The organism is Pseudomonas sp. 67(2021) (genome assembly GCF_017491835.1).
Lineage (GTDB): Bacteria > Pseudomonadota > Gammaproteobacteria > Pseudomonadales > Pseudomonadaceae > Aquipseudomonas > Aquipseudomonas atacamensis.
In genome coordinates this window covers 115,344-172,343 of sequence record NZ_JAFGYL010000003.1, presented here as the reverse complement: position 1 = coordinate 172,343, position 57,000 = coordinate 115,344, and the positions used below count along the sequence as shown (strand labels likewise).

Here is a 57,000-nt window from a genome sequence, read left to right as displayed (position 1 = left end):
TTTCATCATCACCGTGGTGGTGCTGGGGCGGCTGTTCGAATGGCTCAGTCTGGACATTTATCCGGCGGCGCTGGTGCTGATCATGGCCGGTATCGTTCTCAGCAGCCTGTGGGTGCCGAATGCGCAGCCGGCGCAAGGCAATCGGCCGACGGGCGAGGGCTTCCTCAAGCAATTGCGTCATCCCGGCGTGCTGGCGTTTTATGCCTGCGTCGCGCTGATGCAGGTGAGCCACGGGCCGTATTACACCTTTCTGACTCTGCACCTTGAACGCCTCGGTTACAGCCGTGGCGTCATCGGCATGCTCTGGGCCGTGGGTGTGGTGGCGGAAGTGCTGATGTTCATGGCCATGAGCCGCATTCTGGCGCGCTTTTCCCTGCGCCGGGTGCTACTGGCGAGTTTCCTGCTGGCGGCGTTGCGTTGGGTGCTGCTCGGTTCGTTTGCGGAGTTTCTCTGGGTGCTGTTGTTCGCCCAAGTGTTGCACGCAGCGACTTTCGGCAGCTTTCATGCGGCTGCCATCGCTTTCGTGCAACGTAGTTTCGGCGCCCGCCAGCAGGGTCAGGGCCAGGCGCTGTATGCGGCACTGGCCGGCACCGGCGGGGCGCTCGGTGCGCTGTATTCCGGTTACAGCTGGAATGCCCTCGGCGCGACATTGACCTTTAGTATTGCCAGTCTCGCAGCGCTTGCCGCTGCCGTTATCATTGCCACATGTATGCAAGAGGACAGGCCATGAGCCTTAGTCGTGAACAGCTCGCCCAGCAGATCGTTGACGCCGGGCGTTTTCTATATGGCCGTGGCTGGTCGCCAGCCACCAGCAGCAACTATTCGACGCGCCTGTCGCCGAGCGAAGCGCTGTTGACCGTATCGGGCAAGCACAAGGGCCAGTTGGGTGTGGATGACGTACTCGCTACCGATCTGTCCGGCAATAGCCTGGAACCAGGCAAGAAACCCTCCGCCGAAACCTTGCTGCACACCCAGCTCTATAGCTGGCGCGCGGAAATCGGCGCGGTGTTGCACACCCACTCGGTGAACGCCACGGTGTTGTCGCGGCTGACCCCGGAAGATTTCATCGAGTTCGAAGACTACGAATTGCAGAAAGCCTTCAGCGGCATTTCCACCCATGAATCACGGGTGCGTGTGCCGATTTTTGACAATGATCAGGACATTGCGCGCCTCGCCGCCAAGGTGCAGCCTTGGCTCGACGCCCATCCCGATTGCGTCGGTTATCTGATTCGCGGCCATGGCCTCTACACCTGGGGCGCGCAGATGAGCGACGCGCTGCGGCAGATCGAGGCTTTTGAATTCCTGTTTGAATGCGAGTTGAAAACCCGCAGCGTCATGAACCGCCAAGGCTGAGTTCACCAGAAACAGCCCGTTTGCCTGATGCCACGTGGCGCCCGACCGGTCTGCAAGAGCCGGACGGCGCCGCCGCTACCGAGGAATTGCCCATGAGCAGCCTGTCCGTTTATCACGTTTCCAGCCCTGAGATTCCCAACAAGGTGCTGACCCATTTCGAAGACATCGCCTCGACGCTGGCCGAGAAGGGCGTGCGTTTCGATCGCTGGCAAGCTGCCGCGAAAATTCAGCCCGGCGCCAGTCAGGAAGAGGTCATCAGCGCTTATAAAGAGCAGATCGACAAACTGATGACCGAGCGCGGCTACATCACCGTCGATGTGATCAGCCTCAACAGCGATCACCCGCAAAAAGCCGAGCTGCGCGCCAAGTTCCTCGAAGAGCACCGCCATGGCGAAGACGAAGTGCGATTTTTCGTTGCCGGTCGTGGCTTGTTTACCCTGCACATCGACGATTACGTCTATGCCGTTCTCTGTGAGAAGAACGACCTGATCTCGGTTCCGGCCGGCACCAAGCACTGGTTCGACATGGGCGAACATCCGCACTTTGTGGCGATCCGTCTGTTCAACAACCCGGAAGGCTGGGTTGCCAATTTCACCGGCGAAGACATCGCCGGTCGCTTCCCGCGTCTGGAGGACTGAAACCGTGTCGATCAAAGCCATCCTCACCGACATCGAAGGCACCACCAGCGCGGTGAGTTTCGTCTTCGACGTGCTGTTTCCCTACGCCGCCGAACATTTGCCCGAATTTGTGCGCCAGAACGCTTCGCGTGCTGATGTCGCCGAACAGCTCGACGCCGTGCGTCGCGACAGCAACGAGCCGCAGGCCGATGTTGAACGGGTTGTTGAAATCCTCTTGAGCTGGATCGCCGAAGACCGCAAAGCCACGCCGCTCAAGGCATTGCAGGGTATGGTCTGGGCGCAGGGCTATCAGGCAGGGCAGCTGAAAGGGCATGTTTATCCGGATGCCGTTGAAGCGCTGCAACGTTGGCATGCGGCCGGTTATCAACTGTTTGTTTACTCGTCCGGCTCGATCCAGGCGCAGAAGCTGATCTTCGGTTGCTCGGAGGCGGGGGATCTGACGCCGCTGTTCAGCGGCTATTTTGATACCACATCGGGGCCGAAGCGTGAGGCGCAGTCCTACCGCAACATTCAGCAGGCGGTGGGTGTTGAAGCCGATGAAATCCTGTTCCTCTCGGACATCGTCGAAGAACTAGACGCTGCCCAGTCGGCCGGCATGAAAACCTGCGGTCTGGCGCGTGAAGGCGGGGAGTTGGCAGGGCACGTGACGGTGGACAGCTTTACCGGAATCGAACCGGAAGCGTTCTGACCCCACAGTAAATATGTGGCAGACATAAACAAACAGGCCGTGAAGCGCATGCTCCACGACCTGTTTTTGTTTAAAGCAAATTACAGCGAGTGATACGTCGGCAGAGCGAAACGCTGCTGGCTCTGCAGCATTGCAATTTGCGGCAGCTCGCTGGCTTGTTCGGCCAGGTCGCGGCGGATCGCGCTGATCGCCCACGACAGTTGGTCACCGGCATGCAGTTGCTGATACGAGAGGGCGCGTTTGAAGACTTTGCCGTCGCTGCTACGCAGAGTGAGCAGGATGCCACCGTCAGGACGTGGGGCAGTGCTGACTTCGTAGTTGGAGAACAGCGATGTAAATTTTTCTTGAATCAGGCTCATGTCATCAGCTCCGTATGTACTTGAATGGCAAGCATGCGGAGGTAGTTGCAGCGTTTGTGCCAGTATTGATGCGAATAAAATCCCTTTAAAATCAATAAGTTGAAGGCATTGCATTTTGCAGGCGTCGTGCAATCTGCATGAATGGCCATCGTGCATCCTGCATTTTGCGTGATTTTTCTCCGTACAACGGAACCAAACGTCCGTACCAGAATCCGCTCTTCCCCGAAGGCGCGACGGGATACAAATCATTGCAAAAACCGCGTGTACAGCCCCGCGAGCACTGACGTACTTTCCTTCTCGACCCACGGCGTAAACGCGTCGGTCGCAGTCATTACCCGATAACAAGAACAGCGGTCTGCACGTCAAGATCGAACGGGGAGCTTTCATGCGTCACGCACCAAGCGACACGATTACCTGGGGCATGATGCTCCGCAAACTGCCGATGATCGCCAAGGCCATCCCCCGGGTGGTCAAAGGCATGAAGGTGGCCAATGTCACGGATCCGACCCAAACGTGCGGCCTGGGCTGGACGTTCGAGCAGGCGACGCTGCGCAATCCCGATGGTGTGGCGTTGTTGCAGGGCGACGTGGCGTTGACCTACACGCAGGTCAATCAGTGGGCCAATCGCATTGCGCATTACCTGAGCGAGCAAGGCATCGGCAAGGGCGATGTGGTCGCGGTGTTCATCGAGAACCGTGCGGAATTGCTGGTGACGATTCTGGCGCTGGCCAAGCTCGGCGCGGTGAGTGCGCTGCTCAATACCTCGTTGATGCGCGACACGCTTGTTCACAGCATCAATCTGGTTGCGCCGGTGGCTATTGTGGTTGGCGAAGAACTGACCGCTGCCTATGCCGGCGTGCGTGATCAGGTTGCGATCGCAGCGCCGCGCACCTGGTTCGTCGCCGATCAGGACACCTACAGCCATCCGGGCATCGCGCCTGAGGGCTACGTCAATCTGATCAGCGCCAGTGCTGACGCCAGCAGCGATAACCCGCCGAGCAGCGCGCAAGTATTCTTCGACGATCCGTGTTTCTACATCTACACCTCCGGTACCACCGGCCTGCCCAAGGCCGGGGTGTTCAAGCATGGACGCTGGATGCGCAGTTCGGCGAGCTTCGGCATGATCGCCCTCGATATGCGCCCGGATGATGTCGTTTACTGCACCTTGCCGCTGTATCACGCCACAGGCCTGTGCGTGTGTTGGGGATCGGCGATCAACGGCGCCTCGGGTTTCGCCATCCGCCGCAAGTTCAGCGCCAGCCAGTTCTGGGGTGACGTGCGCCGCTATCGCGCAACCACCATCGGCTATGTCGGTGAGCTGTGTCGCTACCTGGTCGAGCAACCGGTCAGCGCCGATGACAGCCGGCACGACGTGCGTAAGATGATCGGCAATGGTTTGCGTCCTGGTGCCTGGGCCGAGTTCAAGACGCGTTTTGCCGTCGAGCACATTTGTGAGCTGTACGCGGCGAGCGACGGCAACATCGGTTTCACCAACATCCTCAATTTCGACAACACCGTCGGTTTTTCGCTGATGGCGTGGGAACTGGTCGCTTACGACCATGACAGTGGCGAGCCATTGCGCGGCGATGATGGTTTCATGCGCAAGGTCGGCAAGGGCGAGCAGGGCCTGCTGCTGGCGCGGATCGACGACAAGGCACCGCTGGACGGTTACACCGACCCGCAGAAAACCGCCCGCGTCGTCCTCCACGATGTGTTCAACAAGGGCGATCGCTTTTTCAACACCGGCGACCTGCTGCGCAATATCGGTTTCGGCCATGCGCAATTTGTTGATCGCCTCGGCGATACCTATCGCTGGAAGGGTGAAAACGTGTCGACCACCGAAGTCGAAAACCTGTTGTTGCAGCATCCATTGATCGCTGAAGCCGTGGCCTACAGTGTGGAAATCCCCAACACCAACGGGCGTGCGGGGATGGCCGCAATCACTCCCGCCGAATCCTTGGCCACGCTGGATTTTGCCGAACTGCTGAGTTTCGTCCGGCAACGTATGCCGGCTTATGCCGTGCCGTTGTTCTTGCGGGTGAAAGTGAAAATGGAAACCACCGGGACCTTCAAATACCAGAAGACCCGCCTGAAAACGGAAGGCTTTGACCCCGGGCTCACCGGCGATGACCCGATCTTCGCCTGGCTGCCGGGCAGCGAAACCTATGTGCATGTCAGTGAGCAAATCCTCGCTGAAATTCAACAGGGCAAACATCGATATTGAGTGTGGCTATCGGGACGCTTGGAAAAAACCGAGTGACAGCCACCGTCGCGCTCGGGAAACTGTCGGCTTTCCGATAGACCGAAATGGAGTGCCCCATGTCCGACCAAAGCCGCCAGATGACCCCTGAAGAAGCTGCCGAATTCACCGAGCAGGTTTTCAACAAGGCGCGCGACGGTGATGCCGAGATGCTTGATCGCCTGGTCAGCGCCGGGCTGCCGGTGAACCTGAAAAACAGCAAGGGCGACACCTTGTTGATGCTCGCCAGCTACTACGGCCATGTCGATGCGGTGAAGGTCCTGCTTAAACACAAGGCCGATCCGGAAATGCGCAATGGCAACGGCCAGAGCCCGATTGCCGGCGCTGCGTTCAAGGGCGATCTGGCGGTGGTCAAGGCGCTGGTCGAGGCGGGCGCCGAAATCGAAGGTTCTTCCTTCGACGGCCGTACCGCGTTGATGATGGCGGCAATGTTCAACCGCGTTGAAATCGTCGACTACCTGATCGGCCAGGGCGCAGACCCGAAAGCCAAGGACGCCAATGGCGTGACCGCGCTGGATGCGGCGCGGACCATGGGCGCGGTCGATACCACCGCGCAGCTGGAAAAGTTGCTGGCGTAAAGTCCACGGACTGTGGCGAAGGGCAGAATGCGCTATCCTTCGCGCCCTGAAAATTCACCTCCGCCACAGGATCCGCCCTCATGAAAGCCGCACTCGTCGAACTCATCAGCAAAATCAGCTCCGGCTGCATGGGCGAGGATGAGATCCTGAAAGTGGCCGACGAAGCCGCCGAGGCCTACGCCGACGCCGAGGCTTTTCTGGCCGCCAATCCGGACATCAACTACGACGATACTTTCCCGATCCCGCTGGGTGAGTGGGTAGTGGTCGGCAGCCTGCCGGAAACCGTGCTGTTTCAGGCCGATACCTACGTCGATCTGTTCGCACAAATCGTTGCCTCGTTTGGTCCGGGCGTGGATTTCAATCTCAAGCCCAAGCAACTGGCCAAGACCGAAGCACTGACCGCACTCAACCGTATTCAGGTGCAGATGAGCAGCCTGAACAAGGAAAACGGCGGTTACACGTTGATGAACTTCAGCCAGTTGCTCGACGATGAGCTGCAAATGGTCCTGGTCTACGGCAACGATGTGCCCCGCGTGCTGGAGTTATGCGCCGAGGTTGGCATCGCCGCTGCGCCAGCGCTGGAAGCCTTGAAGGTCGCCGTTCACGTCTGAACGCAATAAAAGGGAACCCTGCGCGCGACCGTCTATCCTAAAAGTGCATGCCACTATTCTGGAGCGACACCATGGGTTCCACGTTCAACGGTCTGATTGGCCTGATCATCCTTGCCCTCGACATCTGGGCCATCATCAACGTGCTGAAAAGCGGCGCCTCCACCGGAATGAAAATCGTCTGGGTGTTGCTGATCATCCTCCTGCCGGTGCTGGGCCTGATCATCTGGGCGATTGCCGGGCCACGGGGCAACGTCCGGATCTGAGCTGATTTTCGATCACACGGTCATCCCTGTGGGAGCGAGCCTGCTCGCGAAGACGTTGGGTCAGTCGCCATCACCGGCAACTGATGCTGCGCTTTCGCAAGCAGGCTCGCTCCCACAGTAATTTGCGCTGGTAAAAAACAACCTGAGGTTCGACCTGTCATCTTCGGCAACGTAGAATGCGCGCCTTTCCCGGGCAATCGTCCCCACGATGGCGCCCGCGCATTTATCGGAGCACTTGACCATGACCGTCACCAAGACCAGCGAGTACCTGGAAACCCTCTACGAAGGCTACGGCCAGCGTTTTCGCATGGAAAAACTGCTGCACGAAGTGCGCACCGAACACCAGCACCTGGTGATCTTCCAGAACCCGCGCATGGGCCGGGTGATGGCGCTGGACGGCGTGATCCAGACCACCGAAGCCGACGAATTCATCTACCACGAGATGCTCACCCACGTGCCGATCCTCGCCCATGGCACTGCCAAGCGCGTGCTGATCATCGGCGGCGGTGACGGCGGTATGTTGCGCGAAGTGACCAAGCACGCCGGCGTCGAGCACATCACCATGGTCGAGATCGACGGCACCGTGGTCGACATGTGCAAGGAATTCCTGCCGAACCATTCCGCCGGAGCCTACGACGATCCGCGCCTGAACCTGGTGATCGATGACGGCATGCGTTTCGTCGCCACCACCACTGAAAAATTCGACGTGATCATCTCCGACTCCACCGACCCTATCGGCCCGGGCGAAGTGCTGTTCTCGGAGAACTTCTACCAGGCATGCCACCGCTGCCTGAACGAAGGCGGCATTCTCGTCACTCAGAACGGCACGCCGTTCATGCAGATCGACGAAGTCAAAACCACCGCCGGTCGCCTGCGCAGCCTGTTCCCGGACTGGCATTTCTATCAGGCGGCCGTACCGACCTACATCGGCGGTTCGATGACCTTCGCCTGGGGCTCGACCAACCCGGCCTACCGCAAGCTCAGCCGTGAAACCCTGCAACAGCGCTTCATCGGCAGCGGCATCGTCACCCGCTACTACAACCCGGAAATCCACATCGGCGCGTTCGCTTTGCCGCAATACGTGCTGCAGGCGGTCAACAAGCCGAGCAACGACTGATCACGCTGAAGTCGCTCTGCAAGGGAGCTTTTGTGGTGAGGGGATAAATCCCCTCGCCACAGAAGTCCGCCTTACCGATTGGATGGTTATTTTCACCGTTGTCGGCTGTAATCCTTTTGAACCAACTATCGCGGAAAAAAGTCGAGATAGAGGTAAGCCCATTTACGGGTTGATCGAGGAGGCACTGATGCAAAAGTGGAAAGTCACTTTCGTGGATGATCACGGTGAAATTGTCGATGAAGTCTTCGAACGTGAGGAATGCCCGTCCGATGATGAAGCCGCACGGCTCGTCAAAGAGCGGCTTCTTCCGGTCGCCGCCAAGCTGGATCTCAACGATCTGGAAGGGCGCACCGCCGATGCGGGGGTGAAAAACCTCAAGACCCAGAACGGCATCGAAATCCGCAGCATCACCCCTGTCTGAATACTTCCTGTCATCTCGTAAACCAGGCCTTGGCAGCGGCGCTCTCTTGGGGCTACTCTGCAAGCGAGATCAGCGAATGGATCGCTAAGGTCTGGTCTTGTCAGCTACATGCTTGTTTCCCGCGCGCAACCACGTTGCCGTAGTACTTAGGCCAAAAGGCCCGGGGCGGGAATACGGAAAGTCTATCCATCAATCGAGGGGGACGATTCATGAGCACAGCCTATCAAGAAGACATCAGCAGCAACGTTCTGCGCCGCATGAAAGAAGGCGGTTTCGATTTTTCCCGGTTCCATCCCATCGAGTTCTACGCGATTTTCCCGGACGAGGAGCGGGCGCGCAGGGCAGCAGGCAAATTTCGCGGTGAATCCATCAATGCCCAGGTCAGTGCGCGCGACGACGGCGCCTGGTCGCTGGAATTGAGCAAAGTGATGTACGCAACCTATGACGACATCGGCGATTTCGAGCAAGGCTTTTCAGCCGTGGTCGAACCGCTGGGCGGCATTATCGAGGGTTGGGGCGTGAAGCAGGAGGTGCGCAATCGTTACCGGTTGAATTGATATTGCGCATTGTCTGTCGGGCAACGGCTGACCTTCGGGTCGGCCGTTGTCGTTTCTGGCTTCTGCATATCGCAGTGGCAAAACCCTGAAACAAGAATCCTGGGCAAAAAAAAAGCCACCGGAGAGGGTGGCTGAAAGGGAAGACGGGTATGCAATAAAGTCCTGTCGGGACGGGGCTGCCAAGGCAGTTCAGATCAGTTGAGCTGTCTACTTCGCGGCGGCGTGCCGGGGAAGTTTTGCAGCGAATGCGCGGATTATCCGCAGTCGTGGCCGGGCAGTGAAATCAACTCTGACTATGCTGGTGATAGGCGATGCAGTGCGTCGCAATGAAGCGGGGGCAATCGGGCCGGGGCATTTGCCGCACAGGAATGGTGCGCAGCCTTCGGCGTGGATCTACAACCGATTGAAATCAAAGCGTTTATGCCGATGGCACGGGCCTTGCGAAGGCCTGTATGTCCGGAGTGACAAGGAGTACGGCATGATCCGCACCTATTTTGACGAGATGTACGATGCCGGCGGCCTGGTCCGCCCGCATTACCGGGAATTTGCCCGCTGGCTGGCCGAGACGCCCGACGAGCTGCTCGCGCAGCGCCGCCGCGAGGCCGATCTGCTGTTCCACCGTGCCGGGATCACCTTCACGCTCTATGACGACGAGCAGGGCACCGAGCGCCTGATTCCGTTCGACACCATTCCCCGCAGCATTCCGGCCAGTGAATGGCGGATTGTCGAGCGCGGCTGCATTCAGCGGGTCAAAGCGTTGAACATGTTTCTCGCCGACCTCTACCACGAGCAGCGCATCATCAAGGCCGGGATCATTCCCGCCGAACAGGTGCTGGCCAACGAGCAATACCAATTGGCGATGCAAGGTCTGGATCTGCACCGCGATATCTATGCGCACATCTCCGGCGTCGATCTGGTGCGCGATGGCGATGGCACTTACTACGTCCTCGAAGACAACCTGCGCACCCCCAGTGGCGTCAGCTACATGCTCGAGGACCGCAAGATGATGATGCGTCTGTTCCCCGAACTGTTCTCCGCCCAGCGCATCGCCCCGATCGATCACTATCCCAATCTGCTGCTCGACACCCTGAAAAGCTCAAGCCCGATCGACAACCCGAGCGTGGTGGTGTTGACGCCGGGACGCTTCAACAGCGCGTTCTTCGAACACGCGTTTCTTGCCCGGGAAATGGGCGTGGAACTGGTCGAAGGTGCGGATCTGTTCGTGCGTGACGACAAAGTCTTCATGCGCACCACCGATGGCCCGAAAGCGGTCGACGTGATCTATCGCCGCCTCGACGATGCCTTCCTCGATCCGCTGGCATTCAACCCGGACTCGATGCTAGGCGTGCCGGGGCTGCTGTCGTCCTATCGTTCCGGCAATGTGGTGCTGGCCAACGCCATCGGCACCGGAGTGGCGGACGATAAATCGGTGTACCCGTTTGTCACCGACATGATCCGTTTCTACCTCGACGAAGAGCCGATTCTGAAAAACGTGCCGACCTGGCAGTGCCGCAACCCGTCCGAGCTGTCCCATGTGCTGGCCAATCTTCCGGAACTGGTGGTCAAGGAAACCCAAGGCTCCGGCGGTTACGGGATGCTCGTTGGGCCAGCCGCGACGACAGCGGAAATCGATGCCTTTCGCGAGCGCATCAAAGCCAAACCCCATGCCTACATTGCGCAACCGACGCTATCGCTGTCGACCTGTCCGACCTTTGTCGAAAACGGCATCGCGCCGCGCCATATCGACTTGCGTCCGTTCGTGCTGTCCGGCCGCGAAACCCGGGTCGTTCCCGGCGGTTTGACCCGTGTCGCGTTGCGTGAAGGCTCCCTGGTGGTGAATTCCTCCCAGGGCGGCGGCACCAAGGACACCTGGGTAGTCGAGGATTGAAGGAAGCTTGCCATGTTAAGTAGAACTGCCTCGGATCTGTACTGGATGTCGCGTTACCTGGAGCGTGCGGAGAATCTCGCGCGCATGCTCGACATCAGTTATTCGCTGTCGCTGATGCCGCAGGACGGGCGCGGCGACGGTCTGCACGAACTCGCCATGCCGTTGCTGATCACCGGCACCCTGGACGATTACCTTGAACGCCACGGCGACCTGCACGCAGAGCGCCTGCTGCATTTCTTCGCACTGGATGCGGCCAATCCGGCCAGTATCTACAGCTGCCTTGGTGCAGCGCGGGCCAGTGCTCATGCGGTACGCGGGCGAATCACTGCGGACATGTGGGAAAACATCAACGCGACCTGGCTGGAGATTCGCGGCATCGCCGAACAGGGCCTGAGCCGCTATGGCATGAGCCGTTTCTGCGAATGGATCAAGGAACGTTCGCACCTGTTTCGTGGCGCCTCATACGGCACGATCATGCGCAACGACGCGTTTCGCTTCATTCGTCTGGGCACGTTTATCGAGCGCGCGGACAACACGCTGCGCCTGCTTGATGCCCGTTACGAAATGGCCGGCGATCAGGCCGAAGCAGTCAGCGACGGCACGGCGCACGCCTATTACCAATGGAGTGCGCTGCTGCGCGCCTTGTCCTCATTCGAGGCCTACACCGAAATCTACCGAGACGCGCCCGGCGCCCGGCATGTCGCCGAACTGCTGCTGTTGCGCGCCGATGTGCCGCGTTCGCTGCGTGCCTGTACCGAAGAAATCGACCAGATCCTCGCGCAACTGCCAGGCGCCAACGGCCGACCGGCACAACGCCTGGCGGCGGAAATGGATGCGCGCCTGCGCTACACCGGCATCAACGAAATCCTCGAAGAAGGCCTGCACGCCTGGCTGACCGAATTCATCCCGCTGGTGCGCCAGTTGGGCAACGCCATTCACAGTTCCTATCTGGAGGCTGCATGAGACTTTCCATAAGCCACGAGACCACCTATCACTACGAAGATCAGGTGCGCGCGAGCATCCAGTACCTGCGCCTGACGCCCCACGACAGCGAGCGCCAGCATGTCCTCAGTTGGCAACTCGACCTGCCGCGTCCGGTGCGTGCGCAGCTCGATCCGTTCGGCAACATCCTGCATGTGCTGACCATGGACGAGCCGCACGAAGCGATCATCATCGGCGCCCGTGGTCAGGTCGATATTGACGAATTGCGCGAGGCCGAACATGAGAGCCAGTCGGCGCTGCCGTTCCTGCGCTTCACGCGCCTGACCGAAGCCGATGAAGCCATGCGCGAGTTTGCCGCGAAAAACTGCAAGCAACGGCGAGATCGCACCGCGCTGATCGACTTGATGCACGGTCTGAATCAGCACATGACCTACACGCCGGGCTCAACCGAAGTCGACACCAGCGCCGCCGAAGCTTTCGCCGGTCGCGGCGGGGTTTGTCAGGATCATACCCATGCGTTTCTGGCCTGCGCGCGCAGCCTCGGCGTGCCGTCGCGTTACGTGTCGGGTTATCTGTACAGCGAAGATTGCGAGCATCTGGCCAGTCATGCCTGGGCAGAAGCGTGGCTGGATGACGCGTGGTACAGCTTCGACGTGACCAACCAACTGGCGCGCCCGGAGCGACACTTGAAGCTGGCGGTCGGCCTGGATTATCTCGATGCCTGCCCGGTCCGCGGCATGCGCCGGGGCGGCGGTTGCGAGCAGATGCACGCCAAGGTATTCGTCTCGCCGACGCCGGTTATTTCCGTGCAGCAACAATAGCTCGACGCACGCAAAGCCCTGTGGGAGCGAGCCTGCTCGCGAAAGCGGTTCATCAGCCAGCCAACCAGCGACTGACACTCCGCCTTCGCGAGCAGGCTCGCTCCCACAAGGGAGACTGCATCAAGGCTTGGCTTTGCGGCCGGCCATGTGCTTGAGATAGCCCACCAGCATTTCAAGGTCTCCATCCGGCAACACCTGCGCGGAAAACCCCGGCATCTTCGCCTGCGGCCACTGACGCAAACTCTGCGGATCGCGGATGTAGCGCTTCAAGAAATCCGCCCCAAAATACTCGGTCGGGCTATACGGAATATTCAGATCCGGACCGAACTGCGCGTCTCCGGCACCATTCAACCGGTGACAGGCCAGGCAGTTTTTCTGAAACAGGGCAAAACCCTGGTTCACCGGATCATCGGCCTTCAAGGCAGGATCGGGCAGCAGGGCAGGGAAGCGTTGGGCCACTGGCGCCATCAGCTTGATACTGGCGACTTCGAACGGCCACTGTTCGGGGCTGACATTGCCGGCCTGCGGATCGGTCCAGACCAGATAGAACGGCCCGGCGCTGTGCTTGCCGGCAGACAGCGGTGGCCACGGCCGCGCCGGGTCCTCGATTGCCAGCCATGCGCGTGCGCCGTCCTTGTTCAGCAAGGGCGCGGCGGCCAACTCTGCGGCAAAGCCATCCAGTGCCACCGCCTGCAAGTGATCCTCCGGCTTGACCCCCGTCAGCAATGCGGCCAGCGGCACGGCCTGATAGGTCATGTCCTTCTTGTAGGAAACATCATTGTTGATCGTGAGGGTTTGCACATGAGGATGCTTGAGCAGCTCTTCGGTCTGCCAGGTGCGGCTGTTTGCGCCCAACTGCAGATCCAGTTGTGCAGCGGACAAGGGCAAGCTCAGCAGCAAGGTACCGAGCGCAATGAGCGTTTTCAAATGATCGCCGTCCATGTCGTGGGAGTACGCAAAGGTTGGCACAACCACGCTGGCCCGGGTAGCGGGCCAGTCACATTTTCAGTGGCGATATACAGCACGCGACGTTTGAATCAGCCGATGACCTTGGTCAGATTCGGCAAGATCAACAACAGCGTCGTGGCGAAAAGAATGAGTCCTGCTTGACGTACTTTCGGTTGTTTGAACATGGCTTGACCGCCTTTATTGTTATTTCCTGATGCGTGCCTGACCGCATTTCCCTGACGGCACGCGTTGCACTTCCTGTTGAAGCACGCCCGTCTCGGCAAAACCCGACGACGATGGCGTACATCTTCACCTTAGAGCCCACGTCTGCCTTCGCTTAGATCCATTTCATATGGAGTTCTTGGCAAAAGCTCTTAAAACGGCATGAGGCGTATTGCCAGCTTCTTTGCCGCCCGCTGGCTAGACAACTCGGCGACCTGAACCGGTTCACCTGATGACGGTTGACCGTCCGTCTGAGCGTGTGCGTCAAGCGCTTTGAGCAATGTGGTCATTGCTTGCCATTCGGCGCAGGGCGAAAGTGAAGTGACAATAAATCAGGTTCGAGGACGTCATGACTGAAGCTTTGATTTTCGATGCGTTGCGCACCCCGCGTGGCAAAGGCAAGGCCGATGGCGCGCTGCACAGCGTGAAGCCGGTCAACCTGGTGGCCGGTTTGCTGAGCGCCTTGCAGGCGCGCACCGCGCTGGACACCAGTCAGGTCGATGATGTCGTCCTCGGCTGCGTCACGCCGATTGGCGATCAAGGCTCGGACATCGCCAAGACGGCGGTGCAAGTGGCCGACTGGGACGTCAGCGTCGCCGGTGTGCAGATCAATCGTTTCTGCGCTTCGGGTCTGGAAGCGGTGAATCTTGGCGCGATGAAAGTGCGCTCGGGCTTCGAGGATCTGGTGGTGGTTGGCGGCGTCGAGTCGATGTCGCGGGTGCCAATGGGCAGCGATGGCGGCGCCTGGGCGCTGGACCCGCAGACCAACCTGCACAGCCATTTCACCCCGCAAGGGGTCGGCGCCGATCTGATCGCCACCCTTGAAGGCTTCAGCCGGCAGGACGTCGATGCCTACGCGCTGCACTCGCAGCAAAAAGCCGCACGAGCGCGGGCCGACGGCTCGTTCAACAAGTCGCTGGTGCCGGTGCAGGATCAGAACGGCATCATCCTGCTTGATCACGATGAGTTCATCCGCGCCGAATCGACCCTCGAAGGCCTGGGCAAGCTCAAGCCAAGTTTCGAAATGATCGGGCAGATGGGCTTTGACGCCACGGCGTTGCGGGTCTACAGCCATGTCGAGCGGATCAACCATGTGCACACGCCGGGCAACAGTTCCGGAATTGTCGACGGTGCGGCGCTGATGCTCATCGGCTCCGAAGCCAAGGGCCGCGCGCTGGGGCTGCAGCCACGTGCGCGCATCGTCGCCACGGCCGTCACCAGCACAGACCCGACCATCATGCTCACCGGCCCGGCGCCGGCGACTCGCAAAGCGCTGGCCAAGGCCGGACTGCGCGTGCAGGACATCGATCTGTTCGAGGTCAACGAGGCGTTTGCTTCGGTGGTGTTGAAATTCATCAAGGACATGGCCGTCGATCCCGGCAAGGTCAACGTCAACGGCGGCTCGATCGCCATGGGCCACCCGCTGGGCGCCACCGGTTGCGCGATCCTCGGCACCCTGCTTGATGAACTGGAAGCGCGGCATCTGCGCTACGGCCTGGCGACGCTGTGTGTCGGCGGCGGCATGGGCATTGCCACCATCATCGAACGCCTCTGAGCCCCGACTTCAAGGAACCCTGTTATGAGCGAAGCCATTCGTTACGAAAAAGGCCAGGACGGTATCGTCGTGCTGACCATGGACATGCCGGGCCAGAGCGCCAACACCATGAACGCCGTGTACCGCGAGGCCATGGCCGCTTGCGTTGCCCGCTTGCTGGGAGAGAAAGACAGCATTGCCGGAGTAATCATTACCTCCGCGAAGAAGACCTTTTTCGCCGGCGGCGACCTCAATGAATTGATCAAGGTCGGCAAGCCCGAAGCCAAAGCCTTCTACGACATGGTGCTGACCCTCAAGGCGCAATTGCGCAGCCTGGAAACCCTCGGTAAACCGGTGGTCGCGGCGATCAACGGTGCTGCGCTGGGCGGCGGCTGGGAGATCTGTCTGGCCTGTCACCACCGCATTGCTGTTAATGACGCCTCGGTGCAACTCGGTCTACCGGAAGTGACCTTGGGTCTTTTGCCGGGCGGCGGTGGGGTGGTGCGCATGGTGCGCATGCTCGGCATCGAAAAAGCCCTGCCGTACTTGCTTGAAGGCAAGAAGGTGCGCCCGCAACAGGCGCTGCAGGCCGGGCTGATTGATGAATTGGCAGCGGATCCAGATGAATTGCTGGCCAAGGCGCGTGCTTGGATTTTGGCCAATCCGGCGGCAGTGCAGCGCTGGGACGTCAAGGGCTACCAGATTCCCGGCGGCACGCCATCGAACCCGAAAGTAGCGCAGATGCTGGCGATTGCGCCGTCGATCCTGCGCGCGAAAACCCAAGGCACTCTGCCGGCGCCGGAGAAGATTCTGTGCGCGGCGGTGGAGGGCGCTCAGGTCGATTTCGACACCGCGCACCTGATCGAAACCCGCTACTTCACCGAGCTGACGACCGGGCAAATCTCGAAAAACCTGATCGGTACGTTCTGGTTCCAGTTGAACGAGATCAACGCCGGCGGTTCCAGACCGCAAGGTTTTGCACCCTATAAAGCCCGCAAAGTCGGTGTGCTCGGCGCCGGAATGATGGGCGCAGGCATCGCGTTCGTCAGCGCCTCGGCCGGTATCGACGTCGTCCTCAAGGACATCAACCTTGCCGCCGCCGAGAAGGGCAAAGCGCATTCCGCAGCGCTGCTGGACAAGAAAGTTGCCCGTGGCCAAATGACTGCCGAACAACGTGAAGCGGTGCTGGCGCGAATCGTTGCGAGCGAAAGCGATGCCGATCTGGCCGGTTGCGATCTGATCATCGAAGCTGTGTTCGAGGATCGCCAACTCAAAGCCAGAGTGTCCGCCGCCGCGCAACAGGTGGTGGGCGGCGAAGCGGTCATTGCTTCCAATACGTCGACGCTGCCGATCACCGGTCTGGCGACGGCGGTGCCCGATCAAAGCAAATTCATCGGCCTGCATTTCTTCAGTCCGGTAGAAAAAATGCCGTTGGTGGAAATCATCAAAGGTGCGCAGACCAGCGCCGAAACTCTCGCTCGCGGTTTCGATTTCGTTCTGCAAATCAAGAAAACTCCGATCGTGGTCAACGACAGTCGCGGCTTCTTTACCTCGCGGGTGTTCGGCACGTTCACCAACGAAGGCATTGCCATGCTCGGCGAGGGCGTCAGTGCGCCGATGATCGAGACCGAAGCGCGCAAGGCCGGGATGCCGGTCGGGCCTCTGGCAATCTCCGACGAAGTTTCCCTCAGCCTGATGAGCCATATCCGTCAACAGACGGCCAAGGACCTACAGGCTGAAGGGAAACCGCTGATTGAGCACCCGGCCTTTGCCGTGATTGACTTGATGCTCAATGAATTCAAGCGACCGGGTAAAGCTGCCGGAGGCGGTTTTTATGAGTATCCAGCCGGTGCCCAGAAGCATTTATGGCCGGAGCTGAAAACGCGCTTCGAGAAGGCCGACGGACAGATCTCTGCGAAGGATGTGCGTGATCGGCTGTTGTTTGTGCAGGCCATCGAAACCGTGCGCTGTGTGGAGGAGGGCGTGCTGACCTCGACGGCGGATGCCAACGTCGGCTCGATCTTCGGCATCGGTTTCGCCGCGTGGACCGGCGGGGCGCTGCAGTTCATCAACCAGTATGGCCTGAAGGACTTCGTCGCCCGCGCGCAGTATCTGGCCGAGCAATACGGCGAACGCTTTACCCCGCCAGCGCTGCTGCTGGACAAAGCGGCGAAAGGTGAAATGTTCTAGGGCCGGCGAGCATTTCGGGGCTTGCCTTGGCCACGTGTTTCAAGGCAGGCTCTGGGGTGTTCATTATTCCCATCACGTGTCAGGTATTTTTTATGTCGCTGCGCATCTGCATTCTCGAAACCGACATCCTGCGGCCCGAATTGATTGACCAATATCAGGGCTATGGGCAGATGTTCCAGCGCCTGTTCTCGCAGCAACCGATCGCCGCTGAGTTCACTGTCTATAACGTGGTGAACGGGGATTACCCAAGTGACGACGAGACTTTCGATGCGTACCTGGTCACTGGCAGCAAGGCCGATTCGTTCGGCACGGATCCGTGGATCCAGACCCTCAAGACGTACCTTTTGAATCGCTACGATCGCGGCGACAAACTGCTCGGCGTGTGCTTCGGCCACCAATTGCTGGCGTTGCTGCTCGGCGGCAAGAGCGAGCGGGCCTCCCAGGGTTGGGGCGTCGGTACCCACAATTACAAGCTGGCAGCCAAGGCACCGTGGATGAGCCCGGTGCGCGAAGAGCTGACACTGCTGATCAGCCACCAGGACCAGGTCACCGAACTACCGGAAAACGCGACTGTGATCGCCTCCAGCGATTTTTGCCCGTTCGCGGCTTATCACATCAACGATCAAGTGCTGTGCTTCCAGGGCCATCCGGAATTCATTCACGATTATTCGCGCGCGCTGCTCGATCTGCGCCAGGAAGCGCTGGGTTCGCAGATTTACAGCAAGGGTGTCGCGAGCCTTGAGCAGGAGCATCATGGCGCTACCGTTGCAGAGTGGATGATGCGCTTCGTGGCGCACAAACCAGAAACGGCTCAACGCTGAAAGGGCCTGCTCCCACAATCCCTGTGGGAGCGAGCCTGCTCGCGAATATCCGGGGCAACGCGGTCCCGGCTACAGCCACCCCGACCGCTTGAAACTCGCCCACAAACTCACACACCCCACCGCAATAAACCCCAGCACCGCAAAATAACCGTAATGCCAGGTCAATTCCGGCATGTTCTGGAAGTTCATCCCGTAAATTCCCGCCACCGCTGTCGGGAACGCCAGAATCGCCGCCCACGCTGCAAACTTGCGCTGCACCACGCTCTGCCGTGATGCCTCGAGCAACACGCCAATCTCGATGGTCTGGCTGGCAATGTCGGCCAGCGTGCTCAGATCTTCCATTTGCCGCGTCACGTGAATCTGCACATCGCGAAAGTACGGACGCATGTTCTTGTCGATGAACGGGAAACTGAGCTTTTGCAGCTCTTCGCCGATTTCCACCATCGGCGCCGCATACCGACGCAAGCGCACCACATCACGGCGCAAACCGTGCAGCTTCTGAATGTCACGCTCGTTGAGGGCGCTACACAAAACGTTGCGCTCCAGCTCATCGATCTCGGCGTGGATCGCTTCGCCCACCGGCTGATAGTTCTCGATGACGAAATCGAGCAGCGCATACAGGACGAAATCCTCCCCGTGCTCGAGTAACAAAGGGCGCGCTTCACAGCGTTGCCGCACATAGGCATACGACGCGGAGTGGCCGTTGCGAGCAGTGATGATGTAACCCCTGCCAGCGAAAATATGCGTTTCGATGAATTGCAAAACGCCGTTTTCGCGGACCGGCGAGTAGGTGACGATAAACAGAGCGTCACCAAAGGTTTCCAGTTTCGGTCGGCTGTGTTTTTCCAGTGCGTCTTCGATGGCCAGTTCATGCAAGTTGAACTGACGTTGCAGGTTGGATAATTCCTGTGCGTCCGGTTCTTCCAGGCCGATCCACACGAAGTGGCCGGGTTTGGCCGCCCAGGCAGCACCTTCGTCCAGCGCAATATTGGTGACTTTCTTACCCTCGCTGTACACCGCAGCAGCAACAACTCGACCCATGGTGGTGATTCACTTCTTCTTGGCAGATGGCAGGGGAACAAGGCTTCAGCTTAGCCGTGTCGCTGCTTGAGAGTCAGTGAAACTTCTACAGTTCAGCCGGCAAAAGAAAACCCGCACAGGGCGGGTCTTGTTTCACGTGGCTTGCAGTTGCCGATCCATCGATTCGATGCACTCGCGCATCTGCTCGCGGCATCGCTCGATCAGCATGGGCATGTCGTCCATGGTCAATCCGACTGTAGGAATCGCCGGCAAGGAACGTATGAGAACGTTGCCGCTGCGCCAGCGATTCAGGCGCATGTGCTTTATATAGCTGCTCACGCACACCGGAACGATCGGCACGCCGGCGGCAATTGCCATCTGGAACGCGCCTTTCTTGAACGGCAACAAATCTTCACCGAGGTTGCGGGTGCCTTCCGGAAACACCCAGATCGAGGTGTCTTCGTTCTGCAAGGTGTGGGTGGTCGTCAGCATCGACTGCCGCGCCTTGTGCGCATTGCCACGGTCGATCAACACATTGCCGGCCAGCCAGAACAACTGGCCGAACAACGGCACCCACTTCAGGCTTTTCTTGCCGATACACACGGTGCGGCGCGGGACGACATTGCCGAAGACGAACAGATCGTAGTTGGACTGATGGTTGGCGATGATCACGCAACTGTCGGGCTTGTTCATCAAGCCGTTGACCTCGGACTTGACCCGCAAACGCAAGATACACATCGCCGGCAAAGCGTAGAGGCGGGCGCAGAGTCGGCTGTTGTCCGGGTTGAACGGGCGGCACAGTCCAAGGATCACGCCGAGCACGCCGGCCAGAATAAAGTGCAGGCCCATCAACAACATACGAAACACAAACAGCATTTTTGCAGGCCCACCGGGACAAAAGGTGGCGCAGTGTACGGATGTGCACTGTTTTCGGCAATTGCCGCTATAGAGTCCGGAGATGGCCGATGTTTAAGCGCATGTTTCAGTCTTGCCTGTCAGGCGCGTCCTAGAGCTTTCCGCGAATCTTCGACGTATGACGTAAGAAAAAGCCCGACACGAGAGTCGGGCTATTCACTTACCGGCAGATCCTGGACGAGTCAGCCCAGATGTTGCTGATCCTGCAGGATGGCGTCGTCAAGAGTTTCCAGCAGTTGCTTGCGCACTTTCAGCTTGGTGTTCTTGTGCGCGAGCATGTTGATCTTCTTCAACTGCCGCGCGGCAGCCAGCGCGGCGCCTTGCAATTCTTCGGCAGTGACGACTTTGTCGAGGAAGCCTGCATCAACGGCACTTTGCGGATCGAACATTTCGCCATTGATCACCGAACGATGGAAAGCCGAACGCCGCAAGCGATCACGCGCCAGCTCGATACCGGCGTGGTGCATGGTCATGCCGATCTGCACTTCGTTCAGGCCGATGCTGAACGGGCCGTCGACACCGATGCGGTAATCGGCGGACAACAGCAGGAAAGCACCCTTGGCCACAGCGTGTCCCGGGCAAGCAACGATCACCGGGAACGGGTGAGAGAGTAGGCGGCGCGCCAATGTCGAACCGGCTGTCACCAGCGCAACGGCCTCCTTCGGGCCGGCGGTCATCACCTTCAGGTCATAACCACCGGAGAGAATCCCCGGCTGCCCGGTAATGATCACCACGGCGCGATCCGCCACCGCCTGATCCAGCGCCGCGTTAAACGCCGCAATCACATCCGGAGAAATCGCGTTGACCTTGCCATTGTTCAGGGTCAGGGTCGCGATACCGTCTTCGAGGTGGTAGGCAATCAACTCGCTCATGACGCTATTCCTTATTAGAAAGATGGGCAGACGTTACCCACCGCCGCAAGCCAGGTAAAGCGCCGTGACTGACCTGCCAGTCACCATTTTGCGCTTCGGCCAGCGCTGCGCGCATGTTGCCTTCCATAAAGGAAGCGCGCGGCTTACCCGAGATTGGCGGGTTTGCCATCGTCCGCTCTGGCTGAACGCAACGGCCTCTCTTAAGCGCATGAAAATTCTGAAAAAAAGTTTGCCATCGGAAAAGCTTTCGACTACATTAGCGCGCCTCGACAGACAGAACATGTCTGCAGAGATACGGTGAAGTGTCCGAGTGGCTTAAGGAGCACGCCTGGAAAGTGTGTATACAGGAAACTGTATCGAGAGTTCGAATCTCTCCTTCACCGCCACATTCAGTGAACACAAACCCCTGATTTTCCTAGAGAAAGTCGGGGGTTTGTGGTTTTTGGCGTCTGGAAAATGGTGACGTGGGACCGCTGATGTTCGGCATCTATGAACGTGTCTTAGCGATCATTCTCTCTCCAAAGCTATACAAACCCCTGTCACCCGTCGAAATCTCCTACACGCCTCATTGACCCCCCGAACCGTCCCGAGTTTACTGTATGCGCATACAGTAAATTCACTATCAGGTTCGTATCATGAGCGTCACCATCCTCGGCCCTTTGTCAGGCGCGGGCGAAAAGCTTGCGCTGTATTCGTTTCGGATTCCCGCCGGTTTTCCTTCGCCGGCGGCTGATCACATTGAAAAGCACATCTCTCTGGACGAGGTTTTTGATATTCGTGCACCGCACGTTTATCTGGCGAAGATCGAAGGCGAGAGCATGCAGGACGCGGGGATATTTTGCGGTGATCTGGTGATCGTCGATCGCAGCCTGAATGCCGAGCACGGCGATATCGTCATCGCCGGTCTCAACTCCGAACCTGTCTGCAAGCGCCTGCACATGCGCGACAACACCATCATCCTTCTTTCGGCCAACAGCAAATACCCGCCTCGCTATGTGATGGAAGGGGATGAGCTGGTGATCTGGGGTGTGGTGACTTACAGCGTGCGCGACCATGGAAAATCGTGAGCAGGTCTTCGCGCTGATCGATTGCAACAGCTTCTATGCCAGCTGCGAGCGAGTGTTCCGGCCCGATCTGGCGAAGACGCCGATTGTCGTGCTGAGCAATAACGATGGCTGCGTGATTGCCCGGAGTTATGACGCCAAGCCCTTTGTGAAAATGGGCGCGCCGTATTTCCAGATTCGCGATGATTTGCGCCGCCATGGCATTCAGGTGTTCAGCAGTAATTACGCCTTGTACGGCGACATGAGCGAGCGGGTGATGACGATCATCGAATCCATGGTGCCGGCGGTCGAGGTGTACAGCATTGATGAGGCGTTCGCCGATCTCAGCGGCATCCCTGGGGACCTGACCGCGTTTGGCCGCACCATCCGCTCTGCTGTTTATAAGCGCACCGGCATCCCGGTCGGCGTCGGCATCGCCCCCACGAAAACGCTGGCCAAGCTCGCCAACCACACCGCGAAACGCCTGCAAGCGCATACCGGTGGCGTGGTCGACATCTGCGATCCGTCCAAACGCGACTGGGTGCTGCGCAATACCGATGTCGGTGAAGTGTGGGGCGTCGGGCGGCGGATGAAAGCTCATCTGGAAAGCATGCAGATCAGAAGCGCGATGGACCTGGCGAAGGCCGATCCGTGGACGCTGCGGCGCAAGTTCAGCGTGGTGATCGAAAAGACCGCGCGCGAACTGGGTGGCACATCCTGTCTGGAACTGTCGGAAACAGAACCGCCGAAGCAGGAAATTTGCAGCAGCCGCATGTTTGGCAACCGTTTGACTACCATCGAGCCGATCAAGGAAGCCGTGGCGACTTATGTGCATCGAGCGGCGGAAAAGCTGCGTGCTCAGAATTCGCTGTGCAAAAAGATCCGCGTGAGTATCCGCACCGGCATGTTCAATCCGGAAGAGGCGAAGTACGCCAATGGCGCGCTGATCGAGTTGCCTTATCCGACCAATGATGTGCGGTTGCTGAGTAAGGTGGCGAGCGAAGCGATCGATCGATTGTTCCGGCCGGGCTTCAAGTACAGCAAGGCTGAGGTGCTGTTGATGGATCTGCGACAGCCCGGAGAATTTACCGAAGACCTGTTTGCACAGTCCCAACCTCAAGCGGCGGAGAGGGTGATGGGCGTGCTGGACCAGATCAATCAGCGCTGGGGGCATGGAACGTTGCGAGCGGGGAGTGTGCCGGCTGATCCGGCCTGGGGCATGCGGCGGGAGATGATGAGCTCGAGTTTTACGACGAAGCTGGATCAATTGTGGGTCGTTAAATCTAATTGAGGCACGGGTGCCAGGCCTGGTGCAGCGCTACAATCGCCGCCTTCACTTTTGCAGTAAAAGGACGACTTTCATGATCATTTCCACCACTCATTCCGTCGAGGGGCGGCAGATCACTGCCTATCTGGACATTGTCAGCGCCGAGTCTGTGCAGGGCGTCAACGTGATCCGCGATATGTTCGCCGGCATGCGCGACTTCTTTGGCGGGCGCTCGCAGACATTGGAGCGGGCTCTTAAAGAAGCACGCATTCAGGCCACCGACGAACTGAAGGATCGGGCGCGGGCATTGCAGGCTGACGCGGTGGTCGGCGTGGACTTCGAGATCAGCATGCCGGCAGGCAAGGGTGGCATAGTTGTCGTGTTTGTGACCGGAACGGCGGTGAAGCTGCGCTGATCATTGCGTTCAAGGCAAAGCCCACTCGCACAACGAATGGGTTTTTTTCCGCGTCAATCAGCCCTGAGGCTTGAGCAACACAGCGCCTCTTGAGTCATAGGTCAGCGGTGTATCGATGGCAACGAGGGGCGGTGTCCCGTCAGGCTGCGCCGATGGTGCGGGCTCGCTGGGATGGTAGACGACGCCCGGCTGCAGAAGCGGTTTGTCCGGGTATTTGATGGTGATTTCACCCGAGGCGATCTTTTCCTTGAGTTTTTCCGCACCGGCCTTGCCGGCAGCGATCTGCTCGTCCTTGAGTTTTACTACTGGCATGTTCGGGAATCCATTGATCTGCATGATCTCTCCTTGAGATTCATTGGTAGGAATAAGGGCAGCGGCCGTTCGATGGAAATCTTTAGCGAGTGATCGCTCGCGACGCTTTTTTCCATTCGTCGGTGATCAGCCTTTCTGAACAGCAAGTCCAGTAGTGACCGGCTAGTCTCAAAAGCGCTGAGGGACGATATTTTTCAGGCAAAACTGTTTTGCCGGTGTCGGCCCGGTTGCGTAGGGGAGAGTCTATGTCAGGTCCATTTATCGAAGATGATGGCGCTGAGTTTTCATTCAACAACTGTGTGCGCTGCGGTCAGTCGGAGTATCAGTCGGGGTTTGGCGAGGATCCGGTCAGCATCGGCAAAATCAAATCCACGGCCCCCAAAGGGCCGAAAGCGAAATTCCTGCCCAAGGTCACGACAAGGACCAGAAAGTGATTTCATCCCGTACCCCGTCACTGAACGGGGTTTTTTATGCGCGCAAGAATGAGGGGGCGGGCATTGACATTAATGTCGGTTTTTTTTCACAAACTTTTCACGTTGGCCAACGTAGTGTGAAGCCATCCGTTAGAAAGCAAGTCTCCAGCCCGTCTCCCCAGCGGGCTTTTTTTTGCCCGGCATAAAACCTTTTCCCTGATCGCGGTCCAATCGACGCTGTCGCCCGCGTCTGGACTTTCCTGCGCTGAGGGCATTAAATCCCGCTCCTTTTCGTCATCCCGTTTATTTGAGGTTTTCGTCATGCGTTTAACACTGCCTGCTCTGGTTCTTGGCCTTCTGGTTGCTCAAGGTGCGATGGCTGCCGGTGATGGCACTGCGGCGCTGGGCGGTGGCCTGGGTGGCGCGCTGGGTAACGTGGTCGGTCAGAAAATGGGCGGCAGCACCGGTGCCGCCATTGGCGCTGGCGTTGCGGGCGCAGCGGGCAGTGCCGTCGCCGCACGCAAGGGCAGCCGTACCAAAGCGGCGATCGGCGGCGGTGTCGGTGCAGCCGGTGGTTCGGTGATCGGCAACAGCTTGGGCGGCCGCAACGGCGCCACCATCGGTGCAGGTCTGGGCGGCGCGGCCGGCGGTGCCGTCGGCAGCAACCTGGGCAAAGGTCACAAGCGCCACTGAGACTGATGGCCTGTCAGAAGAAGCCCGACTCGATGTCGGGCTTTTTCATGGCTGAACGTTTCGTGCGAAATCATCTCCAATCTGCATACGCCCCGCTTGGGCGGACTGTCCCGATTCGGGAACTGCGAGGTTCATATGCGATTGTCATTATCTGCACTGTTTTTTGGCTTGGTCGTGGCGCAGGGCGCGATGGCGGCCGGAGACGGCACCGCTGCCGTAGGCGGTGGTCTCGGCGGTGCGCTGGGTAATGTGGTTGGCGGACAACTCGGCGGCAGCACGGGCGCAGCGGTCGGCGCTGGTGTTGGCGGCGCGGCGGGCAGTGCCGTCGGCGCGAACAAACGCAACCGCACCGAAGCCGCGATCGGCGGCGGTCTTGGCGCAGCAGGCGGCTCGGTCGTCGGCAACAGCCTCGGCGGCTCCACCGGCTCCGCCATCGGCGCGGGCCTGGGCGGCGCAGCAGGCGGCGCGGTAGGTAACAATCTTGGCGACGACGACGGCGGATCTCATTCCGGCGGCCACAAGCACAAGAACAAACACAAAAATAAACATCGCTGATTGATCAACGAAAACCCGGCCTGGCGCCGGGTTTTTCGTGTGTGGCCGTCAGGCAGAGGAACGATTGGCGATAGGGCTTTTCGAACGTCATATATCCCACACGAGCAAGAGGTGCGCCATGACTCCTGAAACCGAAGGCAAAGAAGAGAAGGGCCCGAGTGGATTGCCATTTATCAATGATCCGGGGAATGAAGATCCCGGGTCGCTGATGGATGATGCGACGGTGCCGTTGAATGATGCGGATGAGGCGGATATGGAGTATGAGGAGGATGGGGATGAGCAGTGATCTATTCTTAGATTGAATTCCAGGGCCTATAATTTTAGGCCCTTTAAGTATATTCGGAATTTCAGGAGTGTAATTTCACCTGGTGTTGTTCAGCAATGAGGATCACCTGTGAGGACATAAAGGCTGTCAGATGCCGACATTTTTTCAATCTTCTTTGACAAAATCAATTCGTCAAATTCTTTTTCGAGTATTTTCTTGTCGCAAAATTTTTTATAGGTAAGTGGTCTGTCCAACGCATAGATGTAGAGCCGCCATACATCAAACCCGTCAATTCTGCTGTTGAACCCATAGTCAAAATTCACTGATTCAGTAGCGAAGTGAACAATGCAGCCAACTCCATGGAGTTCATACTGAGTTTCGCTAGTTATGTCGCCACAACGTTGTATTTGGTTGCTGCGCCAAAGCCTGAGAATATTTCTCGTACCAAATTTTTTCTCGAGTAGCACTGTCGCATTCTCAACCTTGGCGAGAAAGTCGTTAATGAGATCTACAATGTCGTTGCGCTGTTTGTTCATCTTCTTCTGCGGTGCTCCAGTCTGTCATTGCCAACGTTATCGGCTGATTCTAGTACTTCCTCAATACTGTTTAAGGTGCCGTGATGGTCTCGTATGTTGGTTATCAGTTGTATTGTAACTTCTGTAGAAGTTTGTCGTGCGGCAGAAGCTCGATGATGGCCGTCCAGAATGTAAAGCGTGCCGTTGTGTTCAGCAACATCTATGGGGTGATCGCTATTAAATCCATTGCTTTGCATGTCATCTCTCATTAGCTCGACTAGTTTGGTGGAGGTTTTACCCATAAGCGCATGTGTTCGTTTCAGTGTTTTGGGGTCTACGCCCTGAGTTAAGCGTGGTAATTGGGGTTCCCCATCATCAACCTTAACCCCATCACTCGCCCCCGGAACCTCACACCCAGGCTTATTCGGCGGCGGGCAATTGGACGTCAACCCCAACGGATCCACCCACCCCGTCGGATTCGGCACGTACTGGTACTGATTCAACCCACCCGCGAGCTTCACCGGGTCCGGGGTCAGATACCGCCCTAACCTAGGGTCGTAATACCGATGGCGGTTGTAATGCAGCCCACTTTCAACATCGAAATACTGCCCCTGAAAACGCAGCGGTTGATCCAGATAATCCTCGCCAGCGAGGGTGACGGCGGCGACTTTGCCGTAGGCGTCGTATTGCGCGGACCAGACAATTTCGCCGCTGTAGTCGGTGAGTTCCTGTGGGGTGCCGAGGTGGTCGAGTTGGTAGTAGAAGGGGCAGGCCTTTTTCGGGCCTTTGCCGTCGAGCATCGCGAGTGGGCGGAAGGTGCCGGGTTCGTAGAGGAAGCTGCGGTATTGCGTGGCGCTGCTTTCGGCGACGAGGTGCTCGCCTTGCCAGAAGAATTCGGTGACGGCGCCGTCGACGGTTTTGCGGATACGGCGGCCGAAGGCGTCGTATTGATAAGTGGCGGTCTGGCCGTCAGGGCGGGTCAGGCCGATCAGGCGGTGCTGGCAGTCGTAGCGGTATTCGGTGACCAGGGTCTGGCCGTGGCCTCGGCGTTCGCGGATCAGGTTGCCGAAGGCGTCGTAGTCGTAATGGCGGTCGCCCTGCATCAGCAGGCGATTGCCTTTGATCTGCGCAGGGCCGGGGCGGTCCTGCATCAGCAGGTTGCCGGCCGGGTCGTGGGCGAAGGATTCGGGCAGTTCGTCGCGCGAGTGGCGTACGCGGATCAACCGGTCGAGGGCGTCGTAGCCATAGGTGCGCTGGCCGTGGCGGCTGTCGGCGATGTGCTCGAGATTGCCGTTGGCGCTGTAGGCATAATCGCGGCGGTACAGCGAGGCGTGGCGATGGCCTACAGCGTGGGCGAGCAAGCGGCCCTGATCGTCGTAGGAATATTCGCTGAGCAGCAGACCCTGCTGGCGTTGCTGTTCACGACCGCAGTGGTAGACGTGGCGCGTGAGCGGCGTGCCGTTGAGGTCGATGGCCGACAGCGCACCGCCCTTGGCGTAGTGATAGTCGAGCTTGCTGTTGTCCGGCAGGCGCAGGCGTTTGAGCTGGCCGCAGGCGTCATAGGCGTAGCGCAAGGTGCCCCAGCCCTGATGTTCGGTGATCAGCCGATCCTGACGGTCATACTCGAAGGCCAGCGGATGGTTCTGGTCGTCATCGACGGCAACCAAGCGCCCGAGGCGGTCGTAGTCGTAGCGGATCTTGGCGCCATCGGGCAGGTTCTTGACCCGCAACCTTCCAGCCGCGTCGCGCTGGTATTGGGTGACCAGCGATAAACCCTGCTCGCCGAATTCAGTCTTTTCCAGCAAATGACCATTGAGGTCGTAGACGTAAGCCGTACGCCGCCCATCAAACCCGGTTTCCTGTCGGATCAATCCGGTCGGCGTGTAATCCAGTCGGTACTTTTCGCCCGATTCGTTTTCAATCTCGGTCAGCAACAGCCGCGCATGGTCATAGCGGTACTGCACGCGGGTGCCGTCAGGATTGATCCGCCGCGAGACCAGGTGCAGGTCATCGTCATATTCATAGCGGGTGATGCGCCCGAGTTCATCGCGTTCGGCGGTGATCTGGCCGTAGGCGCCATAGCTGTAGGCGCGCGTGCTGCCCGTAGGAGAAGTCGTCAGGATCAGTCGGCCGGCCGCGTCCCACTCCTGACGGCTGACAACACCAAATTCGTCCTGGGTGGTAATCCGCCGGCCCAGCGCATCGTAGGAAAAGCGCCGCACGCCGCCATCGGGCAGGGTTTCTTCGATGAGCTGACCCAGCTCGTTCCACACCCAGCGATGGCGGCTGCTGTCCGGATAACGCAGCGACAGCAATTGCCCGCGCAAGTTGTAGTAGTAATGGGTGACCTGGCCGTCGGGATCGACCGCTTCGGTGACGGCGCCTTCGGCGTTGCGCCGGTAGATCCACACCGCATCACCACGGCAACGCTTGTAGAGAAAACCGTTGCGGTACTCGTAGGACGTTGGTGCATCGTCCGGCGGAATCAGCGCGATCAGCCGTCCAAGTTCGTCGTAGCGGTATTCGGTAACCGCGCCCAACGCATCCTGCTCGGCGATCAAGCGCCCCTGCTGGTCATAGGCCTTGAGCTGCTCGCCACCATCGGCCGCAACCTGGCGCACCAGCCGCGCGCGCTTGTCGTGGACGTAGACTTCTTCGGTGCCGTCGACGTAATGCACGGTCACGCTGGCGTCGTCATCGTTCCAGACGTAACGGGTGTTCATCTGCGAGAACGACGCCCAGTGCCGCACGCAGCGGGCGGCTTTGCCCTCGCGTTGCCACTCCCAGAAGAAGCTCGCGCCGCCGGTCAACTGGCGCTGGAGGATGACGTGGTGGTCGTCATAGTCGTAGCGCTCGCTGTCGCCGACCGCGTTGGTCGCGACCAGCAGGCGTTGCCGGGCATCGAAGCTGTAGGTGGCGAGGTTTTGCTCGGTGGTCCACTCGCCTTGGACGAACACCTGATAATCGACCGCCACCAGCTGCGCACGGTCATAGCGCAACAGCAGCGCGCGGCCGGCGCCGTTGTCCAGACGCTGAATGCGGTCGGAGCGATCGCGTTGCAGGGTCAGACGATTGCCGTAGACATCGCTGATTGCGGTCAGCCGGCCGGCGCGAAAGTGATAGAACCGCGCGCTGTCGCCGGCCAACGCCAGAATCAGTTCTTCCGGCTCATCACCGAGAAAGATCGCCGCCCGCGACAGGCTGTTGTGAATCGCCGGGCGCGCGACGTTGGGCAGGGGAAAACGAGTGCGGCGGTTTTCGTGATCAATCCAGATCACGCCATCGCCGTCGAAGGACAGCCGATGGGCCAGCGTGTGGCTCCAGCCGAACCCTAGGCCGATGTCGATCTCGACCGCGCTGCTGCGGTACAAACGGGTGAACTCGAAGGGCAACACGCCGTCGAGCACCGCGTCGGTCAGGGTCAGCAGTTCTTCGCCGGTGACCATCGACACCGGGCAGCCATTGGTACAAGTTTTGGGCACGCAATCGGCGGCGTCGCCGTTGGGGTTCTTTGCTTGGTCGGGCGCGTCGTCGTGTGGCTCATGGCGCTCAAGGCGGGCCATGTTTTGAGATTTGTCCCGCGCGAGTGGCGCCGGATTCGGCACGCTGAGCACCACCGCGTCGGCCTGACGAATGTTCAGCGGAATCGATGGAGTCGGCTTCAGCTCCACCTCGCGCGCATGAAACATTAGCGGCTTCAGCGCGCTCGCGTGCTGCTTGAGTTCCGGCGTCGAAGTCAGCTCAGCCAGACGCAAGGCTGAGGCGGCCAGCCACTCTCGCGCCCGTGGCGACTTGATCTTCGCCAGGACCTTGCTGCTCAAACGCAGCGATACGCCGGCACCGCCCGCCACGCGCATCAACAGGAAACTGATGAGCAACTCGGTGCGAACTTCGGCTACCACCTCGGCGAGGTATTGCGGCGGCAGCATCTTCAGCCAACTGGTGAACGCGGCCAGATGAATGAACAGCAACGGCTCGTCGCTGAGCATCAACAAAGCGTTGGCAATCGCCTCGCTGGAAGCCGCCAGCAGCGCCTCAAGTTCGACTTCGCTCAGGTATTCCAGGAGCTTCGCGCTGTGCTCCTGCAGATCGGCAAGTAGGGCGAACAGTTGTTGAATGTCATCCCAGACGCCATTCAAAGCTTTTTCCAGACCGCGCCAATCGGCCCGTTGCAACTGCCCGTAACGATCAAGGAAACCGGCGCTGGAAAACTCCGTCCATTGCGGTTGGAAGCCTGTCCATTCGCTGCGCAGCCAGCCTTCAAGACCGGCAATCACGCCTTCATATGAGGCATACAGGGCGCGGACATGGTCGGTAGAAACATCGGGAAAGAAGGTGACGCGATAGCGCTGGCCGCGCATGCAATCGGTCACCTCGAGAATCCCGCTCGGGCCGATGGTGTAGCGCAGTGGTTCGCCGCAGGTCAGCACACCGTCGACGTCGCTGAGCAGAGGTTCGAGGGTCACCGGGGTGTCGCCGATCGGCACGAAGCGCGCGGTTTCGAACGAATGCACCAGGGTCAGCGGCCCGTTGGCCGGGCACATGACTACCGATGAGCTGATGGGGGCGCGCGAGGTGATCGGCGCGCTCAGTTGTACGTCATTGCCAACCTTGAACACCTGCTCGATGTCCAGCGCGGTCCCGGTCCAGAACTGCTCGGCCCAGGCGTCGTAGTTGTTCAGGCACAGGCGGAACTCGTCGATCAGCGCTTCGAAATCTGGCTGCTTCGGATTCAGGGCGGCCACCACCAGCAGTCCGATGCTGTTGTTCAGGGCCAGGAGCCGATCGGGTTGAAACATTCGCAGTCGCTCGCGCATGTGAAAAAAACGGGAGCGCGGACTTTGCGGGGGATCAAAAAGGAAAGAAGTCGGGGAAGTAGGCAGTGTCTGTAGGAGTTTTCGCTAAATGCGAAAAGGCGTCGATGGCATTGCCCGTTGCTCAATGTCCATCGGCCTCGCTATGCTGCTGAACCCATTAATCAGATCCGCGTTGCGGCACGTTGCCTGTCGCCCGGGATGTCTTTGTTAACGGATCCGATGATGAATGCACCGCTGACGACGTTCGGCCCGATCAAGGCCGTGATTTTCGATATGGACGGTTTGCTGCTCGATACCGAGGGCATTTACACCGAGGTCACCTCGCTGATTGCCGGGCGCTACGGGAAAACCTTCGACTGGAGCGTCAAACAAAACATCATTGGTCGCGGTGCCAATGACCTGGCCAATTACGTGGTGCAGGCGCTGGAACTACCGATCACTCCGGAAGAATTCCTGCAGATCCGCGAGCCGCTGATGCGCGAGCGTTTTCCCAAGGCGCAGGCGATGCCGGGGGCCGAAGCGCTGGTGCGTCACCTCAAGGCGCACAACATCCCGATCGCAGTCGGCACCAGTTCGTCGCGCCAGTCGTTCGGGCAGAAAACCACCTTGCACCGTGAGTGGTTTGCGCTGTTCGATTTCATCGTCACGGCGGACGATCCGGAAGTCGGCGCGGCCAAACCGGCGCCGGATATCTTTCTCACCGCTGCCCGGCGTTTGGGCGTTGCGCCCAAGGATTGTCTGGTGTTCGAGGATTCGCCGTTTGGCGTCACCGCAGCGAAAGCGGCAGGCATGACCGCGATCGCCATCCCCGACGCAGCGATGGCCGATGAGAAATATGCCCACGCTGACGGCATTATTCGCTCGCTGAAAGACTTCAGGCCCAGCGCCTTTGGCCTGCCGACGCTGGAACTGGCTTGACCGTTCACACGAAAACGCCGCCCTTCCTATAAAGAAGGGCGGCGTTTTTTCTTGCCGGTCTGTCAGGCGCCGAAACCACCGTCGATGGTCAAGCTGGCACCGGTGATGTAACCGGCTTCCGGCCCGGCCAGATAGGCGACGAAGCTGGCGATTTCATCGGCGGTGCCGTACCGACCGACGGCCATCAGCGGGATCAGGCTGTCGGCGAATTCGCCATGGGCCGGGTTCATGTCGGTGTCGACCGGGCCAGGTTGCACGTTGTTGATGGTGATACCGCGTGGGCCGAGGTCGCGGGCCAGGCCTTTAGTCAGGCCGACCAGTGCCGATTTGCTCATCGCGTACACGCCGCCACCGCCGAAGGGCATGCGGTCGGCGTTGGTGCTGCCGATGTTGATGATCCGCGAGCCTTCGCCCATGTGTTTCGCTGCTTCCTGCGAAGCAATGAACACGCTGCGCACGTTGATGGCCAAAGTCTGATCGAAGTCTTCCAGTTTGAAATCTTCCAGCGGCGCGATGGCCAGTACGCCGGCGTTGTTGACCAGAATGTCCAGGCGGCCAAACGCTTCGACGGTGGCGCTGACGGCGTGGCGAATCGCGCCGGCATCGGCGCTGTCAGCCTTGATCGCCAAGGCTTTGCCGCCGTTGCCGGTGATGCTGTTCTGCAGTTCTTTGGCTTTGGCGGCGGAGCTGACGTAAGTGAAAGCGACGGCGGCGCCTTCAGCGGCCAGGCGTTTGACGATGGCTGCGCCGATGCCGCGCGAACCGCCTTGAATCAGAGCAACTTTGCCGCTGAGGTGTTGAGTGGTCATGTTCGATCTCCAAGTGTTCAAGGCGGAATGCCTTGGTGTTGGTGCCGAGTATCGGCGTGGCATCGACAACCGGGTAGACCATGATTGCTATAGTCTGTGTAAACCAGAAGTTTACAGTGGCGATCATGGAAACATTCAGCAGTATCGAATGCTTTGTGCGCAGCGCCGAAGTTGGCAGCTTTGCCGAAGCCGCGCGACGTTTGAGCCTGACCCCGGCGGCGGTCGGCAAGAGCGTGGCGAAACTGGAGGCGCGGCTTGGCGTGCGGCTGTTCCAGCGCAGTACACGCAGCCTGACCCTGACCGAAGCGGGGCAGCTGTTTTTGAGTGAAGTCAGCGCCAGCCTGACCACCATCCAGAATGCCGTGGCCAATCTGGCCAGTGCTGGCGGGCAACCGGCCGGCACGCTGAAAGTCAGCATGGGTACGGTGTTCGGCCGTCTGTATATCGTGCCGCTGCTCGGTGAGTTTCTGCGGCGCTATCCGGCGATCAACCCGGACTGGCATTTCGATAACCGTCAGGTCGACCTGATCGGGCAGGGCTTCGACGCGGCGATTGGTGGCGGCTTTGAACTGCCACAAGGCGTGGTTGCGCGCAAGCTGACGCCGGCACATCGGGTGTTGGTGGCATCGGAGGACTATCTGCAAAAACATGCGCCGATCAGCCATCCCGATGACCTCAAGCAACACGACGGCATTCTGATTCGCTCACCGCAGACCGGGCGCGTGCGCTCCTGGCAACTGACTCACCGCGATCAGCAACACAGTCCGCTGACATTGCGGACGCGGATGACCATGAGTGATTCCGAGGCTGCCTGTGCAACCGCGATGCAAGGTCTAGGGATCGCATTGGTGAGCATGCCGTTTGCGGAGCCGTATCTTCAGGCGGGGACACTGCAGCGGGTGCTGCCGGACTGGTTTGTCGATGACGGCAACATTTCGATCTATTACGCCGAGCACAAATTGTTGCCGGGCAAGACCCGGGCGTTTGTGGATTTCGTGATTGAGCAGTTTGTTGAGCAGGGGTTGGGGCGGCGGTTTAGTGCTATTTGAGTAGGGCTTGGGACCGAGTCGTTTTCATTCGCGAGCAGGCTCGCTCCCACAGGGGACGCATTCCAAATGTAGGAGTGAGCCTGCTCGCGATGAACGATAACTCGGTCTATCGAGCAAAGCGCTGCGCCCAGCCAACAATATTCTTCGGCCGTGGCGTCGCATAAGTCCGCACCTTCGACGTCGACAACTTCAAACGCACCAGCGATTCGGCAATCATCACCGCCGCTGTCACGCCATCCACCACCGGCACGCCGGTGCGCCGACGGATCTGTTCATCCAGCCCGGCCATGCCGCCGCAGCCCAGGCAAATCACCTCGGCCTTGTCCTGGGTCACCGCCAGTTCGGCCTGCTGCACAATCGCTTCCAGTGCGCGCTGCGGTTCGTGTTCCAGCTCCAGAACCGCCAGACCACTGGCGCGCACCGAGGCACAGCGATCCCACAGGCCGGACAATTTCAGCCGATCCTCGATCAGCGGCACGGTGCGATCCAGCGTGGTCACCACCGAGTAGACATGGCCGAGAAACATCGCGGTGCTGGCCGCCGCATCGGTGATGTCCACCACCGGCACGTTGAGCAATTCCTGCAAGCCTTCGCGGCCATGTTCGCCGTAGCCGGCCTGAATCACGGCGTCGAAGGGTTGGTCGTAGGCCATCACCCGGTCCATGACGGCGATGGCGGCCAGGTAACTTTCGAAATTGCCTTCAATCGATTCGGCGCCGAAGTACGGGGTCAGGCCGACGATTTCGGTACCGGGCGAAGCGACGGCCTGCGCCGAGCGGGCGATGGCCTCGGTGATGGATTCGGTGGTGTTGACGTTGACCACGAGAATACGCATGGAAAATCCTTATTGCGGGCAGTGGTGCGGCCCGAAAACCGGGCCGCGAAGGGATCAGTGGCTGACGTTATCCACAGCGATGCATTCGCCGCTGACTTCGGCGTAATGCCTCTGGCGTTTGGCGATGATCAGGTAAAGCATGCCGGCGATACCGGCACCGATCAGCCAGGAGAACGGCGAAACACTGTGGAAGCCGGGTACCAGGGCCAGGACGATGGCGATCAGCGCTGCAGGAATAAACGCCGCCACCGCGCGGAAATTGATGCCACGGCTGTAGTAATAAGCGCCGTTGGGGTCTTCGCTGTAGAGCTGCGGCACGTTGATCCGGCCTTTGCGGATCAGCCAGTAGTCGACCATGATCACCCCGTACAGCGGGCCGAGCAGGGCGCCGAGGCCCGACAGGAAATACACGATCACCAGCGGGCTGTTGTAGAGGTTCCACGGCAGGATCAGTACAGCGATGGTCGCGCTGATCAACCCGGCGCGGCGGAAGGTCAGGTACTTCGGCGCCAGGTTGCTGAGGACGAACGCCGGGGCGACGAAGTTGGCCATGATGTTCACGGCGACGGTGACGATCAGAAAAGCCAGGCAGCCGAGCACCAGAAAGAATGTGTTGGGGATCGAGGCGATGATTTCGGTCGGGCTTTCGATGATCCGCCCGTTGATCTGGAACTGCGCGCCACACAGCAGCACAGTAATCGCAGCGAACACCAGAATGTTCACCGGCAAGCCCCAGAAATTTCCCACCTTGATGGTTTTGCGGCACGGCGAAGAACGGGCGAAATCGCAGAAGTTGAGGATCAGCGTGCCGTAGATCGCCAGCCACAACGCGCCGCCGGCGAATATGTTGCGCCACATCTCGCCACCGGTCAGCGGCTCGCGGATCGACCAGGCAATGGTCGCGTTGGCCTGGAAGTACATCCACCCGGCGAGGGCAGCAACGGTCAGCAGAATCACCGGCCCGGCAAACGCCTCGTAACGGCGCACCATCTCCATGCCGTAGGCAAGGATCGCCAGTTGCACCAGCCAGATGGCAACGAAGCACACCCAGCCAAGAGTCGACAGGCCGAGAATCGAGTTGTGATCGTATTCGGCAAAGCCCGGATGCACGGCGGTCAGCAGGACGCGGAATACCACCGAGGCGAGGTACGTCTGAATACCGAACCAGGCGATGGCGATAACCGCCCTGATCAATGCAGGAATTTGCGCACCGTGAATGCCGAAACTGATCCGGCTGATCACCGGAAACGGCACCCCGGTTTTCTGCCCCATGTATCCAGACAGGTTCATGAAGAAGTACACCAGCGCCGCGCCGATCCCCAGCGACAGCAGAATCTGCCAGCCGCCCAGGCCCAACGCATACAGGCCGATGGCGAACGAGTAGTTGGCGATGTTGTGCACGTCGTTCGTCCACAGGGCGAAGATGCTGTACTGGCCCCAACGCCGGCCTTCGGCTTTGGTCGGCGCCAGATCGCTGTTGTGCAGACGCGGGCTCAGTTGCAGCGGCTCGCTCAGTCCGTCATCGGGCAACGGTTGATCGAGCGTGGAGGAGGGCAGATTCAGCGCGATGTTATTCGAAAGACTTGTACGCATTCCGGCAGGCTCCTGACGTTCGCCACCGCGATGACTGTGCATGAGCGCTCAGGCTCGACAAATCTTCGTCGCAGCGGTGAAAACATCACTGGTTACGGGGCATCTGCAGCCTGTACGGGATAGGGCGCTTCAGGCTTGCGGATCGAAAGTGTGCATGTTTTGCAGTTTTGTATACAAAACATGTATGCGATAAAGCCAGATTTGTGCCAGTTGCCAATCTATAAGCGGCAGGGCTCATTTCGAATAGTTATCAATGCGGCATAAGTGGCTGAAAAACAGGCGATATAAATTGATTGATTGGACAGGAATTTTTTTCAGGGGAGGGAGTTTGCAGAGGGGCAAGCAGATGGGGATTCTGCTGGGGAGTGTAACTTTTCAGGGCGTCAGAACTGAAAGTGCACACATAAATGGCACCGATGGTGACAACCTTGTGTACACCTTTTGTGTGCCTGGCACCTATCAATGTGAAAGCGAGCCTGCTCGCGAATGCGGTGGATCAGGCAACTGCAACGTTGACTGGAACTGCGCTTTCGCGAGCAGGCTCGCTCCCACAGGTCTTTCTATAAATGGGGGATCAAACCTTGCTCTTGCTGATGATATTCCCCGCGTGCAAGCCGCATTCTTTCTGCGTGGCTTCTTCCCACCACCAGCGGCCTTCGCGCTCGTGCTGGTTCGGCAGCACCGGGCGGGTGCAGGGTTCGCAGCCGATGCTGATGAAACCGCGCTCGTGCAAGCTGTTATAGGGCAGTTCGAGCATGCGGATGTAACCCCAGATCTCCTCGCTGGTCATCTGCGCCAGCGGGTTGAACTTGTACAGGGTGCGTTCCGGTGTCGAGAAAGCTGTGTCGATTTCCAGCACCGCCACAGCGCTGCGGGTGCCCGGGCTCTGGTCGCGGCGCTGGCCGGTGGCCCAGGCTTTGACGTCGGACAGCTTGCGCCGCAGCGGTTCGATCTTGCGGATGCCGCAGCATTCGCCGTGGCCGTCCTTGTAGAAACTGAACAGGCCTTTTTCCTTCACGAACGGTTCGAGTTTCGTGTAGTCCGGCGAGACGATTTCGATGTCGATCTGGTAATGCTCGCGCACCTGCTCGATGAAGCGGTAGGTCTCCGGATGCAGGCGGCCGGTGTCGAGGCTGAACACTTTGACGTTCTTGTTCAGCTTCCACGCCATGTCCACCAGCACCACGTCCTCGGCGCCGCTGAAAGATATCCACAAGTCATCGCCGAACTCGGCGAAGGCGAGCTTGAGGATGTCCTGGGCGGATTTGTTGGCATAGGTCGTGGCGAGTTCCACGACGTCGAACGATGGGCTCATCAGGGCGGCTTCCTACAGGTCAATGGCGCTCGGGCGCTCTATAGGGGGCCGATGGTAACAAAAAGCTGCCGCGGCCGGGGCGTCCTCTGCGTTGCGCGCCTCGGGTGCAGACGCTAGAGTTCGGCCTCGCTTGACTCAAATAATCACTACAAACGGGAGTGTCTTGTGGAAATTGCTTGCCTGGATCTTGAAGGGGTACTGGTACCGGAAATCTGGATCGCCTTCGCCGAAAAAACCGGAATCGACTCCCTCAAGGCCACCACCCGGGACATTCCCGATTACGACGTATTGATGAAGCAGCGTTTGCGCATCCTCGATGAGCACGGCCTCAAACTCTCGGATATTCAGGAAGTGATCGCCACACTGAAACCGCTGGACGGTGCGGTGGAGTTCGTCAACTGGCTGCGCGAGCGTTTCCAAGTGGTGATTCTCTCGGACACTTTTTATGAATTCTCGCAGCCGCTGATGCGCCAGCTGGGCTTCCCGACCTTGCTCTGCCACCGCTTGATCACTGACGAAAGCGGTCGGGTGACGGGCTATCAACTGCGCCAGAAAGATCCCAAGCGTCAGTCGGTGCTGGCGTTCAAGAGTCTGTACTACCGGGTGATCGCGGCGGGTGATTCGTACAACGACACGACCATGCTCGGCGAGGCGGACGCGGGGATTCTGTTTCACGCGCCGGACAACGTGATTCGCGAGTTTCCGCAGTTTCCGGCGGTGCATACCTTTGAAGAGCTGAAGCAGGAGTTCCTCAAAGCCTCAAACCGCGATCTCAGCCTGTAAGCCTAGCTACCTGATGATCGTTCCCACGCTCCGCGTGGGAATGCCTCAACGGACGCTCCGCGTTCGGCTTTGGATGGGACGCGGAGCGTCCCGGGCTGCATTCCCACGCAGGAGCGTGGGAACGATCGGTGTGGGAGGCTGCTCGCGATGCTTCAGAGGTTCTGCAGGGTATCGAGCAGGATCCGCACTTTGGTCATCGACTCCTGATACTCCGCCTGCCAGTCCGAATCGGCGACGATCCCGCCGCCGCCCCAGCAGCACACCTGACCATCCTTGACCAGCAGACTGCGAATGGCGATGGAGCTGTCCATCTCGCCGCGCACGTCCAGATACAGCAACGAGCCGCAATACAGACCGCGCCGGGTTGGCTCCAGCTCGTCGATGATCTGCATCGCCCGAATCTTCGGTGCGCCGGTGATCGAGCCGCCGGGGAAACTGCCAGCGATCAGGTCCAGCGCATCACGATCCGCCGCCAGTTCACCGGTCACGCTGCTGACCAGGTGATGCACGTTCGGATAGCTTTCCAGACTGAACAACTCCGGCACCCGCACCGAGCCGATGCGGCAGGTGCGCCCGAGGTCGTTGCGCAGCAGGTCGACGATCATCAGGTTTTCTGCGCGGTCCTTGGGGCTCGCCAAGAGTTCGGCGGCGTTGGCCGCGTCCTCGGCTGGGGTCAGGCCGCGAGGGCGGGTGCCCTTGATCGGACGGGTTTCAACCTGACGCTGGCTGACTCTGACGAAACGTTCCGGTGACAGGCTCAGCACTGCGCCGCCGTCGGGCAGGCTCTGGAAGCCGGAGAACGGCGTCGGGCAGGCCTGACGCAAAGCGCAGTAAGCCAGCCACGGATCGCCCTGGCATTCAGCACGAAAGCGTTGCGCGAAGTTGACCTGATAGCAGTCGCCGGCCTGGATGTAGTCCTGAATGCGATCGAAGGCCTGACGGTAATCGTCGGCCGAGAGATCAGCGGCCATCGGGGCGTTCAGTTTGAAGGGCGCCAGCGCGTCAACTTGAGGCTGAGTGAACAGCGCGACCAATCGCTGCCGTTCACTGTCGACAAGCGTTGGATGAAAGACCAATTGGCTGGTTTGCCCGTGGTGATCGCTGATCAGCGCCCAGTCGTACAGGCCAAAACGCGCATCCGGCAGTTGCAGGTCATCCAGCGCCTGACTCGGCAGGTTTTCCAGATGGCGGCCGAAGTCGTAGCTCAGATAACCGATCAGTCCGCCGGCGAACGGCAATTCGTACCCGGCAGGCAATTGTGCTTCGCCCAAGCGGCTGAGGTGGTCACGCAGGCGCTGCAGAAAGTGCGCACCGCTTTCCTCCGGCAACACCGCCAGTTGTTCCAGCGGCCAGGCGCTGAGCAAGTCATAACGGCCGCGTTCAGCGCTCGGCCGGCCGCTGTCGAGCAGCACGGCGCCGGGTGCGTTGCGAATGGCCGCGAAATAGTCGGCGGGGTTGGCGCGGTAGGGCAGTGGGTGTACGGAGCAGGTCAGCATGGGCGGGGCAGATCGGCCGTTGAGGCGGGGTGGGGATTGTAGTCCTCTGCGGGAATTGCTCCTAGAGGGGATGTCGGCGATTGGCAGATGGGCGGCAGAGTTGAAGCTCGGGTTCTTTGATCGTTCCCACGCTCCGCGTGGTAACGCCGCCATGGACGCTCTGCGTCCACTGTGACGCGGAGCGTTACGGGCTGCATTCCCACGCAGAGCGTGGGAACGATCAATGTGGAGGATCAGCCCTCGACCGCAGGAATATGCCCAAACATCTCCTGGGTAAACGCCACCCGCTCTTCTACCGATTCCTTAACGCCCCGCGCCTTCAGCTCTTCCAGCCGCGCTTCAACCGCATGGGTACGCAAGGTCAGGCCGCAATCGTTGGCGATCTGAATGTTCAGCCCCGGCCGCGCATTCAGTTCGAGAATCAGCGGACCCTTTTCCTGATCGAGCACCATGTCCACACCGATATAGCCCAGCCCGCACAGCTCATAGCAGCCGGCGGCGAGTTTCATGAAACCGTCCCAGTAGGGCAGTTGCACGCCGTCCACCGCGTTGGTGGTGTCGGGGTGTTTGGTGATGATGTTGTTCAGCCAGGTGCCGCGCAGGGTCAAACCGGTGGCCAGATCCACACCAACGCCAATGGCGCCCTGGTGCAGGTTGGCCTTGCCGCCGGACTGGCGGGTCGGCAGACGCAACATCGCCATCACCGGGTAACCCATCAGCACGATGATGCGGATGTCCGGCACGCCTTCGTAGCTGATGCTCTTGAATATCTGGTCCGGGGTCACACGGTATTCGATCAGCGCGCGGTCGCGGTGGCCGCCCAGCGAGTACAGGCCGGTGAGGATGCTGGAGATGTGATGCTCCAGCTCTTCGTGGGCGAGGATCTTGCCCGACACCGTGCGATAACGGCCTTCGAAGCGGTCGGCGATGACGATGATGCCATCGCCACCCGCGCCCTGCGCCGGTTTGATCACGAAGTCGTTGCGCCCGCCGATGATCTCGTCGAGCTTGTCGATTTCCTTCTCGGTGGAGATCACCCCGTACAGCTCCGGCACATGAATGCCGGCGGCAATGGCGCGTTCCTTGGTGAGGATCTTGTCATCGACGATCGGGTACAGGCTGCGCTTGTTGTACTTGAGCACGTAGTCCGCGTTTCGGCGGTTGATGCCCATGATGCCGCGCGCCTCGAGGGCCTTCCAGGTCTTCCAGAAACCGAACATCAGGCGTCAGCCTTCTTCAGGAAGGCCTTGAAACGCACCAGTTCGGTCAAGCGGTAGCCGCGGTAGCGACCCATCGCCAGCATGAAACCGACCAGAATCAGCAGGATCGCCGGGAAGGTAAACACGAAGTACACCAGCTCCGGCACGGTCATGATCAGGTGCGCCAGAGAGGCGGCGAACAGCGTGCCGATCGCGACTTTCAGCGCATGGTTGGCGCCGCGTTCTTCCCAGGTGATCGACAGGCGTTCGATGGTCATGGTCAAAATCACCATCGGGAACAGCGCCACCGACAAGCCACGCTCAAGGCCAAGCTTGTGGCTGAACAGACTGATCGCCGCAATCAACACCACAACGAAGGTCAGCACCACCGACAGGCGCGGCAGCATTTGCAGCTTCAGATGTTCGAGATACGAGCGCAGCGACAGGCCCAGCGCGGTGATGACAGTGAACAGCAGAATGCCGAAGCCCAGCTGCGTTTCGCGGAAGGCGAGGGCGATCAGCACCGGGGTGAATGTGCCCAGGGTCTGTAGGCCGACGAGGTTGCGCAGGATCAGGATCACCAATACGCCGATCGGGATCATCACCATGATCATGAAGGTCTGCTGGGTCTGCAGCGGCAGGCCGTACAGCGAGTAATCGAGGAAGTTGGCGTCAGTGTTTTCGTCGGTCAGCTTGGCCAGACGAATCGCGTTCATCTCGCTGTTGTTCAGGCTGAAAGTCACGTTGGCTTTCTTGCCGCCGTCGACGGTGATCAGGTTTTCGTCGCCGGTCCACCACAGCAGGCGATCGGTCGGCAGGCCTTGTTCACCGGTTTCCGGGTTGAAGTACAGCCAGTCGTTGCCGTTGAAGCTGCGCAGCCACAGTTCGGGTGTCTGTGGCTGATCGGCGACGAGGCGGATGGTGTGGACTTTTTCTACCGGGACGTGAGCAATCGACAGCAGCAATTCAACAATTTTGGCTTTGTGCGAAGTCGACGGATCGCCGGCCAGCAGCAATTTGACGTTGTCGTCGTTGACGTTGTTGACGCGCTTGATCGCCTCGCCAATGAAGGTTTCGACGTCGGCCGAATGTTGGCGGATCGGCGCGAGCAGGGCTTCGGCGGCGATTTTTTCCGGGCCTTCGATGACCATGCTGTCACGGAAGGTCGGGCCTTTGACCTTGGATTTTTCCGCGGTGTAGCGCTTGGTCAGCACCAGACGGTAATACAAGGTCTGGTTGCCCTTGGCGCGACGGGCCGACCAGGTCACCTTGCGGTTGCCGTCGATGCGGTTGACCGCGACGCCGTAGTTATTGGAGATGAAGCTTTCGTTGAGGCTCACGTAATCGCGGCTCAACGGCGGCACGAACATCTGGATCTTCACCGGATCCTTGGTGCTGGCGACGAACTCGACCTTGGCGTCGATGTTCCACAGGTCGTCGGTGGCGTCTTCGGTCACCGGGATGCCGAGCACGAAAATCTGATAGGCCGTAACCGAAACGCCCAGCAGCACCAGCACGGCGATCAGGATTTTCAGGTGGAAGGTTAGAGAACGCATGGAAATTACTCGGCGGTGTGAGCGGCGATGGTGCAGGCAGGTTTGCCGGCAGCGTATTTAAGACTGGGGTCGACCAGCGCGTCGAAGCGTTTCAGCGCCTCGGAGCCGATCAAAAGCGGGTATTGGAACGCACTTCGGTCGGTGAGGTTCACTTCGATGCTGCGCAATGCCGAACCCATGCAGATATCCAGCTCGATAACCGGACGGGCGGTGTACTGCTTGCCTTCTTCCGGATCGTAGTCGCCGGCGCGGCGCTTGATCTTGCTGACCCGCGCCAGCGGCCGTTCGATGGGGTGCGAATGCGCGGTGTCGATCGCCAGGTAGAAACGTACCCAGGATTCACCGTTGCGTTTGAAGCGTTTGATGTCGCGGGCACTCAGCGAGGCGGTTTTCGCCCCGGTGTCGAGTTTGGCCGCGACTTCGAGATTGATGCCGTCAAGCGAAGCGTATTCGTTGAGGCCATACACGGTTTTTTCCCCCGCGGCGGCGAGGCCGGGCAGGCAAAACAGAGCAAAAAAGGTGGGGAAAGGCTTGAGTCTCATAAATCCTGGTGCGCAGCGTTCCGTTATCGGTTCAGGTGCCCGCACAACCGTGCGCAAGCCCCCGCGTGTGCCTGGCAGCTTTTTATGGCAAGCCGTACAAAGACCCGCAAATGCGGGCGGCATTCTAGCACGGTGGTTTTATGGCGCCAGCGCTTGCGCCGATCCATGAGCTGCAAGGGATGCCACTCTTGTGGGAGCGAGCCTGCTCGCGAAAGCGCTGTGTCATTCGATGTAGAAGCCGGCTGATGTGCCGCCTTCACGAGCAAGCTCGCTCCAACATTAATAGATGATCGATTGGCTGCGGTTATTAGACGATTGTCGACAATACCTATTTATCCTTTGACTGATGCGGTCTTATTGGCTAGTTTTTGCCGCATTGGATTTAAAGGTGTCGACAATCATGCTGGATCAACTCGATCCCCCGGTCATCAATGGCGACGATTCCGAGACGCTGTCGGAAAACGTCTTCCGGCGCATTCAGGCGGCTATCGTCAAAGGCGAGATCGCCCCGGGCAGCAAGATCTCCGAACCGGAGCTGGCGCGCACCTATGGCATCAGTCGGGGTCCGCTGCGTGAGGCGATCCATCGTCTGGAAGGGCAGCGCCTGCTGGTGCGCGTGCCGCACGTCGGTGCGCGGGTGGTCTCGCTCAGCCATGCCGAATTGATCGAACTCTATGAAATCCGTGAATCCCTCGAAGGCATGGCCTGCCGCCTCGCCGCCGAGCGCATGAGCGTCGAGGAAATCGACGAACTGCGCCGGGTGCTGGAAACCCACGAGCGCGATGCGGCGTTTCAGGCCGGCGTCGGTTATTACCAGCAGGAAGGTGATTTCGACTTTCATTATCGGATCATCCAGGGCAGCGGCAATCGCACGCTGACGCAGATGCTCTGCGGCGAGCTGTATCAACTGGTGCGCATGTACCGCATTCAGTTTTCCACCACGCCGAACCGCCCGCACCAGGCCTTCGCCGAACACCACCGCATTCTCGATGCCATCGCCGACCGTGACGGCGAGCTCGCGGAATTGTTGATGCGCCGCCACATCGGCGCCTCGAAACGCAACATCGCCCGTCACTACGAGGACGGCGCCCACAACAAGACAGCCACTGAACGAGGTGATGCATGACTTCCAACCTGAACACGCCGGGCCAGCGCTTCCGCGATGCGGTCGCCAGCGAGCATCCTTTGCAAGTGGTCGGCGCGATCAACGCCAACCACGCGCTGCTGGCCAAGCGCGCCGGTTTCAAGGCGATCTACCTGTCCGGCGGCGGCGTGGCCGCAGGCTCGCTGGGCGTGCCGGATCTGGGCATCACCGGGCTGGATGATGTGCTGACCGACGTGCGCCGTATCACCGACGTTTGCGACCTGCCGCTGCTGGTGGATGTCGACACCGGTTTTGGCTCGTCGGCCTTCAACGTGGCGCGCACGGTCAAGTCGATGATCAAGTTTGGCGCGGCGGCAATTCACATTGAGGATCAGGTCGGCGCCAAGCGCTGCGGCCATCGCCCCAATAAAGAAATCGTCAGCCAGCAGGAAATGGTCGATCGCATCAAAGCCGCCGTCGATGCCCGTACCGATGACAGCTTCGTGATCATGGCGCGTACCGACGCACTGGCAGTGGAAGGTCTGGAATCGGCACTTGATCGCGCGGCAGCGTGCATCGAGGCCGGCGCTGACATGATTTTCCCTGAGGCGATTACCGAGCTGGACATGTACAAGCTGTTCGCCAATCGTGTGAAAGCACCGATCCTGGCCAACATCACCGAGTTCGGCGCAACGCCGCTGTACACCACTGAACAACTGGCCGGCGCTGACGTCTCGCTGGTGCTTTACCCGCTCTCGGCGTTCCGTGCGATGAACAAGGCAGCGGAAAACGTCTACACGGCGATCCGCCGCGATGGCACGCAACAGAATGTCATCGACACCATGCAGACTCGCATGGAGCTCTACGATCGTATCGATTACCACACGTTCGAGCAGAAGCTCGATGCGTTGTTTGCACAGAAGAAAGGCTGAACAAAACCCTGTGGGAGCGAGCCTGCTCGCGAAGACGGACTGACATCCAACATTGATGTCGACTGATCCAGCGCTTTCGCGAGCAGGCTCGCTCCCACAAGTTTCCCCATACAAATTCAAGAAGATTGGAGAACACAATGGCCGAAACAAAAGTACTCAGTGGCGCCGGGCTCCGTGGCCAGGTAGCCGGGCAAACCGCACTGTCCACCGTGGGCCAGGCCGGGGCCGGGCTGACCTATCGCGGCTACGACGTGCGTGAACTGGCAGCCGACGCGCAATTTGAAGAAGTCGCCTATCTGCTGCTGTACGGCGAACTGCCGACCAAAGCGCAACTGGCCGACTATCAAAGCAAACTGAGCAAGCTGCGCGACCTGCCGCAGGCTTTGAAAGAAGTGCTCGAACGAATTCCCGCCGACGCCCACCCGATGGACGTCATGCGTACCGGTTGCTCATTCCTCGGCAACATCGAACCGGAGAAAGACTTCTCCGAACAGCGCGACAAGACCGACCGTCTGCTGGCCGCGTTCCCGGCGATCATGTGCTACTGGTATCGCTTCAGCCACGACGGCAAGCGCATCGACTGCGTCAGCGACGAGCCAACCATCGGCGGCCACTTCCTGCACTTGCTGCACGGCAAGAAACCGAGCGAATTGCACGTCAAAGTCATGAACGTGTCGCTGATCCTCTACGCCGAACACGAATTCAATGCCTCAACCTTCACCGCACGGGTTTGCGCTTCGACGTTGTCGGATCTGTACTCGTGCGTGACGGCGGCGATTGGTTCGCTGCGTGGCCCGTTGCACGGTGGCGCCAACGAAGCGGCGATGGAAATGATCGAGCGCTTCGGTTCGCCGGAAGAGGCGATCAAAGGCACCCTCGGCATGCTCGAGCGCAAGGACAAGATCATGGGTTTCGGCCACGCGATCTATAAGGACAGCGACCCGCGCAACGAGGTGATCAAGGGCTGGGCGAAAAAACTCGCGGACGAGGTCGGCGACAAGGTGCTGTTCCCGGTTTCCGAGGCCATCGACAAGACCATGTGGGAGCAGAAGAAGCTGTTCCCGAATGCCGACTTCTATCACGCCTCGGCGTACCACTTCATGGGCATCCCGACCAAGCTGTTCACGCCGATCTTCGTCTGCTCGCGCCTGACCGGCTGGGCCGCGCACGTGTTCGAACAACGCGCCAACAACCGCATCATCCGCCCGAGCGCCGAATACACCGGCGTCGAACAGCGCAAGTTCGTGCCAATCGAACGTCGCTGAAATGGTGGGCTGACCCGTAACCAGAGAACACCGCTAGACCCTGTGGGAGCGAGCCTGCTCGCGAAGACGGACTGACATTCAACATTGATGTCGACTGATATACCTCTTTCGCGAGCAGGCTCGCTCCCACAGTGGACGGTGTGTAACTCAGGTTTCTGGCCCACCCTTTGAAACCACCGTGACCCGAGTCCTGACCCGATGAACACAGAATTCCGCAAGAACCTGCCCGGCACGCCGCTGGATTACTTCGACACCCGCGCGGCGGTCGAGGCGATTGCGCCTGGCAGCTACGACACCCTGCCGTACACTTCCCGCGTGCTGGCGGAAAACCTTGTGCGTCGCTGCGACCCGGCCACGCTCACCGACTCGCTCAAGCAACTGATCGAACGCAAGCGCGACCTCGATTTCCCGTGGTTCCCGGCGCGGGTGGTCTGCCATGACATCCTCGGCCAGACCGCGCTGGTCGACCTCGCTGGCCTGCGCGATGCCATCGCTTTGCAGGGCGGCGACCCGGCGCAGGTCAACCCGGTGGTGCCGACGCAACTGATCGTCGACCACTCGCTGGCCGTCGAGGCGGGCGGTTTCGATGCCCAGGCCTTCGAGAAGAACCGCGCCATCGAAGATCGCCGCAACGAAGACCGTTTCCACTTCATCAACTGGACCAAAAAGGCCTTCAAGAACGTCGATGTGATCCCGCCGGGCAACGGCATCATGCACCAGATCAACCTGGAGAAAATGTCGCCAGTGATTCAGGTGCGTGAAGGCGTGGCGTTCCCCGACACCTGCGTCGGCACCGACAGCCACACGCCGCACGTCGATGCGCTCGGTGTGATCGCCATCGGTGTCGGCGGCCTCGAAGCCGAGAGCGTGATGCTCGGTCGCGCGTCGTGGATGCGCCTGCCGGAAAGCGTTGGCGTCGAACTGACCGGCAAGCTGCAACCGGGCATCACCGCCACCGACATGGTCCTGGCCCTGACCGAATACCTGCGCAAACAGAAAGTCGTCGGTGCCTGGCTGGAGTTCTTCGGTGAAGGTGCAGCAGCGCTGACCCTCGGCGACCGCGCCACAATTTCCAACATGGCCCCGGAATACGGCGCCACGGCAGCGATGTTCTACATCGACCAGCAGACCATCGATTACCTGAAACTGACCGGTCGTGAAGACCAGCAGGTTCAATTGGTCGAGCAGTACGCCAAACTCACCGGGCTGTGGGCTGACAGCCTCAAAGGTGCGCAATACGAGCGCGGCCTGACCTTCGATTTGTCCTCGGTGGTGCGCAACATGGCCGGCCCGAGCAACCCGCACGCCCGCGTTGCGGTATCGGATCTGGCGGCCAAAGGCATCTCCGGCCAGTGGGATGACGTACCGGGGCAAATGCCCGATGGCGCGGTGATCATCGCCGCCATCACCAGTTGCACCAACACCAGCAACCCGCGCAACGTCATTGCCGCCGGCCTTTTGGCGCGCAATGCCAACAAGCTCGGCCTGACGCGCAAGCCGTGGGTCAAATCCTCGCTGGCGCCCGGTTCGAAAACCGTGGCGCTGTACCTCGATGAAGCGGGGCTGACCACTGAACTGGAGCAGCTCGGTTTCGGCGTTGTGGCATTTGCCTGCACCACTTGCAACGGCATGTCCGGCGCCCTCGATCCGGTGATCCAGCAAGAGATCATCGACCGCGATCTGTACGCGACCGCGGTGCTTTCCGGCAACCGCAACTTCGACGGCCGCATTCACCCGTACGCCAAACAGGCATTCCTCGCCTCGCCGCCGCTGGTGGTTGCCTACGCGATCGCCGGGACCATCCGTTTCGATATCGAAAAGGATGTGCTGGGCGTGGTCGATGGCCGGGAAATCCGCCTCAAGGACATCTGGCCGAGCGACGAAGAAATCGATGCGGTGGTGAAGTCGTCGGTCAAGCCTGAGCAGTTCCGTCAGGTTTACATTCCGATGTTCGCCGTGCATGAAGACACCGGGCCGAAAGTCGCACCGCTGTACGACTGGCGCGAGATGAGCACCTACATCCGCCGTCCGCCGTACTGGGAAGGCGCGCTGGCCGGCGCCCGTCCGCTGAAGGGCATGCGCCCGCTGGCGGTGCTGCCGGACAACATCACCACTGATCACCTGTCGCCATCGAACGCGATCATGCTCGACAGCGCCGCCGGCGAATACCTGGCAAAAATGGGCCTGCCGGAAGAGGACTTCAACTCCTACGCCACCCACCGTGGCGACCACCTGACCGCCCAGCGCGCAACCTTCGCCAACCCGAAACTGTTCAACGAAATGGTCGCGGAAAACGGCAAGGTCAAGCAGGGTTCGCTGGCGCGTGTCGAGCCGGAAGGCCAGGTCATGCGCATGTGGGAAGCCATCGAAACCTACATGCAGCGCAAGCAGCCGCTGATCATCATCGCTGGCGCTGACTACGGTCAGGGTTCGTCCCGCGACTGGGCGGCGAAAGGCGTGCGCCTGGCCGGTGTCGAGGCGATTGCCGCTGAAGGTTTCGAGCGCATTCACCGCACCAACCTGGTGGGCATGGGCGTGTTGCCGCTGGAATTCAAACCCGGCACCAACCGCCACACCCTGGCCATCGACGGCAGCGAAACTTACGACGTGATCGGCGAACGCAAACCCCGCGCGGATCTGACGCTGGTGATCAATCGCAAGAACGGCGAGCGCGTCGAAGTGCCGGTGACCTGCCGTCTCGATACCGCTGAAGAAGTGTCGATCTACGAGGCCGGCGGCGTGTTGCAGCGCTTCGCACAGGATTTCCTCGAAGGATCGGCGGTAGCCGTTTAAATCAACGTGTAGGCATGGGATTTCAAGTCCCATGCCTCGGTAAGGAGCACCATGGCTCACGCACCACAAATCAGAATCGCTGCCACCTACATGCGCGGCGGCACCAGCAAAGGCGTGTTCTTCAGCCTCAAGGATCTGCCCGAAGCAGCGCAGGTCCCAGGACCGGCGCGCGACGCGTTGCTGCTGCGAGTGATCGGCAGCCCCGATCCCTACGACAAGCAGATCGACGGCATGGGCGGCGCGACGTCGAGTACCAGCAAAACCGTGATCCTGTCGAAAAGCACCCGCGCCGATCACGACGTCGATTACCTGTTCGGCCAGGTGTCGATCGACAAGCCGTTCGTCGACTGGAGCGGCAACTGCGGCAACCTCTCGGCGGCGGTCGGTTCGTTCGCCATCAGCAACGGTCTGGTCGACGCCAGCCGCATTCCGCACAACGGTGTGGCGGTGGTGCGCGTGTGGCAGGCCAACATCGGCAAGACCATCATCGCCCACGTGCCGATCACCAATGGCGAAGTGCAGGAAACCGGTGATTTCGAACTCGACGGCGTGACCTTTCCGGCGGCCGAAGTGCAGGTCGAATTCATGGATCCGGCGGCGGAAGAAGAGGGCGGTGGTGGCTCGATGTTCCCCACCGGCAATCTGGTCGATGAGCTTGAGGTCCCGGGTGTCGGCACGTTCAAGGCGACCATGATCAACGCCGGGATCCCGACGATATTCGTCAACGCCGAAGACATCGGTTACACCGGCACCGAACTGCAAGGCGCGATCAACGGCGATCCGCAAGCGCTGCTGATGTTCGAGACAATTCGTGCCTACGGTGCGTTGCGCATGGGCCTGATCGCCAATCTGGAAGAAGCCGCCAAGCGGCAACACACGCCGAAAGTCGCATTCGTCGCCAAGCCTGCGGATTACGTGGCGTCGAGCGGTAAAGCGATTGCCGCCGCTGACGTTGATCTGCTGGTGCGCGCGTTGTCGATGGGCAAGCTGCACCACGCGATGATGGGCACGGCGGCAGTGGCGATCGGCACGGCGGCGGCGATTTCCGGGACGTTGGTAAATCTTGCTGCTGGTGGGATTGAGCGCAATGCGGTGCGTTTCGGCCATCCGTCCGGGACATTGCGCGTGGGCGCTGAGGCGACACTGGAGAATGGCGAGTGGGTGGTGAAGAAAGCCATCATGAGCCGCAGTGCGCGGGTGCTCATGGAAGGCTATGTCCGCGTGCCCGGAGATTCTTTCTGACTTAACACAAAACCAGGTAGGAGCTGCCGAAGGCTGCGATCTTTTGATCTTGATCGCGAAAAACAAAATCAAAAGATCGCAGCCTTCGGCAGCTCCTACAGGAGTGAATCGAACATGAGCGCCAACGTCGACCTGAACAACCGCCCCGATTACGACGCAGTCCTGCAGGACATCGCCGACTACGTCCTCACCTTCAAGCCCGAATCCGCCGAGGCGCTGAACACCGCGCGCAATTGCCTGATCGACACGCTGGGCTGCGGCTTGCTGGCCCTGCGTTTCCCCGAATGCACGAAGCACCTCGGCCCGATCGTCGAAGGCACGGTTGTACCGTTCGGTGCACGAGTGCCAGGTACCCCTTATCGCCTCGATCCGGTCAAAGCCGCCTGGGACATCGGCTGCATAGTCCGCTGGCTGGACTACAACGACACCTGGCTTGCCGCCGAATGGGGCCATCCATCGGACAACCTCGGTGCCATCCTCGCCGTTGCTGATCACCTGTCACAGAAACGCATCGCCAACGGTGAGGCGCCGCTGACGGTTCGCGATGTGCTGGAAGCAATGATCATTGCCCACGAGATTCAAGGCGTGATCGCTCTGGAAAACTCCTTTAACCGGGTAGGACTGGATCACGTCATTCTGGTGAAAGTCGCCTCGACCGCCGTCAGCGCCCGACTGATGGGCGCCAATCGCGAGCAGCTGCTGTCGGCGCTGTCCCACGCCTTCGCCGACGGTCAGGCGCTGCGCACCTATCGCCATGCGCCAAACGCCGGCTCACGCAAATCCTGGGCGGCGGGGGATGCGGCGAGTCGCGGCGTAAGACTGGCCGACATCGCCATGCGCGGTGAGATGGGCATTCCCGGTGTGTTGAGCGCGAAGCAGTGGGGCTTCTATGACGTATCGTTCAGCCACACCAACAACGATCTGGCGCTGAAGCCCGAGGACAAACGCGCTTTCAGCTTCTCCCGGCCGTTCGGCAGTTACGTGATGGAAAACGTGCTGTTCAAGATCAGTTTCCCCGCCGAATTCCATGCGCAGACGGCATGCGAGGCGGCGGTGACCTTGCATCCGCTGGTTCGCAATCGGCTGCATGAGATCGACCGCATCGTCATCACCACCCATGAATCGGCGATCCGCATCATTTCCAAGGTCGGCCCGCTGGCCAATGCCGCCGACCGCGACCACTGCCTGCAATACATGACCGCCGTGCCGCTGGCATTTGGCAATCTGGTCGCGGAGCACTACGAACACGACTTCCACAAGGCGCATCCGATCATCGATGTGCTGCGCGAAAAAATGGTCATCGTTGAAGAACCGCGCTTCACCCGCGAATACCTTGAGCCTGACAAACGCTCGATTGCCAACGCCGTGCAGGTGTTTTTCAAGGACGGCAGCAGCACCGACAACGTCGTGGTGGAGTACCCGATCGGCCATCGCCGCCGCCGCGCCGAGGGCATTCCGTTGCTGGAGGACAAGTTCAAGGCCAACCTGGCCACGCGGTTTGCCGGGCAGCGTTGCGCTGAGATTTTTGCGCTGTGCGAGGATCAGGCGCGGCTGGAAGCCACAGCGGTGAATCGATTCATCGATCTGTTTGTGCTCTGACAGACCGCGTTATCGTTCTTCGCGGGCAAGCCCGCTCCCACAGGGAATGGTGATGAACACAGAAATTGTGAACGCCTTCAGAACCTGTGGGAGCGGGCTTGCCCGCGATAGCGTCAGATCAGGCACCGCAAACCTACTTGAACCGCCGCTCAACGCCTTTTTCCACGAGAATCTTCGCCGAAATCTCTTCCACCGAGAAATGCGTGGAATTGATGTGCGGAATGTTCTCGCGGCGGAACAGGTTTTCCACTTCGCGCACTTCGAATTCGCACTGGGCGTAGCTCGAATAACGGCTGTTGGGCTTGCGCTCATTGCGGATCGCGGTCAGGCGGTCGGGGTCGATGGTCAGGCCGAACAGCTTGTGCTGATGGGCGCGCAGGGCGGTGGGCAGGGTCAGGCGTTCCATGTCGTCTTCGGTCAGCGGATAGTTGGCCGCGCGGATACCGAACTGCATGGCCATGTACAGACACGTCGGCGTTTTGCCGCATCGCGACACGCCCACTAGTATCAGATCGGCTTTGTCGTAATAGTGGGTGCGCGCGCCGTCATCGTTGTCGAGGGCGAAGTTCACCGCCTCGATGCGCTCCATGTAATTGGAGTTGTGTCCGATCGAATGGGATTTGCCGACGGTGTAGGAAGAGTGCTCGGTGAGCTCCTGTTCGAGCGGCGCGAGGAAAGTCGAGAAAATGTCGATCATGAAACCATTGGACGTTGCGAGAATCTCACGAATGTCCTGATTGACGATGGTGTCGAAGATGATCGGGCGAAAGCCGTCGGTTTCAGCGGCTTTGTTGATTTGTTGTACCATGGCCCGCGCTTTTTCCACGCTGTCGATGTAGGGCCGCGTGAATTTGCTGAAGGTAATGTTTTCGAACTGCGCCAACAGGCTTTGACCCAGGGTTTCGGCGGTAATGCCGGTGCCATCGGAGATGAAGAAAGCAGATCGTTTCATTTGCACCTTGGGCCTTAAGCTAGTAACAAATCTTGGATATGATAGGCGCGATTTGCCGGCCGCCATTGGCCCGCATTCTCACTTATTTTCCAAGTCCAGGCCATACAACCGGCCAAGGCTCCCCCGGGCCGCCGGTTTCTGAGCTTTTCCAACACAGTTAGTGGAGAGATCACCTTGGTAGAGTACGTAGTTTCCCTCGATAAGCTCGGCAAACACGATGTTGAGCATGTGGGGGGCAAGAACGCATCCCTGGGCGAGATGATCAGTAACCTGGCAGGCGCCGGTGTTTCGGTCCCCGGCGGCTTCGCCACGACGGCTCAGGCCTATCGTGACTTCCTCGAACTGAGCGGCCTGAACGAGCAGATCCACAAGGCCCTCGACGCGCTCGACGTCGACGACGTCAATGCCCTGGCCAAGACCGGCGCGCAGATCCGCCAATGGATCATGGACGCCGAATTCCCTGAAAAGCTCAACACCGAGATCCGCACCGCGTTCGCCGCGCTGTCGGCCGGCAATCCTGATGTGGCCGTGGCCGTGCGTTCTTCCGCCACCGCCGAAGACCTGCCGGACGCGTCCTTCGCCGGCCAGCAGGAAACTTTCCTGAACATCCGTGGTGTGGAAAACGTTATCCGCGCCGCCAAAGAGGTGTTCGCTTCGCTGTTCAACGACCGTGCGATTTCCTACCGCGTGCACCAGGGCTTCGACCACAAACTGGTCGCCCTGTCGGCTGGCGTGCAGCGCATGGTGCGTTCGGAAACCGGCACCGCCGGCGTGATGTTCACCCTCGACACCGAATCGGGTTTCCGTGACGTGGTATTCATCACCGGCGCTTACGGCCTGGGCGAAACCGTCGTACAAGGCGCGGTCAACCCCGATGAGTTCTACGTACACAAAGGCACCCTGGAAGCCGGTCGTCCGGCCATCCTGCGCCGCAACCTGGGCAGCAAAGCCATCAAGATGATCTACGGCGACGAGGCCAAGGCCGGTCGTTCGGTCAAGACTGTCGATGTCGACAAGGCCGAACGCGCGCGTTTCTGCCTGACCGACGCCGAAGTCAGTGAGCTGGCCAAGCAGGCGATGATCATCGAGAAGCACTACGGCTGCCCGATGGACATCGAGTGGGCCAAGGACGGTGACGACGGCAAGCTGTACATCGTGCAAGCGCGTCCGGAAACCGTGAAAAGCCGCACCCAGGCCAACGTGATGGAACGTTACCTGCTCAAGGAAACCGGCACCGTGCTGGTGGAAGGTCGGGCGATCGGCCAGCGCATCGGCGCCGGCAAAGTACGCATCATCAAAGACGTCTCGGAAATGGACAAAGTCCAGCCGGGCGACGTGCTGGTTTCCGACATGACCGACCCGGACTGGGAACCGGTGATGAAGCGCGCCAGCGCCATTGTCACCAACCGTGGCGGGCGTACCTGCCACGCGGCGATCATCGCCCGTGAGCTGGGCATCCCGGCGGTGGTGGGTTGCGGCAACGCCACCCAGCTGCTGAAGGATGGCCAGGGCGTGACCGTGTCCTGCGCCGAAGGCGACACCGGTTACATCTTCGAAGGCGAACTGGGCTTCGACATCAAGAAGAACTCCGTCGACGCCATGCCGGAGCTGCCGTTCAAGATCATGATGAACGTCGGCAACCCGGATCGCGCCTTCGACTTCGCCCAATTGCCGAACGCCGGCGTCGGTCTCGCGCGTCTGGAATTCATCATCAACCGCATGATCGGCGTGCACCCGAAAGCGCTGTTGAACTACGACGGCCTGCCGCAGGAAATCAAGGACAGCGTCGACAAGCGTATTGCCGGTTACAGCGACCCGGTCGACTTCTACGTCGACAAACTGGTGGAAGGCATCAGCACCCTGGCTGCAGCGTTCACGCCGAAGAAAGTCATCGTGCGTCTGTCGGACTTCAAGTCCAACGAATACGCCAACCTGATCGGCGGCAAGCTCTACGAGCCGGAAGAAGAAAACCCGATGCTGGGCTTCCGTGGTGCTTCGCGTTACATCAGCGAATCGTTCCGCGATTGCTTCGAGCTCGAATGCCGCGCGCTGAAACGCGTGCGCAACGAGATGGGCCTGACCAACGTGGAAATCATGGTGCCGTTCGTCCGTACTTTGGGCGAAGCCAGCCAGGTGGTCGATCTGCTCGCCGAGAACGGCTTGAAGCGCGGCGAGAACGGTCTGCGCGTGATCATGATGTGCGAACTGCCATCCAACGCGATTCTGGCCGAGGAATTCCTCGAATTCTTCGACGGCTTCTCGATCGGCTCCAACGACCTGACCCAACTGACGCTGGGTCTGGATCGTGACTCGGGGATCATCGCGCACTTGTTCGACGAGCGGAATCCAGCGGTGAAGAAGCTGTTGGCCAACGCCATTCAGGCCTGCAACAAGGCCGGCAAGTACATCGGCATCTGCGGTCAGGGTCCTTCCGACCACCCGGATCTGGCCAAGTGGCTGATGGAACAGGGCATCGAAAGCGTGTCGCTGAACCCGGACACCGTGCTGGAAACCTGGTTCTTCCTCGCCGAAGGCCAGGCTTGATCAGTATGTAATTGGCCCGCGCCCCATGTGGGAGCGGGCCTTGAGATTGAAGTAGGGCGGGCTCCAACGGATGCCGCCCTTTTTTGTGCAAGAGCATTATGCAAAGCAGCAGCAACCTGTTTCCTGTCGCGCTGATCAGCGCCGAGCGGCGCGGCGATCTGAGCGAAGACGTCTATCGATTGAAACCCGGCAACAGCCCGGACTGGTCCGTGGAAATCGCCGTCACCCGCCTGGGCATGGCCGATGACACGGCGCCACGCGGCGTGCCGGTGATTCTGTTGCACGGCAGCTTTTCCAATCGGCGCTTCTGGTTTTCCCCCAAAGGCCTCGGGCTCGGCGCGTATCTGACGCGGCTGGGCTTCGACGTGTGGATTCCGGAAATGCGCGGTCACGGCCTGTCCCAGCGCAATGAGGACTACCGGCGCAACCGCGTGGCCGACTATGCCCGCTACGATCTGCCGGCGATTGCCGCGTTCGTGCGTGAGCAGAGCGGACAGATCCCGCACTGGATCGGCCATTCGCTCGGCGGCATCACCCTGGCGGCGGCGCTCGGTGGCGAATATCTCGGCGAACCGGCCGTGGCCTCGGCGGCGTTTTTCGGCACCCAGGTCAGCCGCACCTACTGGCCGTTGAAAATCCCACCGGTGGAGTGGGGCGGGCGCTTTATTCTCAAGCGTTTCGCGCAGTTGTCCGGCTCACGCCTCAAACGCGGCCCGGAAGACGAGCCGATCGGCCTGGCCATCGAAAGCATGCGCTGGTACGGCTTGTTCGGCCGCTTCGGCGACAAGGACAAGGATTGGTGGGCCGGGCTTGCCGAAGTGCAGGTGCCGGTGTTGGCTGTGACGGCAGCGGGTGATCATCAGGATCCGGCGTGGGCCTGCCGCAAGCTGTTCGAGCAGATCGGCTCCGAGCACAAGCAGTTCATCAACCTGGGCCGCGAGCAGGGCTTCTCGGATAATTTCGGTCATGTCGAAATGTTGGTGAGCAAAGCGGCGCAGGCTGAGGTGTGGCCGCTGGTGGCGCGCTGGTTGAACGATCAGCAGACGCCGTTGCTGGCGCAGACGGCGGATCTGGCCGCTGCAGTGTGAGGGGCGTTCCGTTCAGCCTGGCTTGCGGCTAAGATATGACGCATTGTGCGGTTCCAGTCATATTTCGTGACTGTTTAGCGATAACGTTTCAGC

53 protein-coding genes and 1 tRNA gene (1 of these 54 cut by a window edge) are annotated in these 57,000 nt (G+C 59.9%); 37 read left to right on the top strand and 17 right to left on the bottom strand.

Annotated features, from left to right (window positions below):
• The 4 genes from J5M66_RS06360 to mtnC form a co-directional block, all read left to right on the top strand.
• Window positions 1–730, top strand: partial view of an MFS transporter gene (locus J5M66_RS06360; protein WP_024012224.1) — the 3' portion only. 416 nt of this gene lie to the left of the window's left edge; only the last 730 of its 1,146 coding nucleotides appear in the window; the start codon falls outside the window, past its left edge; it ends in the stop codon at window positions 728–730.
• Window positions 727–1,353, top strand: a complete 627-nt coding sequence (locus tag J5M66_RS06355; protein ID WP_024012225.1) for a methylthioribulose 1-phosphate dehydratase — start codon at window positions 727–729, stop codon at window positions 1,351–1,353. The genes J5M66_RS06360 and J5M66_RS06355 overlap by 4 nt, the downstream gene beginning before the upstream one ends.
• 92 nt (window positions 1,354–1,445) lie before the next feature.
• Window positions 1,446–1,991 carry an acireductone dioxygenase gene (locus J5M66_RS06350; protein WP_122880961.1) on the top strand — a complete coding sequence of 182 codons (546 nt, stop codon included), beginning with the start codon at window positions 1,446–1,448 and terminating at the stop codon, window positions 1,989–1,991.
• Between the two features lie 4 nt (window positions 1,992–1,995).
• Window positions 1,996–2,679, top strand: a complete 684-nt coding sequence (gene mtnC / locus J5M66_RS06345) for an acireductone synthase (RefSeq protein WP_206420757.1) — start codon at window positions 1,996–1,998, stop codon at window positions 2,677–2,679.
• 80 nt (window positions 2,680–2,759) lie between these two features.
• On the opposite strand, the gene J5M66_RS06340 is transcribed toward mtnC, so the two are convergent.
• Complete coding sequence (locus J5M66_RS06340; RefSeq protein ID WP_016773780.1) at window positions 2,760–3,038, bottom strand: DUF3509 domain-containing protein; 279 nt, start codon at window positions 3,036–3,038, stop codon at window positions 2,760–2,762.
• A gap of 385 nt (window positions 3,039–3,423) precedes the next feature.
• On the opposite strand from J5M66_RS06340, the gene J5M66_RS06335 reads away from it, so the two are divergent.
• From J5M66_RS06335 to J5M66_RS06290, 10 genes are all read left to right on the top strand, one after another.
• Window positions 3,424–5,262 carry a long-chain-acyl-CoA synthetase gene (locus J5M66_RS06335; RefSeq protein ID WP_207807416.1) on the top strand — a complete coding sequence of 613 codons (1,839 nt, stop codon included), beginning with the start codon at window positions 3,424–3,426 and terminating at the stop codon, window positions 5,260–5,262.
• 95 nt (window positions 5,263–5,357) lie between these two features.
• Entirely contained in the window at window positions 5,358–5,876 is a 519-nt protein-coding gene (locus J5M66_RS06330; RefSeq protein WP_016773782.1) for an ankyrin repeat domain-containing protein, read from the top strand.
• Between the two features lie 80 nt (window positions 5,877–5,956).
• On the top strand, window positions 5,957–6,487 hold the full coding sequence (locus J5M66_RS06325) for a hypothetical protein (RefSeq protein WP_110601273.1): 531 nt from the start codon (window positions 5,957–5,959) through the stop codon (window positions 6,485–6,487).
• Between the two features lie 71 nt (window positions 6,488–6,558).
• On the top strand, window positions 6,559–6,750 hold the full coding sequence (locus J5M66_RS06320; RefSeq protein ID WP_016773784.1) for a PLDc N-terminal domain-containing protein: 192 nt from the start codon (window positions 6,559–6,561) through the stop codon (window positions 6,748–6,750).
• Between the two features lie 241 nt (window positions 6,751–6,991).
• Entirely contained in the window at window positions 6,992–7,867 is an 876-nt protein-coding gene (gene speE / locus J5M66_RS06315; RefSeq protein WP_016773785.1) for a polyamine aminopropyltransferase, read from the top strand.
• A gap of 187 nt (window positions 7,868–8,054) precedes the next feature.
• Window positions 8,055–8,288 (top strand): hypothetical protein, encoded by a 234-nt coding sequence (locus J5M66_RS06310; protein ID WP_024012230.1) that lies wholly within the window; start codon window positions 8,055–8,057, stop codon window positions 8,286–8,288.
• Between the two features lie 209 nt (window positions 8,289–8,497).
• A complete protein-coding gene (locus tag J5M66_RS06305) occupies window positions 8,498–8,845 on the top strand; it encodes a ribonuclease E inhibitor RraB (RefSeq protein ID WP_003223226.1) in 348 nt (115 codons plus the stop codon).
• Window positions 8,846–9,323: 478 nt separating this feature from the next.
• Complete coding sequence (locus J5M66_RS06300) at window positions 9,324–10,733, top strand: circularly permuted type 2 ATP-grasp protein (RefSeq protein ID WP_207807415.1); 1,410 nt, start codon at window positions 9,324–9,326, stop codon at window positions 10,731–10,733.
• 12 nt (window positions 10,734–10,745) lie between these two features.
• Entirely contained in the window at window positions 10,746–11,696 is a 951-nt protein-coding gene (locus tag J5M66_RS06295; protein ID WP_016773788.1) for an alpha-E domain-containing protein, read from the top strand.
• Complete coding sequence (locus J5M66_RS06290; protein WP_024012233.1) at window positions 11,693–12,496, top strand: transglutaminase family protein; 804 nt, start codon at window positions 11,693–11,695, stop codon at window positions 12,494–12,496. The genes J5M66_RS06295 and J5M66_RS06290 overlap by 4 nt, the downstream gene beginning before the upstream one ends.
• Window positions 12,497–12,616: 120 nt before the next feature.
• Here J5M66_RS06290 and J5M66_RS06285 read toward each other — a convergent pair whose 3' ends face one another.
• The gene (locus J5M66_RS06285) at window positions 12,617–13,438 is read right to left on the bottom strand and encodes a cytochrome c (protein ID WP_207807463.1); all 822 of its coding nucleotides are present in this window, start codon (window positions 13,436–13,438) and stop codon (window positions 12,617–12,619) included.
• 577 nt (window positions 13,439–14,015) lie between these two features.
• Between J5M66_RS06285 and J5M66_RS06280 the strand changes: the two genes are divergently transcribed.
• From J5M66_RS06280 to J5M66_RS06270, 3 genes are all read left to right on the top strand, one after another.
• The gene (locus tag J5M66_RS06280; protein ID WP_123443418.1) at window positions 14,016–15,221 is read left to right on the top strand and encodes an acetyl-CoA C-acetyltransferase; all 1,206 of its coding nucleotides are present in this window, start codon (window positions 14,016–14,018) and stop codon (window positions 15,219–15,221) included.
• Window positions 15,222–15,245: 24 nt separating this feature from the next.
• Window positions 15,246–17,390, top strand: a complete 2,145-nt coding sequence (locus tag J5M66_RS06275) for a 3-hydroxyacyl-CoA dehydrogenase NAD-binding domain-containing protein (protein ID WP_207807414.1) — start codon at window positions 15,246–15,248, stop codon at window positions 17,388–17,390.
• A gap of 92 nt (window positions 17,391–17,482) precedes the next feature.
• Window positions 17,483–18,211 (top strand): amidotransferase, encoded by a 729-nt coding sequence (locus J5M66_RS06270; protein WP_207807413.1) that lies wholly within the window; start codon window positions 17,483–17,485, stop codon window positions 18,209–18,211.
• Between the two features lie 69 nt (window positions 18,212–18,280).
• Here J5M66_RS06270 and J5M66_RS06265 read toward each other — a convergent pair whose 3' ends face one another.
• The 3 genes from J5M66_RS06265 to J5M66_RS06255 all read right to left on the bottom strand — a co-directional run bounded on the left by J5M66_RS06265 (window position 18,281) and on the right by J5M66_RS06255 (window position 21,018).
• Entirely contained in the window at window positions 18,281–19,252 is a 972-nt protein-coding gene (locus J5M66_RS06265; protein ID WP_016773794.1) for a magnesium and cobalt transport protein CorA, read from the bottom strand.
• 132 nt (window positions 19,253–19,384) lie between these two features.
• Complete coding sequence (locus J5M66_RS06260; RefSeq protein ID WP_207807412.1) at window positions 19,385–20,107, bottom strand: 1-acylglycerol-3-phosphate O-acyltransferase; 723 nt, start codon at window positions 20,105–20,107, stop codon at window positions 19,385–19,387.
• Window positions 20,108–20,328: 221 nt separating this feature from the next.
• Complete coding sequence (locus tag J5M66_RS06255) at window positions 20,329–21,018, bottom strand: crotonase/enoyl-CoA hydratase family protein (RefSeq protein ID WP_076566844.1); 690 nt, start codon at window positions 21,016–21,018, stop codon at window positions 20,329–20,331.
• Between the two features lie 64 nt (window positions 21,019–21,082).
• On the opposite strand from J5M66_RS06255, the gene J5M66_RS06250 reads away from it, so the two are divergent.
• The 5 genes from J5M66_RS06250 (at window position 21,083) to J5M66_RS06230 (ending at window position 23,743) form a co-directional block, all read left to right on the top strand.
• Window positions 21,083–21,319 carry a hypothetical protein gene (locus J5M66_RS06250; RefSeq protein WP_207807411.1) on the top strand — a complete coding sequence of 79 codons (237 nt, stop codon included), beginning with the start codon at window positions 21,083–21,085 and terminating at the stop codon, window positions 21,317–21,319.
• Window positions 21,315–21,404: transfer RNA gene (locus J5M66_RS06245), tRNA-Ser, on the top strand. Before J5M66_RS06250 ends, J5M66_RS06245 begins: the two co-directional genes overlap by 5 nt.
• Window positions 21,405–21,653: 249 nt before the next feature.
• Window positions 21,654–22,085, top strand: a complete 432-nt coding sequence (umuD, locus tag J5M66_RS06240; RefSeq protein WP_122602836.1) for a translesion error-prone DNA polymerase V autoproteolytic subunit — start codon at window positions 21,654–21,656, stop codon at window positions 22,083–22,085.
• Window positions 22,072–23,352: a Y-family DNA polymerase gene (locus J5M66_RS06235; protein ID WP_207807410.1), complete on the top strand. Its 1,281-nt coding sequence runs from the start codon at window positions 22,072–22,074 to the stop codon at window positions 23,350–23,352. The genes umuD and J5M66_RS06235 overlap by 14 nt, the downstream gene beginning before the upstream one ends.
• A gap of 70 nt (window positions 23,353–23,422) precedes the next feature.
• Window positions 23,423–23,743, top strand: coding sequence for a YbjQ family protein (locus tag J5M66_RS06230; protein WP_207807409.1), 321 nt, complete (start codon window positions 23,423–23,425; stop codon window positions 23,741–23,743).
• Window positions 23,744–23,800: 57 nt separating this feature from the next.
• Here the strand turns inward: J5M66_RS06230 and J5M66_RS06225 are convergent, their stop codons facing one another.
• Window positions 23,801–24,079, bottom strand: coding sequence for a hypothetical protein (locus J5M66_RS06225; RefSeq protein WP_207807408.1), 279 nt, complete (start codon window positions 24,077–24,079; stop codon window positions 23,801–23,803).
• Window positions 24,080–24,300: 221 nt separating this feature from the next.
• On the opposite strand from J5M66_RS06225, the gene J5M66_RS06220 reads away from it, so the two are divergent.
• The 4 genes from J5M66_RS06220 (at window position 24,301) to J5M66_RS06205 (ending at window position 26,002) form a co-directional block, all read left to right on the top strand.
• The gene (locus J5M66_RS06220; protein WP_122698972.1) at window positions 24,301–24,489 is read left to right on the top strand and encodes a hypothetical protein; all 189 of its coding nucleotides are present in this window, start codon (window positions 24,301–24,303) and stop codon (window positions 24,487–24,489) included.
• A gap of 300 nt (window positions 24,490–24,789) precedes the next feature.
• Complete coding sequence (locus tag J5M66_RS06215; protein WP_016773803.1) at window positions 24,790–25,161, top strand: hypothetical protein; 372 nt, start codon at window positions 24,790–24,792, stop codon at window positions 25,159–25,161.
• A gap of 135 nt (window positions 25,162–25,296) precedes the next feature.
• Window positions 25,297–25,716 (top strand): YMGG-like glycine zipper-containing protein, encoded by a 420-nt coding sequence (locus J5M66_RS06210; protein ID WP_024012287.1) that lies wholly within the window; start codon window positions 25,297–25,299, stop codon window positions 25,714–25,716.
• A gap of 118 nt (window positions 25,717–25,834) precedes the next feature.
• Window positions 25,835–26,002, top strand: a complete 168-nt coding sequence (locus tag J5M66_RS06205) for a hypothetical protein (RefSeq protein ID WP_016773805.1) — start codon at window positions 25,835–25,837, stop codon at window positions 26,000–26,002.
• Between the two features lie 89 nt (window positions 26,003–26,091).
• On the opposite strand, the gene J5M66_RS06200 is transcribed toward J5M66_RS06205, so the two are convergent.
• Both J5M66_RS06200 and J5M66_RS06195 read right to left on the bottom strand, forming a co-directional pair.
• On the bottom strand, window positions 26,092–26,517 hold the full coding sequence (locus tag J5M66_RS06200) for a hypothetical protein (protein ID WP_207807407.1): 426 nt from the start codon (window positions 26,515–26,517) through the stop codon (window positions 26,092–26,094).
• Window positions 26,514–31,295 (bottom strand): RHS repeat-associated core domain-containing protein, encoded by a 4,782-nt coding sequence (locus J5M66_RS06195; RefSeq protein ID WP_207807406.1) that lies wholly within the window; start codon window positions 31,293–31,295, stop codon window positions 26,514–26,516. Before J5M66_RS06195 ends, J5M66_RS06200 begins: the two co-directional genes overlap by 4 nt.
• A gap of 240 nt (window positions 31,296–31,535) precedes the next feature.
• On the opposite strand from J5M66_RS06195, the gene J5M66_RS06190 reads away from it, so the two are divergent.
• On the top strand, window positions 31,536–32,231 hold the full coding sequence (locus tag J5M66_RS06190; protein WP_207807405.1) for an HAD-IA family hydrolase: 696 nt from the start codon (window positions 31,536–31,538) through the stop codon (window positions 32,229–32,231).
• Window positions 32,232–32,293: 62 nt separating this feature from the next.
• Here the strand turns inward: J5M66_RS06190 and J5M66_RS06185 are convergent, their stop codons facing one another.
• A complete protein-coding gene (locus tag J5M66_RS06185; protein ID WP_207807404.1) occupies window positions 32,294–33,040 on the bottom strand; it encodes a 3-oxoacyl-ACP reductase family protein in 747 nt (248 codons plus the stop codon).
• Between the two features lie 125 nt (window positions 33,041–33,165).
• Here J5M66_RS06185 and J5M66_RS06180 point away from each other — a divergent pair, with 125 nt between their 5' ends.
• Window positions 33,166–34,089: a LysR family transcriptional regulator gene (locus J5M66_RS06180; protein ID WP_207807403.1), complete on the top strand. Its 924-nt coding sequence runs from the start codon at window positions 33,166–33,168 to the stop codon at window positions 34,087–34,089.
• A gap of 106 nt (window positions 34,090–34,195) precedes the next feature.
• Here the strand turns inward: J5M66_RS06180 and J5M66_RS06175 are convergent, their stop codons facing one another.
• The 3 genes from J5M66_RS06175 to J5M66_RS06165 all read right to left on the bottom strand — a co-directional run bounded on the left by J5M66_RS06175 (window position 34,196) and on the right by J5M66_RS06165 (window position 37,832).
• The gene (locus J5M66_RS06175) at window positions 34,196–34,924 is read right to left on the bottom strand and encodes an aspartate/glutamate racemase family protein (protein ID WP_207807402.1); all 729 of its coding nucleotides are present in this window, start codon (window positions 34,922–34,924) and stop codon (window positions 34,196–34,198) included.
• Window positions 34,925–34,978: 54 nt separating this feature from the next.
• A complete protein-coding gene (locus tag J5M66_RS06170) occupies window positions 34,979–36,517 on the bottom strand; it encodes an NCS1 family nucleobase:cation symporter-1 (RefSeq protein ID WP_207807401.1) in 1,539 nt (512 codons plus the stop codon).
• 574 nt (window positions 36,518–37,091) lie between these two features.
• Entirely contained in the window at window positions 37,092–37,832 is a 741-nt protein-coding gene (locus J5M66_RS06165) for a phosphoadenylyl-sulfate reductase (protein ID WP_122611940.1), read from the bottom strand.
• A gap of 165 nt (window positions 37,833–37,997) precedes the next feature.
• Between J5M66_RS06165 and thrH the strand changes: the two genes are divergently transcribed.
• Complete coding sequence (gene thrH, locus J5M66_RS06160; RefSeq protein WP_122747089.1) at window positions 37,998–38,615, top strand: bifunctional phosphoserine phosphatase/homoserine phosphotransferase ThrH; 618 nt, start codon at window positions 37,998–38,000, stop codon at window positions 38,613–38,615.
• A 152-nt stretch (window positions 38,616–38,767) separates the two neighbouring features.
• On the opposite strand, the gene pabB is transcribed toward thrH, so the two are convergent.
• The 4 genes from pabB to J5M66_RS06140 all read right to left on the bottom strand — a co-directional run bounded on the left by pabB (window position 38,768) and on the right by J5M66_RS06140 (window position 43,408).
• A complete protein-coding gene (gene pabB, locus J5M66_RS06155; RefSeq protein ID WP_207807400.1) occupies window positions 38,768–40,111 on the bottom strand; it encodes an aminodeoxychorismate synthase component I in 1,344 nt (447 codons plus the stop codon).
• Window positions 40,112–40,344: 233 nt separating this feature from the next.
• Window positions 40,345–41,331: an alpha-L-glutamate ligase-like protein gene (locus tag J5M66_RS06150; protein WP_071171576.1), complete on the bottom strand. Its 987-nt coding sequence runs from the start codon at window positions 41,329–41,331 to the stop codon at window positions 40,345–40,347.
• Entirely contained in the window at window positions 41,331–42,866 is a 1,536-nt protein-coding gene (locus tag J5M66_RS06145; protein WP_024012295.1) for an inactive transglutaminase family protein, read from the bottom strand. Before J5M66_RS06145 ends, J5M66_RS06150 begins: the two co-directional genes overlap by 1 nt.
• Before the next feature lie 5 nt (window positions 42,867–42,871).
• Complete coding sequence (locus J5M66_RS06140; RefSeq protein ID WP_041479149.1) at window positions 42,872–43,408, bottom strand: ATP-dependent zinc protease; 537 nt, start codon at window positions 43,406–43,408, stop codon at window positions 42,872–42,874.
• 403 nt (window positions 43,409–43,811) lie between these two features.
• Here J5M66_RS06140 and J5M66_RS06135 point away from each other — a divergent pair, with 403 nt between their 5' ends.
• The 6 genes from J5M66_RS06135 (at window position 43,812) to prpD (ending at window position 52,323) form a co-directional block, all read left to right on the top strand.
• A complete protein-coding gene (locus J5M66_RS06135; protein WP_172834046.1) occupies window positions 43,812–44,534 on the top strand; it encodes a GntR family transcriptional regulator in 723 nt (240 codons plus the stop codon).
• The gene (gene prpB / locus J5M66_RS06130) at window positions 44,531–45,424 is read left to right on the top strand and encodes a methylisocitrate lyase (protein ID WP_024012298.1); all 894 of its coding nucleotides are present in this window, start codon (window positions 44,531–44,533) and stop codon (window positions 45,422–45,424) included. The genes J5M66_RS06135 and prpB overlap by 4 nt, the downstream gene beginning before the upstream one ends.
• Window positions 45,425–45,561: 137 nt before the next feature.
• Entirely contained in the window at window positions 45,562–46,689 is a 1,128-nt protein-coding gene (gene prpC, locus J5M66_RS06125) for a 2-methylcitrate synthase (RefSeq protein ID WP_207807399.1), read from the top strand.
• 198 nt (window positions 46,690–46,887) lie between these two features.
• Window positions 46,888–49,482, top strand: a complete 2,595-nt coding sequence (gene acnD, locus J5M66_RS06120) for a Fe/S-dependent 2-methylisocitrate dehydratase AcnD (protein WP_207807398.1) — start codon at window positions 46,888–46,890, stop codon at window positions 49,480–49,482.
• A gap of 51 nt (window positions 49,483–49,533) precedes the next feature.
• The gene (gene prpF / locus J5M66_RS06115) at window positions 49,534–50,724 is read left to right on the top strand and encodes a 2-methylaconitate cis-trans isomerase PrpF (RefSeq protein ID WP_207807397.1); all 1,191 of its coding nucleotides are present in this window, start codon (window positions 49,534–49,536) and stop codon (window positions 50,722–50,724) included.
• 114 nt (window positions 50,725–50,838) lie between these two features.
• Window positions 50,839–52,323 carry a 2-methylcitrate dehydratase gene (gene prpD, locus J5M66_RS06110; RefSeq protein WP_207807396.1) on the top strand — a complete coding sequence of 495 codons (1,485 nt, stop codon included), beginning with the start codon at window positions 50,839–50,841 and terminating at the stop codon, window positions 52,321–52,323.
• A 133-nt stretch (window positions 52,324–52,456) separates the two neighbouring features.
• On the opposite strand, the gene J5M66_RS06105 is transcribed toward prpD, so the two are convergent.
• Window positions 52,457–53,275 (bottom strand): pyruvate, water dikinase regulatory protein, encoded by an 819-nt coding sequence (locus J5M66_RS06105; RefSeq protein ID WP_016773826.1) that lies wholly within the window; start codon window positions 53,273–53,275, stop codon window positions 52,457–52,459.
• A 174-nt stretch (window positions 53,276–53,449) separates the two neighbouring features.
• On the opposite strand from J5M66_RS06105, the gene ppsA reads away from it, so the two are divergent.
• Entirely contained in the window at window positions 53,450–55,819 is a 2,370-nt protein-coding gene (ppsA, locus tag J5M66_RS06100; protein ID WP_039762994.1) for a phosphoenolpyruvate synthase, read from the top strand.
• A gap of 98 nt (window positions 55,820–55,917) precedes the next feature.
• Complete coding sequence (locus J5M66_RS06095) at window positions 55,918–56,907, top strand: alpha/beta fold hydrolase (protein ID WP_207807395.1); 990 nt, start codon at window positions 55,918–55,920, stop codon at window positions 56,905–56,907.
• Window positions 56,908–57,000: the final 93 nt, after the last annotated feature.

Coding starts and splice junctions, on each gene's coding strand:
- J5M66_RS06355 (WP_024012225.1), top strand. CDS start 727: ATGAGCCTTAGTCGTGAACAGCTCGCCCAGCAGATCGTTGACGCCGGG.
- J5M66_RS06350 (WP_122880961.1), top strand. CDS start 1,446: ATGAGCAGCCTGTCCGTTTATCACGTTTCCAGCCCTGAGATTCCCAAC.
- J5M66_RS06340 (WP_016773780.1), bottom strand. CDS start 3,038: ATGAGCCTGATTCAAGAAAAATTTACATCGCTGTTCTCCAACTACGAA.
- J5M66_RS06335 (WP_207807416.1), top strand. CDS start 3,424: ATGCGTCACGCACCAAGCGACACGATTACCTGGGGCATGATGCTCCGC.
- J5M66_RS06330 (WP_016773782.1), top strand. CDS start 5,358: ATGTCCGACCAAAGCCGCCAGATGACCCCTGAAGAAGCTGCCGAATTC.
- J5M66_RS06325 (WP_110601273.1), top strand. CDS start 5,957: ATGAAAGCCGCACTCGTCGAACTCATCAGCAAAATCAGCTCCGGCTGC.
- J5M66_RS06320 (WP_016773784.1), top strand. CDS start 6,559: ATGGGTTCCACGTTCAACGGTCTGATTGGCCTGATCATCCTTGCCCTC.
- speE (WP_016773785.1), top strand. CDS start 6,992: ATGACCGTCACCAAGACCAGCGAGTACCTGGAAACCCTCTACGAAGGC.
- J5M66_RS06310 (WP_024012230.1), top strand. CDS start 8,055: ATGCAAAAGTGGAAAGTCACTTTCGTGGATGATCACGGTGAAATTGTC.
- J5M66_RS06305 (WP_003223226.1), top strand. CDS start 8,498: ATGAGCACAGCCTATCAAGAAGACATCAGCAGCAACGTTCTGCGCCGC.
- J5M66_RS06300 (WP_207807415.1), top strand. CDS start 9,324: ATGATCCGCACCTATTTTGACGAGATGTACGATGCCGGCGGCCTGGTC.
- J5M66_RS06295 (WP_016773788.1), top strand. CDS start 10,746: ATGTTAAGTAGAACTGCCTCGGATCTGTACTGGATGTCGCGTTACCTG.
- J5M66_RS06290 (WP_024012233.1), top strand. CDS start 11,693: ATGAGACTTTCCATAAGCCACGAGACCACCTATCACTACGAAGATCAG.
- J5M66_RS06285 (WP_207807463.1), bottom strand. CDS start 13,438: ATGGACGGCGATCATTTGAAAACGCTCATTGCGCTCGGTACCTTGCTG.
- J5M66_RS06280 (WP_123443418.1), top strand. CDS start 14,016: ATGACTGAAGCTTTGATTTTCGATGCGTTGCGCACCCCGCGTGGCAAA.
- J5M66_RS06275 (WP_207807414.1), top strand. CDS start 15,246: ATGAGCGAAGCCATTCGTTACGAAAAAGGCCAGGACGGTATCGTCGTG.
- J5M66_RS06270 (WP_207807413.1), top strand. CDS start 17,483: ATGTCGCTGCGCATCTGCATTCTCGAAACCGACATCCTGCGGCCCGAA.
- J5M66_RS06265 (WP_016773794.1), bottom strand. CDS start 19,252: ATGGGTCGAGTTGTTGCTGCTGCGGTGTACAGCGAGGGTAAGAAAGTC.
- J5M66_RS06260 (WP_207807412.1), bottom strand. CDS start 20,107: ATGCTGTTTGTGTTTCGTATGTTGTTGATGGGCCTGCACTTTATTCTG.
- J5M66_RS06255 (WP_076566844.1), bottom strand. CDS start 21,018: ATGAGCGAGTTGATTGCCTACCACCTCGAAGACGGTATCGCGACCCTG.
- umuD (WP_122602836.1), top strand. CDS start 21,654: ATGAGCGTCACCATCCTCGGCCCTTTGTCAGGCGCGGGCGAAAAGCTT.
- J5M66_RS06235 (WP_207807410.1), top strand. CDS start 22,072: ATGGAAAATCGTGAGCAGGTCTTCGCGCTGATCGATTGCAACAGCTTC.
- J5M66_RS06230 (WP_207807409.1), top strand. CDS start 23,423: ATGATCATTTCCACCACTCATTCCGTCGAGGGGCGGCAGATCACTGCC.
- J5M66_RS06225 (WP_207807408.1), bottom strand. CDS start 24,079: ATGCAGATCAATGGATTCCCGAACATGCCAGTAGTAAAACTCAAGGAC.
- J5M66_RS06220 (WP_122698972.1), top strand. CDS start 24,301: ATGTCAGGTCCATTTATCGAAGATGATGGCGCTGAGTTTTCATTCAAC.
- J5M66_RS06215 (WP_016773803.1), top strand. CDS start 24,790: ATGCGTTTAACACTGCCTGCTCTGGTTCTTGGCCTTCTGGTTGCTCAA.
- J5M66_RS06210 (WP_024012287.1), top strand. CDS start 25,297: ATGCGATTGTCATTATCTGCACTGTTTTTTGGCTTGGTCGTGGCGCAG.
- J5M66_RS06205 (WP_016773805.1), top strand. CDS start 25,835: ATGACTCCTGAAACCGAAGGCAAAGAAGAGAAGGGCCCGAGTGGATTG.
- J5M66_RS06200 (WP_207807407.1), bottom strand. CDS start 26,517: ATGAACAAACAGCGCAACGACATTGTAGATCTCATTAACGACTTTCTC.
- J5M66_RS06195 (WP_207807406.1), bottom strand. CDS start 31,295: ATGTTTCAACCCGATCGGCTCCTGGCCCTGAACAACAGCATCGGACTG.
- J5M66_RS06190 (WP_207807405.1), top strand. CDS start 31,536: ATGAATGCACCGCTGACGACGTTCGGCCCGATCAAGGCCGTGATTTTC.
- J5M66_RS06185 (WP_207807404.1), bottom strand. CDS start 33,040: ATGACCACTCAACACCTCAGCGGCAAAGTTGCTCTGATTCAAGGCGGT.
- J5M66_RS06180 (WP_207807403.1), top strand. CDS start 33,166: ATGGAAACATTCAGCAGTATCGAATGCTTTGTGCGCAGCGCCGAAGTT.
- J5M66_RS06175 (WP_207807402.1), bottom strand. CDS start 34,924: ATGCGTATTCTCGTGGTCAACGTCAACACCACCGAATCCATCACCGAG.
- J5M66_RS06170 (WP_207807401.1), bottom strand. CDS start 36,517: ATGCGTACAAGTCTTTCGAATAACATCGCGCTGAATCTGCCCTCCTCC.
- J5M66_RS06165 (WP_122611940.1), bottom strand. CDS start 37,832: ATGAGCCCATCGTTCGACGTCGTGGAACTCGCCACGACCTATGCCAAC.
- pabB (WP_207807400.1), bottom strand. CDS start 40,111: ATGCTGACCTGCTCCGTACACCCACTGCCCTACCGCGCCAACCCCGCC.
- J5M66_RS06150 (WP_071171576.1), bottom strand. CDS start 41,331: ATGTTCGGTTTCTGGAAGACCTGGAAGGCCCTCGAGGCGCGCGGCATC.
- J5M66_RS06145 (WP_024012295.1), bottom strand. CDS start 42,866: ATGCGTTCTCTAACCTTCCACCTGAAAATCCTGATCGCCGTGCTGGTG.
- J5M66_RS06140 (WP_041479149.1), bottom strand. CDS start 43,408: ATGAGACTCAAGCCTTTCCCCACCTTTTTTGCTCTGTTTTGCCTGCCC.
- prpB (WP_024012298.1), top strand. CDS start 44,531: ATGACTTCCAACCTGAACACGCCGGGCCAGCGCTTCCGCGATGCGGTC.
- prpC (WP_207807399.1), top strand. CDS start 45,562: ATGGCCGAAACAAAAGTACTCAGTGGCGCCGGGCTCCGTGGCCAGGTA.
- acnD (WP_207807398.1), top strand. CDS start 46,888: ATGAACACAGAATTCCGCAAGAACCTGCCCGGCACGCCGCTGGATTAC.
- prpF (WP_207807397.1), top strand. CDS start 49,534: ATGGCTCACGCACCACAAATCAGAATCGCTGCCACCTACATGCGCGGC.
- prpD (WP_207807396.1), top strand. CDS start 50,839: ATGAGCGCCAACGTCGACCTGAACAACCGCCCCGATTACGACGCAGTC.
- J5M66_RS06105 (WP_016773826.1), bottom strand. CDS start 53,275: ATGAAACGATCTGCTTTCTTCATCTCCGATGGCACCGGCATTACCGCC.
- J5M66_RS06095 (WP_207807395.1), top strand. CDS start 55,918: ATGCAAAGCAGCAGCAACCTGTTTCCTGTCGCGCTGATCAGCGCCGAG.